The 57,671-nt window shown below is 49.5% G+C and carries 49 protein-coding genes and 1 riboswitch (1 of these 50 running past the window's edge); of the genes, 24 read left to right on the top strand and 25 right to left on the bottom strand.

Annotated features, from left to right (window positions below; genetic code table 11):
* Both F566_RS0111800 and F566_RS0111795 read left to right on the top strand, forming a co-directional pair.
* Window positions 1-983: the 3' portion of a porin gene (locus tag F566_RS0111800; RefSeq protein WP_083921068.1), read on the top strand. Its footprint begins 94 nt before the window's first position; the window shows 983 of its 1,077 coding nt (coding positions 95-1,077); its start codon lies off the left edge, out of view; its stop codon occupies window positions 981-983.
* A gap of 411 nt (window positions 984-1,394) precedes the next feature.
* Window positions 1,395-1,925: a hypothetical protein gene (locus F566_RS0111795; RefSeq protein ID WP_020407195.1), complete on the top strand. Its 531-nt coding sequence runs from the start codon at window positions 1,395-1,397 to the stop codon at window positions 1,923-1,925.
* A 122-nt stretch (window positions 1,926-2,047) separates the two neighbouring features.
* Here the strand turns inward: F566_RS0111795 and F566_RS0111790 are convergent, their stop codons facing one another.
* The 4 genes from F566_RS0111790 to F566_RS0111775 are packed head-to-tail and all read right to left on the bottom strand — an operon-like array spanning window position 2,048 to window position 5,809.
* Entirely contained in the window at window positions 2,048-3,331 is a 1,284-nt protein-coding gene (locus F566_RS0111790; protein ID WP_020407194.1) for a TRAP transporter large permease, read from the bottom strand.
* Window positions 3,321-3,923 carry a TRAP transporter small permease subunit gene (locus F566_RS32655; RefSeq protein WP_020407193.1) on the bottom strand — a complete coding sequence of 201 codons (603 nt, stop codon included), beginning with the start codon at window positions 3,921-3,923 and terminating at the stop codon, window positions 3,321-3,323. The genes F566_RS0111790 and F566_RS32655 overlap by 11 nt, the downstream gene beginning before the upstream one ends.
* 3 nt (window positions 3,924-3,926) lie before the next feature.
* Window positions 3,927-4,976 carry a TRAP transporter substrate-binding protein DctP gene (gene dctP / locus F566_RS0111780; protein ID WP_020407192.1) on the bottom strand — a complete coding sequence of 350 codons (1,050 nt, stop codon included), beginning with the start codon at window positions 4,974-4,976 and terminating at the stop codon, window positions 3,927-3,929.
* A 41-nt stretch (window positions 4,977-5,017) separates the two neighbouring features.
* Window positions 5,018-5,809 (bottom strand): putative hydro-lyase, encoded by a 792-nt coding sequence (locus tag F566_RS0111775; protein ID WP_020407191.1) that lies wholly within the window; start codon window positions 5,807-5,809, stop codon window positions 5,018-5,020.
* Window positions 5,810-5,933: 124 nt separating this feature from the next.
* Between F566_RS0111775 and F566_RS0111770 the strand changes: the two genes are divergently transcribed.
* The 4 genes from F566_RS0111770 (at window position 5,934) to F566_RS0111750 (ending at window position 11,093) form a co-directional block, all read left to right on the top strand.
* Window positions 5,934-6,821, top strand: a complete 888-nt coding sequence (locus F566_RS0111770) for a LysR family transcriptional regulator (RefSeq protein ID WP_020407190.1) — start codon at window positions 5,934-5,936, stop codon at window positions 6,819-6,821.
* A gap of 537 nt (window positions 6,822-7,358) precedes the next feature.
* On the top strand, window positions 7,359-8,120 hold the full coding sequence (locus F566_RS0111765; RefSeq protein ID WP_020407189.1) for a substrate-binding periplasmic protein: 762 nt from the start codon (window positions 7,359-7,361) through the stop codon (window positions 8,118-8,120).
* 687 nt (window positions 8,121-8,807) lie between these two features.
* A complete protein-coding gene (locus F566_RS0111755) occupies window positions 8,808-9,554 on the top strand; it encodes a substrate-binding periplasmic protein (protein ID WP_020407187.1) in 747 nt (248 codons plus the stop codon).
* A 183-nt stretch (window positions 9,555-9,737) separates the two neighbouring features.
* Window positions 9,738-11,093 carry a cache domain-containing protein gene (locus F566_RS0111750; RefSeq protein WP_020407186.1) on the top strand — a complete coding sequence of 452 codons (1,356 nt, stop codon included), beginning with the start codon at window positions 9,738-9,740 and terminating at the stop codon, window positions 11,091-11,093.
* An 11-nt stretch (window positions 11,094-11,104) separates the two neighbouring features.
* Here F566_RS0111750 and F566_RS32650 read toward each other — a convergent pair whose 3' ends face one another.
* The 4 genes from F566_RS32650 to F566_RS0111730 all read right to left on the bottom strand — a co-directional run bounded on the left by F566_RS32650 (window position 11,105) and on the right by F566_RS0111730 (window position 15,060).
* Window positions 11,105-11,968, bottom strand: a complete 864-nt coding sequence (locus F566_RS32650; protein ID WP_020407185.1) for a LysR family transcriptional regulator — start codon at window positions 11,966-11,968, stop codon at window positions 11,105-11,107.
* Between the two features lie 153 nt (window positions 11,969-12,121).
* Complete coding sequence (locus F566_RS0111740) at window positions 12,122-13,420, bottom strand: TRAP transporter large permease (protein WP_020407184.1); 1,299 nt, start codon at window positions 13,418-13,420, stop codon at window positions 12,122-12,124.
* Window positions 13,421-13,425: 5 nt separating this feature from the next.
* The gene (locus F566_RS32645; protein ID WP_020407183.1) at window positions 13,426-14,007 is read right to left on the bottom strand and encodes a TRAP transporter small permease; all 582 of its coding nucleotides are present in this window, start codon (window positions 14,005-14,007) and stop codon (window positions 13,426-13,428) included.
* A 75-nt stretch (window positions 14,008-14,082) separates the two neighbouring features.
* Window positions 14,083-15,060 (bottom strand): TRAP transporter substrate-binding protein, encoded by a 978-nt coding sequence (locus tag F566_RS0111730; RefSeq protein ID WP_020407182.1) that lies wholly within the window; start codon window positions 15,058-15,060, stop codon window positions 14,083-14,085.
* A gap of 353 nt (window positions 15,061-15,413) precedes the next feature.
* Here F566_RS0111730 and F566_RS0111725 point away from each other — a divergent pair, with 353 nt between their 5' ends.
* The 3 genes from F566_RS0111725 to F566_RS0111715 all read left to right on the top strand — a co-directional run bounded on the left by F566_RS0111725 (window position 15,414) and on the right by F566_RS0111715 (window position 21,081).
* Window positions 15,414-19,007, top strand: coding sequence for a hydantoinase B/oxoprolinase family protein (locus F566_RS0111725; RefSeq protein ID WP_020407181.1), 3,594 nt, complete (start codon window positions 15,414-15,416; stop codon window positions 19,005-19,007).
* Window positions 19,008-19,173: 166 nt separating this feature from the next.
* Window positions 19,174-19,716, top strand: a complete 543-nt coding sequence (locus tag F566_RS0111720) for a winged helix DNA-binding protein (RefSeq protein WP_020407180.1) — start codon at window positions 19,174-19,176, stop codon at window positions 19,714-19,716.
* A gap of 162 nt (window positions 19,717-19,878) precedes the next feature.
* The gene (locus F566_RS0111715) at window positions 19,879-21,081 is read left to right on the top strand and encodes a cation:proton antiporter (protein ID WP_020407179.1); all 1,203 of its coding nucleotides are present in this window, start codon (window positions 19,879-19,881) and stop codon (window positions 21,079-21,081) included.
* 20 nt (window positions 21,082-21,101) lie between these two features.
* Here F566_RS0111715 and F566_RS0111710 read toward each other — a convergent pair whose 3' ends face one another.
* Window positions 21,102-22,010: a DMT family transporter gene (locus F566_RS0111710; protein ID WP_020407178.1), complete on the bottom strand. Its 909-nt coding sequence runs from the start codon at window positions 22,008-22,010 to the stop codon at window positions 21,102-21,104.
* 194 nt (window positions 22,011-22,204) lie between these two features.
* Here F566_RS0111710 and F566_RS0111705 point away from each other — a divergent pair, with 194 nt between their 5' ends.
* Together F566_RS0111705 and F566_RS32640 are read left to right on the top strand one after the other, a co-directional pair.
* Complete coding sequence (locus F566_RS0111705) at window positions 22,205-22,663, top strand: hypothetical protein (protein ID WP_020407177.1); 459 nt, start codon at window positions 22,205-22,207, stop codon at window positions 22,661-22,663.
* Between the two features lie 119 nt (window positions 22,664-22,782).
* On the top strand, window positions 22,783-23,418 hold the full coding sequence (locus tag F566_RS32640) for an acyl carrier protein phosphodiesterase (protein WP_020407176.1): 636 nt from the start codon (window positions 22,783-22,785) through the stop codon (window positions 23,416-23,418).
* On the opposite strand, the gene F566_RS0111695 is transcribed toward F566_RS32640, so the two are convergent.
* On the bottom strand, window positions 23,413-23,898 hold the full coding sequence (locus tag F566_RS0111695) for an Lrp/AsnC ligand binding domain-containing protein (protein WP_020407175.1): 486 nt from the start codon (window positions 23,896-23,898) through the stop codon (window positions 23,413-23,415). The genes F566_RS32640 and F566_RS0111695 overlap by 6 nt on opposite strands.
* A gap of 194 nt (window positions 23,899-24,092) precedes the next feature.
* Between F566_RS0111695 and F566_RS0111685 the strand changes: the two genes are divergently transcribed.
* From F566_RS0111685 to alr, 3 genes are all read left to right on the top strand, one after another.
* Window positions 24,093-25,406, top strand: coding sequence for a D-amino acid dehydrogenase (locus F566_RS0111685; RefSeq protein WP_342662544.1), 1,314 nt, complete (start codon window positions 24,093-24,095; stop codon window positions 25,404-25,406).
* Between the two features lie 81 nt (window positions 25,407-25,487).
* Window positions 25,488-25,874 carry a RidA family protein gene (locus F566_RS0111680; protein ID WP_020407172.1) on the top strand — a complete coding sequence of 129 codons (387 nt, stop codon included), beginning with the start codon at window positions 25,488-25,490 and terminating at the stop codon, window positions 25,872-25,874.
* 109 nt (window positions 25,875-25,983) lie between these two features.
* On the top strand, window positions 25,984-27,066 hold the full coding sequence (gene alr, locus F566_RS0111675) for an alanine racemase (RefSeq protein ID WP_020407171.1): 1,083 nt from the start codon (window positions 25,984-25,986) through the stop codon (window positions 27,064-27,066).
* 30 nt (window positions 27,067-27,096) lie between these two features.
* On the opposite strand, the gene F566_RS0111670 is transcribed toward alr, so the two are convergent.
* Window positions 27,097-28,137 (bottom strand): glycosyltransferase, encoded by a 1,041-nt coding sequence (locus tag F566_RS0111670; protein ID WP_020407170.1) that lies wholly within the window; start codon window positions 28,135-28,137, stop codon window positions 27,097-27,099.
* A gap of 113 nt (window positions 28,138-28,250) precedes the next feature.
* The gene (locus F566_RS0111665) at window positions 28,251-28,676 is read right to left on the bottom strand and encodes an Lrp/AsnC family transcriptional regulator (RefSeq protein WP_020407169.1); all 426 of its coding nucleotides are present in this window, start codon (window positions 28,674-28,676) and stop codon (window positions 28,251-28,253) included.
* Between the two features lie 188 nt (window positions 28,677-28,864).
* Between F566_RS0111665 and F566_RS0111660 the strand changes: the two genes are divergently transcribed.
* The 6 genes from F566_RS0111660 (at window position 28,865) to F566_RS0111635 (ending at window position 38,195) form a co-directional block, all read left to right on the top strand.
* Complete coding sequence (locus F566_RS0111660; protein WP_020407168.1) at window positions 28,865-30,007, top strand: saccharopine dehydrogenase family protein; 1,143 nt, start codon at window positions 28,865-28,867, stop codon at window positions 30,005-30,007.
* Between the two features lie 97 nt (window positions 30,008-30,104).
* Window positions 30,105-31,604 (top strand): L-piperidine-6-carboxylate dehydrogenase, encoded by a 1,500-nt coding sequence (amaB, locus tag F566_RS0111655; RefSeq protein WP_020407167.1) that lies wholly within the window; start codon window positions 30,105-30,107, stop codon window positions 31,602-31,604.
* 80 nt (window positions 31,605-31,684) lie between these two features.
* Window positions 31,685-32,740 carry a 2-oxoadipate dioxygenase/decarboxylase family protein gene (locus tag F566_RS0111650; protein ID WP_020407166.1) on the top strand — a complete coding sequence of 352 codons (1,056 nt, stop codon included), beginning with the start codon at window positions 31,685-31,687 and terminating at the stop codon, window positions 32,738-32,740.
* A 593-nt stretch (window positions 32,741-33,333) separates the two neighbouring features.
* On the top strand, window positions 33,334-35,256 hold the full coding sequence (locus F566_RS0111645) for a PrkA family serine protein kinase (RefSeq protein ID WP_020407165.1): 1,923 nt from the start codon (window positions 33,334-33,336) through the stop codon (window positions 35,254-35,256).
* Window positions 35,257-35,288: 32 nt separating this feature from the next.
* Window positions 35,289-36,596 (top strand): YeaH/YhbH family protein, encoded by a 1,308-nt coding sequence (locus F566_RS0111640; RefSeq protein WP_020407164.1) that lies wholly within the window; start codon window positions 35,289-35,291, stop codon window positions 36,594-36,596.
* Between the two features lie 9 nt (window positions 36,597-36,605).
* Window positions 36,606-38,195, top strand: a complete 1,590-nt coding sequence (locus F566_RS0111635; protein ID WP_020407163.1) for a SpoVR family protein — start codon at window positions 36,606-36,608, stop codon at window positions 38,193-38,195.
* A gap of 13 nt (window positions 38,196-38,208) precedes the next feature.
* On the opposite strand, the gene F566_RS0111630 is transcribed toward F566_RS0111635, so the two are convergent.
* Window positions 38,209-39,000 carry a substrate-binding periplasmic protein gene (locus F566_RS0111630; protein ID WP_157496748.1) on the bottom strand — a complete coding sequence of 264 codons (792 nt, stop codon included), beginning with the start codon at window positions 38,998-39,000 and terminating at the stop codon, window positions 38,209-38,211.
* A 571-nt stretch (window positions 39,001-39,571) separates the two neighbouring features.
* On the opposite strand from F566_RS0111630, the gene F566_RS0111625 reads away from it, so the two are divergent.
* Window positions 39,572-39,916 (top strand): hypothetical protein, encoded by a 345-nt coding sequence (locus F566_RS0111625; RefSeq protein WP_026179941.1) that lies wholly within the window; start codon window positions 39,572-39,574, stop codon window positions 39,914-39,916.
* 36 nt (window positions 39,917-39,952) lie between these two features.
* On the opposite strand, the gene F566_RS0111620 is transcribed toward F566_RS0111625, so the two are convergent.
* From F566_RS0111620 to F566_RS0111585, 8 genes are all read right to left on the bottom strand, one after another.
* Window positions 39,953-40,576, bottom strand: a complete 624-nt coding sequence (locus F566_RS0111620) for a dioxygenase family protein (RefSeq protein WP_020407160.1) — start codon at window positions 40,574-40,576, stop codon at window positions 39,953-39,955.
* Between the two features lie 113 nt (window positions 40,577-40,689).
* On the bottom strand, window positions 40,690-43,815 hold the full coding sequence (locus tag F566_RS0111615) for an efflux RND transporter permease subunit (RefSeq protein WP_020407159.1): 3,126 nt from the start codon (window positions 43,813-43,815) through the stop codon (window positions 40,690-40,692).
* Entirely contained in the window at window positions 43,812-45,047 is a 1,236-nt protein-coding gene (locus tag F566_RS0111610; protein ID WP_020407158.1) for an efflux RND transporter periplasmic adaptor subunit, read from the bottom strand. The genes F566_RS0111615 and F566_RS0111610 overlap by 4 nt, the downstream gene beginning before the upstream one ends.
* A gap of 169 nt (window positions 45,048-45,216) precedes the next feature.
* A complete protein-coding gene (fghA, locus tag F566_RS0111605; protein ID WP_020407157.1) occupies window positions 45,217-46,068 on the bottom strand; it encodes an S-formylglutathione hydrolase in 852 nt (283 codons plus the stop codon).
* A gap of 36 nt (window positions 46,069-46,104) precedes the next feature.
* A complete protein-coding gene (locus tag F566_RS0111600; protein WP_020407156.1) occupies window positions 46,105-47,214 on the bottom strand; it encodes an S-(hydroxymethyl)glutathione dehydrogenase/class III alcohol dehydrogenase in 1,110 nt (369 codons plus the stop codon).
* A 413-nt stretch (window positions 47,215-47,627) separates the two neighbouring features.
* Window positions 47,628-47,825, bottom strand: coding sequence for a hypothetical protein (locus F566_RS0111595; RefSeq protein WP_020407154.1), 198 nt, complete (start codon window positions 47,823-47,825; stop codon window positions 47,628-47,630).
* A 165-nt stretch (window positions 47,826-47,990) separates the two neighbouring features.
* A complete protein-coding gene (locus F566_RS0111590) occupies window positions 47,991-48,413 on the bottom strand; it encodes a hypothetical protein (protein WP_020407153.1) in 423 nt (140 codons plus the stop codon).
* A 175-nt stretch (window positions 48,414-48,588) separates the two neighbouring features.
* Entirely contained in the window at window positions 48,589-49,320 is a 732-nt protein-coding gene (locus tag F566_RS0111585; protein ID WP_020407152.1) for a GNAT family N-acyltransferase, read from the bottom strand.
* A 932-nt stretch (window positions 49,321-50,252) separates the two neighbouring features.
* A riboswitch (cobalamin riboswitch) is annotated at window positions 50,253-50,517 on the top strand.
* 181 nt (window positions 50,518-50,698) lie between these two features.
* Between F566_RS0111585 and F566_RS0111575 the strand changes: the two genes are divergently transcribed.
* From F566_RS0111575 to F566_RS0111565, 3 genes are all read left to right on the top strand, one after another.
* Entirely contained in the window at window positions 50,699-53,554 is a 2,856-nt protein-coding gene (locus tag F566_RS0111575; protein WP_020407149.1) for a ribonucleoside-diphosphate reductase subunit alpha, read from the top strand.
* Window positions 53,555-53,589: 35 nt separating this feature from the next.
* Window positions 53,590-54,750 (top strand): ribonucleotide-diphosphate reductase subunit beta, encoded by a 1,161-nt coding sequence (locus F566_RS0111570; protein ID WP_020407148.1) that lies wholly within the window; start codon window positions 53,590-53,592, stop codon window positions 54,748-54,750.
* A 121-nt stretch (window positions 54,751-54,871) separates the two neighbouring features.
* Entirely contained in the window at window positions 54,872-55,084 is a 213-nt protein-coding gene (locus tag F566_RS0111565; protein WP_020407147.1) for a hypothetical protein, read from the top strand.
* Window positions 55,085-55,117: 33 nt separating this feature from the next.
* On the opposite strand, the gene F566_RS0111560 is transcribed toward F566_RS0111565, so the two are convergent.
* The 4 genes from F566_RS0111560 to F566_RS32630 all read right to left on the bottom strand — a co-directional run.
* Complete coding sequence (locus tag F566_RS0111560) at window positions 55,118-55,492, bottom strand: RidA family protein (protein WP_020407146.1); 375 nt, start codon at window positions 55,490-55,492, stop codon at window positions 55,118-55,120.
* A gap of 162 nt (window positions 55,493-55,654) precedes the next feature.
* The gene (locus F566_RS0111555; protein WP_020407145.1) at window positions 55,655-55,933 is read right to left on the bottom strand and encodes a hypothetical protein; all 279 of its coding nucleotides are present in this window, start codon (window positions 55,931-55,933) and stop codon (window positions 55,655-55,657) included.
* 212 nt (window positions 55,934-56,145) lie between these two features.
* The gene (locus tag F566_RS32635; RefSeq protein WP_020407144.1) at window positions 56,146-57,444 is read right to left on the bottom strand and encodes a hypothetical protein; all 1,299 of its coding nucleotides are present in this window, start codon (window positions 57,442-57,444) and stop codon (window positions 56,146-56,148) included.
* A 33-nt stretch (window positions 57,445-57,477) separates the two neighbouring features.
* The coding region (locus F566_RS32630) for an IS3 family transposase (RefSeq protein WP_033416147.1) at window positions 57,478-57,671 on the bottom strand (194 nt) is incomplete at its 5' end.

Genomic DNA, 57,671 nt, shown 5'->3' with positions numbered 1-57,671 from the left:
ATCTTAATCTTACATTGCAGGTAAATCGGGCATTAATGTATGCCGATGACGGCAATGATACCGAACTGTTTTTCGTTGATAACATCAACAGCAATACCCGCTTTAATCTAAAAGCAGAAACAGTACTCGAAGGCGGAACCAAGGTCGGAGGCCAGTTCGAAGCGGAATACCCGTCAAACTCTTCCTACAGTGTCAACTTTGACAATAAGTCGACCCGCCCTGAATTAGGCGAAAGACATATGGAAGTCTGGTTTGCTGACGATTGGGGCAAAGTTACCATCGGCCAGGGAGACGGCGCAGCCAATGGCATTATGGAAATGGATCTATCAGGTACGGGCGTTATCAACTGGGCCGATCCTTCTCTGCTGGGTGGCGGTATTCAGTTCAACCGTACCGGCCCCACCATCGGCTCTACTATGAATAACCTGGACTTCGAATCCCGTTACGATCGTCTGCGCTATGACACGCCAAACTTTGGCGCCTTCGGCATAGCCCTCAGTCAGGGGGTCAAAGGCAGCAGTGATATTACCGAGATCGGCCTGAGATTCAATCATACCACCGACAGCGGTCTGGCGTTTAAAGGCGGGCTCGGCTATTCCACAGAGAATACAGAGGACGGCAATGCTGCCGGTGATGAAAATACGGTAGGTGGTTCAGTCGCCGTATTATTGCCTGGTGGCCTGAACGCCGCTATCGCGATTGGTAAATCCGGCGACGATGATGAAGCCAATCCGGATGCCGAGTTCAAATCTGCCAAGATCGGCTATAAGACTGGCAAACACGCCGTTTCCCTGCTTTACGCCATCACCGACGACAGAGCCCAACAGAACGATCAGGCTGAGGCTGTCAGTCTGGGCTATGTTTTTGCAGTACGCAAAGGCATTGACCTGTATGCATCCTACAAGGTGCATAGTCTGGATAGAGACGGGGAAGATTTTGAAGATATTTCAATCCTGACGACAGGCGTGCGCTTAAAACTATAGCAGACGACAGTCCAGCTGATCGTTAGTACTTTGGAGAAATACCAGACTAAAAAGGTACAGGGATGTACTGAGAATATAAATGACTCAGTCAATTAATGCATACGATTCCACCAACATTTCGTCCCCCCAAGGGCCTGCAATTCCAATATTAGTGCCCTCAAACGAAGTGTTCTGAAATTAAGACGTGATATTCATGAATATCATTACTACGAAAGCGTTCCACTTTTAATCATTTTTCTTCCCATTGACTAGACCGTACTTCGTCACCCAGGGATGGGATCTTTTTACGCCCTTTAAGTTTTTTTAAAGTCAAACTTTCTGAGAATTCAGCCGCAGGCGCTTAAAATGGTCACGGAATAATGAAAATACTCCGACCTTCCAATTTCCTCATCATATTATCAGGACTAATCAATGCATAACCCCGCAGAATCAATTCGCGCCTATCTCTATGCCAAAGACAGGAACCAACCCCACAGAATGGCACAGGCCTTCTCCGAAAACGCGTCCCTGGAAATGAATATCAGAACAGAAGCGATCTCTTTTCCTTCGTCCGTTCTAGGTCGTGAAAACATTACCGATGTGTTGGTACGACGTTTCGCCCAAACCTATGAAAACGTGTATACCCTTTGCCTGTGTCCGCCACCGGAAAACCATGTCACCAGATTCAGTTGTCGCTGGCTGGTGGTCATGTCAGAAAAGCCAAATCGACAGATCAGAATCGGATGCGGCGGCTATGACTGGACATTTCAACGGGAGACATCTCTGGCCGAGCATCTGACCATCACGATTGAAGACATGCAGGTCATGCCACCTGAATCTCTGAAGGGATTCATAGATGGGGTATCGGTTCTCCCCTATCCATGGTGTCCGACCGAACAAATATTATCCGAATGGCCGCAATCAGCTGAATTGGAGAATATTCGGCAATACCTTGGTCTGTGAGTTAGCCGGTAAGAGAGTGAGCGATGTAACCTGATGAGATGACCGGGACAGTCGACCACCTTGTGGCCCCTGTCCCGGTTTATTTAGGCGTGTAAATTAAGAACAGAGTTAAAGAGAATAAGTTAATAGAACTGTTCAGGGAGCCAGGTCGCAATTTCGGGAAACAACACCAGCCCGATAATCAGTGCGATCATGGCAACAACGAAGGGCATAGCCCCAATTAAAACCTGATTCAGGGAACCTCGGGAACGCACGCCCTGGACCACGTATAGATTCAATCCCACAGGCGGCGTGATCAAGGCCATTTCCAGCAGCACCATGACCACAATACCGTACCATACCGGACTAAATCCCAATTCAATCATCAGTGGTGCAGTAATCGGAATCGTCGTCACCATCATTGACAAAGTCTCCAGAAAGCACCCCAGGATCAGGTAGAAAAGAACCACAGCGGCAAAGGTCTGTAACGGCGTCCATCCCTGACTGAGAACAAGACTGGTCAGTTTGTCAGTCAGGCCTATCGCTGCCAGGACAAAGTTGAGAAAGTAGGCAGCCAGGATAATCAGAATGACCATGGATGAGGTCCGCACGGTACCTTCAATGGCTTCTCTCAACATATCCAGCGACAGGCTACGGTATAACGCGGCGAGTATGATCGCCGCCATAACCCCCACCCCGGCGGCCTCTGTGGGCGTGGCTATTCCCGCATAAATAGATCCCACCACAATCAGGAAGATCGCCAACGGAGGCAGCAGATTCTTTAAGGACCTCATTCGTGCTGACCAGCTCGACTTCTGCCGACGCCCGCCCCATCCCGGCCGCACCAGACATATCAAAAACACCGTCAAACCAAAGATGAGCGCCAATAGAATGCCGGGTAAAAAGCCCGCCAGATACAACTGTGGCACAGAAGTATCCGTTAACATTCCATAGATAATCATATTGATCGACGGAGGAATCAGAATGCCCAGAGTACCTCCTGCTGCGAGAGTTCCCAGAAACAATGGTTGCGCATAGGCATAACGCTCACCCTGGGGGATGGCAACGGTTCCCACGGTCGCGGCGGTTGCCACACTGGAACCGGAAGTCGCTGAAAATGCCGCACATGCGCCAATATTCGCATGCATTAGACCGCCCGGCAGCCACCCCATCCATTTTTCCATGGCATCATACAAGCGCTCAGCCATACCGGCCCGAAGCATGATTTCACCCAGCAATACAAACATGGGTATAGCAACCAGAAGAAAATCCGTATTGGTTGACCAGAAAATTTCACCACTGGCCTTGTATAGCGGCAACATGGAGTACATCTGATCCAACGCCAGTCCAAGTACACCCATTGTGGCCGCGACCGGAACCGATAGCGCCAGCAGGATCAACAGAATCAAAGCAGCATTAACAAGCATGGCGCCTCTCCTCTTTAATATGATCGATCACACTGGCTACCTCGTCATGAACTTCTTCTTCCACGGTTCTTATCCCCGCTATCGCACTCACCTCTTTGTGATCGCCCCGCCACAGCAGCACAAGGACTCTCGTCAGGAGAATCAACAGAACACACATGAAAATGATAAATCCTGCCGCCCAGAGTCCCTGAGGAATCATGAGTGGTGTCTGCAGAGGAGTATTGGCAGTGGCTCCTACCGAAACCGACTCAAACCAGACCCCGATAGCAAACCAGGTGACAAAGGACATAAACGCCCCCACCAGGATCAGCCCAAGCATATCCAGCCATATGGTAAGTTTGCCCGGAAGACGCGCGTACAGCGCATCTATACGGATATTGGCCCGGCTCAACAGGGCAAATGAAAGCCCCCAACTGGTGGTTATTGCCAGGATATACCCGGCAATTTCATCGCTGCCACCCATCGAGATATTGAACAGTTTGCGTAAAATCACATCCACAGTGGTAATGGCCGCGGACAGCAATAGCAATCCACCACCTACCCATGCCGAGATCCGACTCAACTTTACTGCCATACAGTAGAGTCTCTCCATCGGTTATCTCCTGATTCTGGCTGAAATCACTTTGCCAACGGTGTCGTTGAACTCTGCAGCACAGGCTTCGCCACAGCGTTCAGCCCACTTCTTCAGTACAACCTCATCCAGAACCCTCGCCAGCTCAACCTTGTCATCTCTGGATACCTCCACCAACGTCATATCCGCCGACTGGCCATAGTCGCAACGTCCTTCACCGGTATTGCAGGCGATTCCCTGTTCACTTTCCTTCCCGGCTTCACTCCAGATGCGGTCTTCTAGGGAGGCGATTTCCTGTTCCAGGAAAGCTTTCACCCGATCATCAAGATCATTCCAGGCATCATAGCTCACGCCGTGAACCACCTGACTCCAACCAACAGGCAAAGCGTAAAGATAATGGCTGACCTCATACCATTTGGATGAGTAACCAGAAAGCGCTCCGGTAATGGCACAATCCACCACACCGGTCTGCATGGCCTGCACCACTTCACCAAAAGACAGTGTCACCCCTACACCACCAAAAGCTTCAACAAACTCCGCCAAAGTCCGGTTAGCTGTCCGGACCTTTTTTCCCTCGAGATCTGTCAAGCCGCTGATGGGACTCTTGCAGTAAAGTACCTGAGCTGAATAGGGCCATATGCCAAGGAGTTTGACGTTGTACTTGTCTTTGTAGAGCTTCGCCAAAACGGGCCTGTAAGCGTTGGAAACTCGTCGGGCTGTCGCGATATCCGGACTGAGCCCGGCCAGGTCAATAGCTTCATTCCTTGGATTGTCGCTGGCCAGATATCCCAGCACAGTGGATCCGAAGTCCAGTACGCCCTGCTTCATCAGGCGGCCGATTTCGCCCCCCTTCAACCCCATTTCATTAAAACCTTTGATCTCAGCGGTAATGGCTCCGCCGGATTTTTCCGTCACTTCCTGTTCCCAAAAAGGCTGCTCAAAGTTTTTGTATTGAGACAGGTTGCTCCAGGTTCCGACGACTGTCAGATGGGTTTTCGGCAATTCCTGTGCACTGGCCACCCCGGTAAAACAGGTGAAAACCAAGGCTATTATTGTTTGAATCAGGCTTTTCATCGCATTGTCCTCTGGTGATTATTTTTATAGCACTGCAGGTTTCAAAGTACTGCCAGCGCTCCATTCAATAATTCGGTAATCAGCATTGAACCCGGCGAATGTGTGATGCAAAAAGGAGGCTTCACTTCTGAAATAATAGCCTGTGGAGTGACACCACACCCCCAGAAAAGAGGAATTTCGTCCTCAAGTATTTCAGTGGGTTCGCCATAATCGGGTTTGGATATATCCGTAATCCCAATCTGGGCAGGATTGCCGATGTGAACCGGGGCTCCATGCACATTGGGAAACCGTGAGCAGACCTGAATGGCCCGGATGGCATCAGACGCTTTCATGGGACGCATAGACACGACCAGCGGGCCTCTGAAACGCCCCGCGGTGAGGCAGGGTATATTGGTCCGATACATGGAAACATTCCGCCCCTGATCAATATGCCGCAGACGGATTCCCGCCTCCTGCAACGCCTGCTCAAAAGAGAAAGAGCATCCTATGGCAAATCCGACCAGATCATCCCGCCACAGGTGACGAATATCGCTGAGCTCTTCAATACATTGACCATCATGCCAGACACGATAAAGAGGCAGATCTGTGCAAAGATCAATCTCCGCTCCGACCATCGGCAGCCTGGAACTACCCGGCTCTGTCACCCCCAATAAGGGGCAGGGTTTGGGGTTATATAGACAGAATCGAAGAAAGTCCTCAGCCCAATCCTTGGGAAAAATTGCCAGGTTGGCCTGCACAAAGCCGGGCGCCATTCCTGAGGTCTGGCCGGTATAGCTACCGGTTCTGATCGCATCCCGAAATCCGCCATCAGAAGTATTGATACTGATCACCACGTTCAATTCTCCAACAATCAATATGATTAAGAATTAAACTACGGCATAATCAATAAAAACAAATTATATATAATGATACTCAGTGATCACATTTTATTATCAGTGACAAACTGGAGCCTAAAGAATGATTGACCTGAAAAATCTCGAAACCTTTATCTGGGTTGCTCAATTGGGAGGATTCAGACTTGCTGCGCAAAGGCTTCACACTACTCAGCCGGGAATTTCCCAGCGCATTGCAGCTTTGGAAAATGAGTTGGGCGTCAAATTGTTTGAACGGGACTCTCGGCGGGTAATTCTCACGACGAAAGGCCGGGAACTGATTCCGTACGCCGAACAAATGCTGAGACTACGGTCTGAAATTCTGGATATCGCAGAGTCACACCAGGCCTACAGTGGCAATGTCCGGATGGGGGTATCAGAAACCATTGTTCATACCAGCCTGATCAAGCTCGTGGAGGCAATTCGCAGCACTTACCCGATGATTACCCTGGATATTGAAGTGGATGTATCCCGTAATCTTCGCGAAAATCTACTGAAAGGAGCGCTCGATATTGTCTTTTTGCTCGGTCCCATACAGGAACCCAATGTCTGTAATTTTGATCTTGCCAGCTATCCATTGAACTGGGTAGCCAGCCCTAAACTCCAGTTGCATGAAAAGCGCCATACCCTAAAAGAACTCGCTCATTATCCCGTAATCACCTACCCCAAAAACACGCTCCCACACATGGCCATCCGGGATGTATTCTCAGCGGCGAAACTTCAGAACGTCAAAATCTACGGAAACACGTCTCTTGCTGCCATGGTAAGGCTTTGTGCCGAGGGAGTGGGAATTGGCGTTATCCCCTCGAGAGTCATCGGCCGGGAACTGGACAACCAGGAACTGGAACTCATTGACGTGGCCGGCGGCGAGCTACCGGAAATGAGCTTTACGGTCAGTTATATGCAAACGCCGGACGCTCATTTACTCCAGGCCATCACGGAGCTGGCTCTTGAGATCAATCATTCAATATAACATCAACAGAGTGTCAGAAACCGGCATACATTTGTTATTCATATGACTCTCTCCTAATCTTAATCAGGTAAGCGCCTGTGGCTGAATTTACTAACGCAGTGGCCAGCATTTTGATTAACTTCAACAGATTGAGAGCCAGTCATTCTAGCAAATGGAAATTTAGAAAGTTTGTCTCAGGCACTTTAGAATTTGTTGGCGTTGCGGATGACGTTCATGCTGGAGCTTCATTTTGTTCTCTGTAAAACGGAGAGACCGCGATGTACGCATACTTCATAAACGATCGATAGTTCTGCAGGGAGTAAAATGAGACCAAGTCCTGCGGGCTGGTGCCCCTTTAGTGGGTATAAAGCATGAAAAACGGTCACTCCATGTCGCTCGGCGTTCATTTAGAATGACGAAACTTCACTTCTCGCGCCGCGATTGGGCCGTTTTCAGGTTCTACGTGAGCATCATCTGTAACGTTAACAGACCCTAGCCATAGCCATAGCCATAGCCATAGCCATAGCCATAGCCATCATGCAGTGAGGGTAAATTTGTATGAAGAATATTATTAATATGAAGAAACTGCTGTATTCATATTTAGTGTCACTGACACTGCTGTTTCCTGCCGGAACCAACGCATCGGAATATGTATTCGTATCATTGGAATTTCCACCACTGGAGTATACAGGGGACAATGGAAAACCAACCGGAATCGCTGTCGACATTGTCAGGAAAATCATGGCCTCCCTGGGACACCAGGTAGAAATCAATATCCACCCCTGGAGCAGATCTCTGGATCTGGTCAGGAAGGGTAATGCAGATGCCATATTTACCGCCTACAGAACCCCGGAACGAGAAACATTCCTGGACTACTCAAATGAAGTGTTGATTCAGCAGACTGTGTCTCTTTACGCCAAAAAAGGCAGTACTATCACTTTCAGCGGCGACCTCTCCACCCTGAGAGACAAACAGATTGGAGTGGTCTCAACCATCAGCTATGGGGTTCGATTCGACCAATTGCGTGAGTCTCTCAATATCCAGCCCGTTCAAAAACTTGAACAGAATTTTCAAAAACTGTTGTTGGGTCGTATCGACTTGTTCATCAGCAGCAAATGGGTTGCTGACTGGAAACTGCAAACAGCGGGGATGACCGACCACATTACCAGGTTGCCCACCGAGGTTGAGAGCATTCCCAGCTTTATAGGATTTTCAAAGAAACAGGGATTAACCCGTCTACGAGATGACTTTGACCGTGAACTGATCAAGTTAAAAAACAATGGAGAATACGAAGAAATCCTGAAACGTTATAACATGTAAAAACCTTAACTCCATTCCCTCCTTTTCCATACCTGTATTCAAATTAATCAATTATTTTTATTCAAGACAATAAATTTAATCGTCTTTACACCTAAGATCACATACCACAATAATTATAAACACCAGAAGATGAATTCTCCGATATATTATTTGACCTTGATGCCACTATTCGCCATAAGCACAGAGAAGTAATATCTCAGAAAATTTGTATTTAGTGACTTACTAATACGCCATGGAATATTAAATCTGAATCAAACATATATTCTTATTACTATAGATAAATATTCATAATGATTACTTCCACAAAAGTCGCTTCTTTATCAGATTGCTTATTGGTCGCTTTGATGGCAATACTTTCAGGCTTTCTGGCTTTATCGAGCCTTTATACTCTGTGCCAGTATGCCAAAACTCACGCCCTGAATGCTGCGACCACAGATCCCTGGTTTGCCGGTTTTCTTGTATTTTTTATCTTCAGCATTCTGATATCTGTTTCAAATACGAAGACTTTGCTCTGTGTACTTCCTGAATTCCTCAGAAAACTAAGGAACTGGTTGCCATTTGCTCGATTAATAAAGGATCCAGACTAACCTAGATAGATAGCGATGTATCCTGTCTGACAGGATCATCCTCTCAGCCTGAAACTAGGGACGACAACCAATAATGTGCAATTACATCGGGAGATAGCCTATGAAACTTGTACCCAGCTTTGTCATGTTGCTTTTTCTGGCCTGGCATTCACCAGTTTTTGCTGATGAGGTAAAACTGGTCACCCTTCAATACCCGCCCTACCAGTTCCAAGAGGGAAGCCAGATTAAAGGAATGGTCGTTGATATCGTCAATGAAGCATTCAAACGCCTGAAAATGGATACCCAGATTCGTCTCAATGCCTGGCCCCGTTCACTGGCCATGGTCAAAGAGGGACAGGCTGATGCCATTTTCACCGCCTATAAGAATCCGGAAAGAGAACAATTCCTGGATTACTCAAAGACCGTGCTAATGCCGCAGGAGGTTGTTCTTTTTGTCGCCAAGGACAGCCCCATCCAGTTTAATGGAGACCTTACTTCACTGGCAGAATACCGAATTGGCATTGTCCGGGATATCAGCTACGGAAGCGCTTTTGATGAGGCACGTAAAAACGGCACATTCAAAAAACTGTCCGAGGCCACTAATCTTGAACAGAGTGTGAAGAAATTCCAGTCCGGCCGGATCGACATTCTGATCAGTAACAAGTACACAGCTCTGGCAATGTTTAAACAGCTGGGGCTGGGAGGCCAGTTCAAGGTTCTGGATCAGGAGGTTCAAAGCGTTCCCAGTTACATTGCCTTTTCCAAAGCCAATAACCTTGCAGACTTACGTGACAGGTTTGATGGTGTATTACAGGAGATGATGTCAGACGGAACTTACGACAGCATCATAAAAACCTACTCAGAATAAGCAGCAGATCCATTAACAGGCTACCCTGCGTGGGCTGAAAACAGCCCCGCAGTTTCTCCGATACGACTCAACTCCCCAATACCTGACGAATAATCACAACGAACCCAATGGTTTCTCTTGGCAGGCCTGCTCTGTTGAGAGCATGCCACAGGATTCCTTTACCCAAAAATACGGGGCTCAACAATGAAAAAACTCAACTTTCGAATAAAAATCCTCATCCTGACGTTGCTACCACTCATTGTCATCAGTAGTTTAATGATCGGATTGGTCGTCCGTCAGATGGACCAACTGGGCGGCCATAATGTTGCCAATTTCTCCGACAAGTTTTATGAACTCCGCCGCAAGGAAATCAAGAACTACACGAATATTGCCGTTACCTCACTCAAACATATCACTACCCCGGAAAACAGAGAAGATAAGGAATCTCAGGAGCAGGTCAGGCAAATTATCCGGGATATGGCCTATGGTAATAACGGTTACTTTTTCGGATATGAAAAATATACGACACAGGCTCATCCCAACATTCAGCTTGAAGGGGCCAACCAGGAGAATATGACAGACCCCAATGGGGTGATGATTATTCAGGAGCTATATAACAAAGCCCGTTTGGGCGGAGGATTCTCCCACTACGTCTGGATGAAGCCGTCCCTGAACCGAGAGGTCGATAAGATTGGCTATGCCCAAAACCTGGACTGGTGGGACTGGTGGATCGGGACAGGACTCTATGTGGACGACATCGAAGATACCATTGCCGAGATTCAAGATTCCGTGGACCAGAGTATTTCCACCTCACTGCAGTTGATTTTGGGTACTTCAGGGTTGGCCATTATTATTGTCGGAATTATTGGCGCCCGCATGACCCTGAACGAAGGCAAACTGGCTGACGAGCAGTTGCAGATGCTGTCCCACAAAGCCATCGAAGCTCAGGAAGAGGAGCGTCGCAAAGTTGCCTATGAGTTGCAGAAGAACATTGCCCAGTCACTTTATACTGTCCGCTCGAAGCTGGTACATACCAGCCAATCCGGAACCGCCAATAATACCGAAGCCGACCAGGAAACAACGGAATCCCTCAGACTGCTGGACAGTACCATTCAGGATCTTTCCCGGATATCAGGAGAACTGCATCCCGTGATACTGGAAGAGAAAGGGCTTGGCGAGGCATTAAAAGCGCTGACTGATGATGCCGGCACAAGAAGTGAAATCCAGTTTTCCTGTAAGGAAACCGGCTCATTAACCCGGTTACGGCAAGATCTTGAAAGCGCGCTTTACCGAATTGCCAAGGAATCCATAGACAACATTATCGAACATTCAAAAGCCACCAAAGCAGAGATTCGCCTGAATCAGAGCAAAAGTAAACTGACTCTCAAGATTCAGGATAATGGTTCAGGATTCGATATGACGGATACGCAACGCAAAACACTGTCGGCCGGCGTGGGCCTTAACGACATGCATGCGCGGGCACAACTGCTGGGTGGGAAATTGTCAGTATTCTCTTCCAAAGGTGCAGGCACCTTAATCAAAGTGGAGGTTCCTGTTTAGGAATCAGCAGCCTACCGGAGCGTACAGGCCAGAGTGGCGACCGTACGGAAAAATGGATCTGTACGGTTAGCCACTGCATATTCCAAATCAGGCAGATTCTTGCTGGGATTCAGCCTGATCAACTCGCCACTCGACAACTCTTTTTCGACCGCCGCCAGAGGCAGAATTCCGATTCCGATACCGTCGACAGCCATATGGATCATCGTCGCAAGTGAACTGAGCCCATTAATTCTGACTGTCGGCATGTTGACTGCATTAAATAATTCCTGGAGCTGAGTGTAAGGCTTTGATTGACGTGGATAGGTGATCAACGGAAATCGGGCCAGGTCATGCAGGTCAAGCTCCGTCCCGGGATCAGTCAACCGTGGGCTTGCCACCCAGGCCAGTGGATAACTGCAAAACGGTTGGAATTCGATATCCGCATCTTCCAGCGCATCCGTCAGAAACGCCAGATCCAGTTCCCCGGTTACCAGCTTGTCACGTAGAATAGTGGACTGATCCACGATCAATTCGATTGAGAGCCCCGGATAATGGCCGTGCAGTGCGTTGAGAAACTTGGCAACCCATAAATGAACCACCGTCTCTGTCGCCCCCAACCTCATGGTCTGGCGACAGCTGTTTCGTTCACCGGCAACATACTGCATTTCTTTCAACAAGGCAGCGATTCTCTCCGCATACGGCAGAAGAGCATATCCCTTGGACGTTAAACGAACCCGTTTATCAGACCGGTCAAACAGTTCGGAACCAACATCTTCCTCAAGCTTGGCAATCCGGGTGGATATCGCAGGCTGTGTAGTGTGCAGTACCTCACTTGCCGCTTTGAAAGTTCCATACTTAACTATCGCTAAAAAGGCATCCAAATTTTTCGTATTCATATGCTTATCTTCTGAAAAATCGTGCTCAATGAAACGCCAGCCCCCCCTTCACATATGGGCTCCGGCGCGTTTGCCTAACGAAAAGATAAGTCCCTTAAAAAAGGCCCTGAACGACAGGGCCAACCAAGACCGAGGGTACGGCATGGAAAATCGTCACCCACCCATTTGATCAGGCAGGGCTGTCACGATCTCGGGGAACACTGTCACAATTAACAGCGCGACCAGCATCAGCAAAAAGAACGGAAGTGCCGACTTGGATATTTGCAGGATATTGCGCCCGGTAAGGTTCTGCAGGACAAACAGATTGAATCCCACTGGCGGCGTAATCTGAGACATTTCCACGACGATCACCAGGAATATCCCAAACCACAGCGGATCAATTCCCGCCTGCTCCACCATCGGCATAATGACGGATGTGGTCAGCACTACCACGGAGATGCCATCCAGAAAACATCCCAGGACGATAAAAAACAGTGTCAGTGCAAACAACAATGCATAAGGCGACAACTCCAGCGTGGAAATCCAGGATGCCAGGGATTTTGGAATACCTGAAAACCCCATGGCGACAGTCAAAAATGCTGCCCCTGCCAGAATAAAAGCAATCATGCAGGAGGTCTTGGTAGCCCCCATCAGCCCTTCGATAAAACTTTTCCGGTTTAATGATCCGGTAAAGTAAGAGAACACCAGAGAGAGCAACACGCCCACTGCCGCCGCATCCGTCGGAGAAGCAATGCCTGAATATACCGAACCAATGACGCCGGAAATAATCAGCACCACAGGAATCAAACGACGGGATCGATTAACTTTTTCCTTGAACGGCAGAACCTCTTCCTTGGCTAGGTTTTCCTTTGGCTGTCGGAGTGACCAGATCATCACATAGCCCATAAACAGGATCACCAGCAGCAACCCTGGCAGAACACCGGCAATGAACAACCGTGCAATGGACTGTTCAGTCGCCACCCCATATACAATTAAAACAATCGAGGGTGGAATCAGAAGGCCCAGCGTGGCAGACCCGGCCAGGGTTCCGATAATCATATTCTGCTGATAGCCGCGGCCGGAAAGTTCCGGAATGGTCATCTTGCCGATGGTCGCGGCTGTAGCAGCAGAAGACCCGGATACTGCCGCAAAAATGCCGCTGCCCAGAATATTCACGTGAAGCAAGCGACCGGGTATCCGCCCCATCCAGGGTGCCAGACCACTGAAAAGGTCTTCAGAAAGTCGCGACCGGAACAGTATCTCCCCCATCCAGATAAACAATGGCAACGCAGCCAAAGCCCAGGAATTACTTGCTCCCCATACGGTGGTCGCCAACACGTCTCCCATAGGCGCGGAAGAAAACATCATCATTCCGGCCATGCCTACCAACATCAAAGACAAAGCCACCCATAGCCCGCCGCCAAGCAATGCCAGCAGCAAAATTAACAAAAAAACGGTGCTGAGAAGTTCCATACCCACTACTCCCCTTCATACATGGTTGTTGGAGCTTCTTTTTCGAGCAGGGCTTCCTCACCCTTGCCGTGATAACTGGGCTTTTCCCCAGATAACACACAAACAATATCGTCGATAAATGATATGGACAGAATGATCAATCCCAGCAGCATGGAAAACTGTGGAATCCACAATGGTACCGAGATAATGCCCGCAGACAGATCTTCATAAATAAAGGAATCCCAGACCAGTCGTCCGGTATAAAAAGCAAAGTAGATCGTCAATACTCCGCCGGTCAGCAGACTGGCGACTTCAAAAACATGACGCCATTTGGGGCTCAGTTGGTGAAGCATCAGGGTCACGCGAATGTGACCTCCTGCACGCATGGTATAGGCAAGTGCCAGGAATGATGATGCGGCCAGGAAAAACCCCGTGAAGTCCGCATAAGATGGTATCGACAGACCGACCGCATCAAAACCGGACAGAATCAACAACCGATCGACTAGGTTCATAAACACCTGAGCAGCGACCAACAAGCAGATCCCCAGAATAAAGACTGCAGCCAGACCTGCGCCACAGGTATATATAACGTCTAATATACGACGCATTATGTACTCCCCCTCAACGAACGAGGTAAACAGCTCTACTGATTACCTCAATTCGGGATCATCAATGTTGAAAGTTTACTTGGCGTTATATTGTTCCAGAATGGCCCGACCTTCCGGTCCGGCTTCAGAAACCCAGTAATCAATCATCTGGCTTCCAAGCATCTGGAATTCTTTCAACATTTCAGAAGTGGGTTCATGTACTGCCATGCCGTTGTCAGCAAGAACTTTGGTTTGTTCCGTGGTTTCCTGGCGGCTCATTTCCCAACCGCGTTTCTCGGCGGCCGCCGCTGCTTGCAGGACCGCTTCCTGTACCGATTTATCCAGTCGACGGAAGGTCCGCTTGTTGACCACGACAACATTTTTTGGCAACCAGGCACGAATATCATAATAATGGTTAACAAAGTCCCAGGCTTTGGAATTCGCACCAGTGGAAGGCGACGTCATCATGGCTTCCACGTGACCGGTCGCAAACGCCTGGGGAATATCAGGTACTTCCACTTGTGTCGGTGCCGCTCCCATTTGGCTGGCAAGCCGCTCAAGGGTGGCATTATAGGCGCGGAATTTCACACCTTTCAGGTCTTCCACACTGCTGACTTCCTTGCGGACATACAACCCTTGCGGGGGCCAGGGTACAGAGTAGAGAATCATCAAGCCCTGCTTGTCCAGCAACTTGGATACCACCTTTTTCTGGGCTTTCCATAGTTTGTCTGCATCTTCATAACTGGTCGCCAGGAATGGCTGCGAATCCACACCGAATACGGGGTTTTCATTGGAAAGAAGAGACAGGAAGAATTCACCGATGGGCACTTGGCCACCACGTACAGCATTCTTGATATCCGCGTGCTTGAACAGGGATCCTGCCGTATGAACTTTGATTTTCAACTCGCCTTTGGTGCTTTCCTCTACATCCTTGGCAAACTGGATAATATTCTGGGTATGGAATGTTTTATCAGGGTAAGGGGTGGGCATATCCCACTCGTCCGCCTGGGCTGTCCCCACAGCGAATACAGTGAAAATAACGCCGGCAATTTTAAGGAATAATTTATTCTTCATCGTTACGCCTCTTTGGAAGATTTCTGGTGTATGACCTCTACAACATGCTGTTTATTTTTATTGAGTGTAGTTAGCGTCCGTCCAGAAACAGGCATCAAAGGCTGTTTCTTATTTTTACGCAGGAATCGTTTTTTCAACCACTCCAAAACAACACAACAAAATTAATATCATTTTATTGACAATTTGTCGATAATTTATTTCTAATGTATTTACACATTCATGATGAAGCTTGGCTAGCGATTAAAAATCGTTAGCGAGGCAACTTCAACGCAGGTCGTTTTACAGCAGCCTGCTAGAGCTCATGATTCTACGAACACATGATGTAACCCAGTAACAGCATTCGGAGTCACGCAATGAACAACAATAATTCTGGTCGCTGGCAGTTTTGGATCGATCGTGGTGGCACATTTACAGATTTGGTCGCACAACGCCCGGACGGTTCCACCACCACCCATAAACTTCTGTCAGAAAATCCTGAACGCTATCAAGATGCCGCCGTACAAGGCATTCGCGAATTACTGGGTGTAAAAAACGGTGATCCGATACCCGCAGAGAAAATTGATTCCGTGAAAATGGGGACCACCGTTGCCACCAATGCCCTCCTTGAACGTAAAGGGGACCGCACACTACTATTGATTACCAAAGGTTTTGCCGATGCTCTCCGTATCGGTTACCAGACGCGCCCTAATCTATTTGCCAGAAATATCGTCTTACCGGAACTTCTGTATGAACAAGTGGCTGAAGTTGATGAAAGAATACTCGCCGACGATACCGTTCAGGAGAAGCTCGATCCGGAGTCCGCTCGTAAAGCTCTGACTGCTGCTTACGAAAACGGAATACGTAGCGTCGCCATTGTATTCATGCATGGTTATCGCTACCCGGAGCATGAACTCGCAGTTGCAGAACTGGCCAGAGTCATCGGATTTACGCAGGTCTCCGTTTCCCATCAGGTCAGCCCGCTGATGAAATTGGTCGGCAGAGGGGATACTACTGTAGTGGATGCCTACTTATCACCAATTCTGCGCCGATATGTAGATCAGGTGGCTGGAGATCTTGGCGATGCCCGCCTGATGTTTATGCAATCTAATGGCGGCCTGACCGAAGCCCATAAGTTTCAGGGCAAAGATGCCATTTTATCTGGTCCGGCCGGCGGTGTTGTCGGTATGGTAAGGTCCGCAGCCATGGCGGGTTTCCACAAGTTGATTGGCTTCGATATGGGTGGCACCTCCACTGATGTCTCTCATTACGATGGGGAATTCGAACGTAGCTTTGAAACCGTTGTTGCCGGCGTCCGGATGAGAGCGCCAATGCTCAGTATCCATACGGTGGCAGCCGGTGGGGGGTCGGTCCTGCAATATGACGGTAGCCGTCTACGTGTCGGCCCGGATTCAGCCGGCGCCAATCCCGGTCCCGCCAGCTACCGACGTGGTGGTCCGTTGGCCGTCACCGACTGCAATGTCATGCTGGGCAAAATACAGCCCGAATATTTTCCGAATGTTTTCGGCCCTGACGGAGACCAGCCGCTGGACCGAGACGCGGTGGCCAGCCGCTTCAACGCTATGGCCGCTGAAGTGGGCACCAGCCCAGAGGAACTGGCAGAAGGCTTTCTCAGAATTGCCGTCGAAAACATGGCCAATGCAGTGAAAAAGATCTCTGTTCAGAGAGGCTATGATGTTACCGAATACACCTTGTGCTGCTTTGGTGGTGCCGGAGGTCAACACGCCTGCCTGGTCGCCGATGCCCTGGGAATGGAGCGGGTATTTATTCACCCCTACGCAGGTGTACTGTCCGCCTATGGTATGGGTCTGGCAGAAATCAGGGCTATGCGGGAGCAATCCATCGAATTACAACTGAATGAAGATAACCTTCGCATTGTAGAAGACGTCTGGTCAAAACTGGCGGCAGAGTCACAACAGGAACTTCTCGACCAGGATCTGAAAGTTTCTCAGATTAAAGTCATATCAAAAGCTCTGCTTCGTTATGAAGGCACTGACACTGCGTTACCTGTGGTATCGGCAGACGCTGACACTATGCGTCAGGACTTCGAACAACAGCACCGTCAGCAGTTCGGCTTTACCGTCAGCGAGCGTTCACTAATTGTCGAAGCAGTATCTGTCGAGGCTATTGCCGATACAGGTGTCGCGGATGACCCGATTCTGTCCGGTAAGACTTCTCAGGATGAAGCGGAGGTGCTGGCAAAAGTCCAGATGTACAGCCAGGGCGCCTATCGGGAAACGCCGCTGTATAACCGTGACACCTTGAAACCGGAAGACCGCATCAGCGGACCGGCGATCCTGATCGACCGCAACAGCACCACTATCGTGGAACCCGGCTGGCAGGCAGAGATCAATAACCGTGGACATCTGGTACTGGAGCGAGTGGTTCCACAGCAGAACCAGCATGCCATTGGCACCGAAGCCGACCCCATCATGCTGGAAATATTCAATAATCTTTACATGTCGATTGCTGAGCAGATGGGAGGGGTACTTGCCAACACCGCCCATTCCGTCAATATCAAGGAACGTTTCGACTTCTCCTGTGCTGTCTTCGACAGTGAAGGCAATCTGGTCGCCAACGCACCTCACATGCCGGTTCACCTGGGCTCCATGAGTGACAGTATTCGCGCAGTAATCCGCAAATGGCAGGGAGATATGCAGCAGGGGGATGTCTTCGTCCTGAATGCACCCTATAACGGCGGTACTCACCTGCCTGATGTCACTGTGGTCACCCCGGTTTTCAATGACAAAGGCGACAAAGTGATGTTCTACGTCGGCTCCAGGGGACACCATGCGGATATCGGCGGCATCACGCCTGGCTCCATGCCTCCCCACAGTTCGACAGTGGATCAGGAAGGCGTTCTGCTGGATAACCTCAGACTGGTTCAGGCCGGCAGGTTGCTGGAATCTGACATGCGGAAAATTCTGGGTGAAGGAGACTACCCAGCCAGAAACATCAACCAGAATATTGCCGATCTCCGGGCCCAGATTGCCGCCAACGAAAAAGGCGTTCAGGAGCTGCAGCGGATGGTCGAGCATTTCGGCCTTGATGTGGTGCAATCCTACATGGGGCATGTTCAGGATAACGCAGAGGAATCCGTACGCCGGGTAATACACCAGTTGACCTCGGGAACCTTCGAATACCCTATGGATCAGGGCGGTGTCATTCGTGTTTCCATCCATGTGGACAAGGACACCCGTTCAGCCACCCTGGATTTCACCGGCACATCCGAGCAGCAGGCGAATAATTTCAATGCGCCTCTCTCCATCTGCCGGGCTGCCGCACTCTATGTCTTCCGTACTCTGGTAGACGATGATATTCCCATGAACGAAGGCTGCCTGAAGCCCTTGAATGTTATTGTGCCAGAAGGCTGCATGTTGAATCCCACCTACCCTTCAGCGGTAGTGGCCGGAAATGTGGAAACCTCACAGGCCATTGTAGACACGCTTTATGGGGCATTGGGCACCATGGGAGCCTCGCAGGGCACCATGAATAACTTCACCTTCGGCGATGAGATCAATCAGTACTACGAAACCATTTGTGGTGGTTCCGGCGCAGGTCCTGAGTTCGACGGTACTGACGCGGTTCATACCCACATGACTAATTCACGTTTGACGGACCCAGAGGTTCTCGAGTGGCGTTATCCCGTATCGGTGGACGACTTCAGAATTCGTCGAGGCAGTGGTGGAAATGGAAAACATCAGGGTGGAGACGGAGTCATCCGTAAGATTCGTTTTCTTGCGCCGATGTCTGCCGCTATTGTTTCGGGACATCGTCTGGTAGCGCCTTATGGTATGGCAGGAGGTGAACCGGGGCAACTGGGTCACAACCGGGTTATCCGCAGTACCGGAGAAATCCAGGAGCTGAAAGCCGCCGATCAGGTTGAGATGAATGCCGGCGATGTATTCATGATCGAAACCCCAGGAGGTGGCGGCTACGGCGAAGCTTGATCCGCTCACTTTTGTCATGACTCCTTCCCCGAAGACTGGGAGGGAGTCATGATGGCTGGTATCCTATTATTATCCTACTAGTGTGTTGACGTTTCATCGGATACTTAGACGAAGCCTCAACACCATGACCCCACATATACTTAGATAAACGAGACCAGCAAAGCCTATGTCTAAAAAAAACGCGAGTGACGCGCCTTCTGCTCTGGACCTTCCTCCAATTGTTTCCTCCTACCACCTGGCATCAAGCGAAGGCTGGCAACTCAGCGAACTGGAATACGGCCTGTTTATCGCCTTCAATGCATTCAGCCGCTGGATGACACGCTGTATGTCGGCTTCAGGCATAGAGGACCTGGGGCCACTGGACATTATGGTGTTGCACAACGTCAACCATCGCGACCGCCCCAAACGCATTGCCGACATCTGTTTTATGCTGAATATCGAAGACCAGCACACAGTAAACTATTCACTGAAGAAGCTGGTCAAAGGCGGACTGGTGGAAAGTGAGAAACGCGGCAAGGAAGTATTCTACAGCACCACAAAGGCAGGGTACGAAGCTTGTGACGACTATCGCAAAGTCCGGGAACAATGTCTGCTGTCCTCATTAAAGGTCATTGATACGGATACTGACGACTTACGAGTCGCCGCCACGATTCTGAGAAGTGTCTCAGGTCTCTACGATCAGGCAGCCAGAGCGGCAGCGTCGCTTTAAATCAGTGTTATTGGGGACGTTGTCCCCAACCATCCAGATATCCCGTAACACCTTCCCACTTACCGGCCTTTAAAAATCAGCAGATGATTTTTCACAGAGGCTCTGCCATATTCTTTAAACAACTGTTTCCAAGAGCTCTCCTTCAATCAGGGAATTTCACGGATGCTGGAACACGATCCCACACTCGCCATTAATGTCGCTTCGTTCTGTGTTCTGCTGTTTGTTTTGGCAGGAATCCGTCACTTCTCACGCCATAGCATATTACCGTCAGAATCCTGGATTCTGCTGGCGGGACTGCTCTACGGAATGGTGGTTTATCACTTTGATACACTTCCCGCGTTGCACCTTACCCCAGAACTGGTCTTCGCACTTTTACTCCCCATATTGATCTTTTCCAGTGCCCGAACGCTCTCCCCCACCGAAGTAGAACAACATGGCCTCCACGTAGGGTTTCTTGCGACATTCGGGGTTGCCATTACCATTTTTATGATTGGGATGCCCCTGCACTGGCTGATGGATATTCCCTTGATTCATGCAATGCTGCTGGCGGCATCGGTCGCCGCAACAGATCCCTCTGCGGTGAATTCCATATTTCAACGTTTTCGCATGCCCGAAGAGCTGACCGCGTTACTGGAAGGGGAAAGCCTGTTCAATGACGGCACTGCCATCGTGGCGTTTTTAAGCATCGCCGTCGTGGCACTGAGCGCTGGCGAACTTCATGCAGGCGAGCTGACACTCCAATTATTATGGACTCTCGGCGCGGCAGTTCCACTAGGCATGGTTTTGGGCTGGATGGCTTCAAAACTGATTTTAGTATGGTATGAAAGAAACCACTTTGCGGAGCTTTCACTCTCATTGGTCCTGGCATTCGGTAGTTTTCTGCTGGCCGAAAACCTACTGCATATCTCCGGCGTGGTGACCACGATGTTTGCTGCCTGGGCGTATATCAGGGTTCGGGGTAAACCCACAAAGAAAGAGTCTTTTTCAGCCTACTGGAATTATTTAAACGAGCTTGCGGGCAGTGTGCTGTTCTTTATTCTGGGAGTGACCGCTGGACTGCATCAGTTCCCGCTTTCCTGGGCCATTCCGGGGGTGATTGTCATATTACTCGTCTCGAGAGCGTCATTAATTTACGGTAGTGGACTGCTGTTTCGGGTTGTCGGTCAACCACTCCCCACCCGCTGGCAGCATATCCTGACCCTTGGAGGGCTGCGTGGAGCCGTCTCCTGTGCATTAGTACTAATGATCCCTGTCAACTACCCGTACAGAGAGGATATGCTGTGCCTTGTTCTCGTACTATGCCTGTTCACGTTGGTCATCAACCCAGCCGTTTTACAGATTTATCTTCGGAAAAATCATCTGTAATCGTCCAGACAGTCTCAATCTCAATGACGGGCATATCGATTCTGAACAATTAATCCCGCAATGATCAACACTAAACCAGCCAGCGTCGTCATGTAGATATGCTCGCCCAGAATAAAATGAATCAACACCAATGAAATAAAGGGCGAGATAAAAATCAGGTTACCGATACGGCTGGCATGATTCGTTGATTTCATTGCCAACAGCCAGAAGACAAAGGTAATTCCCATCTCGAACGTTCCGACATAGACTGCACTGAGCAGAGGTTTAACTTCTGTCTGAAGCGGCCAGGCCAGAATAAGTGTCAGTGGCAATGCCATTAGAAAGTTCTGAAACAAGCCGCTAACGGGATCCCTTTTATCAAGAGAGTTCGCAATCCAGTACCCGGCCCAAAGCAAAGTGCTCAGAATTGCCAGGCCCAGCCCGATCAGAGACAAAGGCAACTGATCCGAAGATCCCCCCATGGAGATGGTCACAACGCCAGAATAACCCAGTGCCATGGCAATAAAGTCTGCTTTCGAGATTCGGTGTCCAAGAAAAATCACGGCCATGAAAGCCAGCACAATGGCCCATGTATAGTTCACCGGCTGCGCCACCTGTGCTGGAAGCCGGTCGTAAGCGGCAAAGAGCACAAAATAATATGCCAGAGGATTGATCAGCCCCATCCCCAGCGCCCTCAGCCAGTTTGTTTTGAGATCCTTGAGCGTCTCTAACAGTCTTCGCTGGAACAATAATACCGCCCCCATCACAAGGACAGAGGTAAGCGTCGCCCAAAACAGGAGTTCAGGTACATCCATTTGTGCCAGAGCGATCTTGAACGCCACCGCTACCGTCGACCAGCACAAAACTGCTGCCAGACCAAATACTAACGCCTTGCGCTCATTGGCCGGAGCAGAGGGAAAATCATGTGAAGTTTGAGTGTCATTTTGCATCGGCGAATTGGGCCAGAGTTGGCATACTGATGCAAGAGGGAATTTCGTTTCAGACGCAATTCCCCACAGCCCCTGAGAGACGTCGTTTCCGGGTCAACTGCCACTTTATAAACTACGCTTACTGTTAACCGGATAACCAGGTAATCAGACATTATAATAATAATCCGATCACGAGCCTGAGGGGGGACCACGACATGACGTTCGGCATAAAGACAGCCCGGCAGATTGCTGGACTCTTGCTATTGTTCACACCTCTATCAACTTCGGCATTGGAATTAGGGGCCTGTGAGACTGAACGTAATAAAATTGTGTTTGTCCTCAAATCGGTATTCCAGCCCTATTTGAAAGACAATTCTCAGCTTCCCTATTTGCGCCAGGACATTATTGATTTGTCCAACAGCCTGAATGGCTGGGTAGAAGATATCGATGCCTGTTATCGCACGGTATTTCGGCAGTACGGAGCACCTGTAGACCACCATCAACTCAACAACGGCCTGGATTGGTCTGCCCAACTGGTCGTCTTTAATGGTGTGATACAGAAAGCCAGTCAGCATTTGCAACAGGAATCAGAAAATGAAGACTTCTGGCCGCAGCTCAACAAAGCATTGAACGACTACCTTCCCGATGTGTTTATTCCGGGTTTCAGAATCTGATCTCTCACCAAGGTCGGCTTTCCGCCTATCTTTTATTCCGGCTATCCAGGTTCATGACGCACTATGGTAATCTGAAGACGGTTGAATTTAGGATGGCTGTATTTAGGATACCTGTCTGGATGAATTTTCTTGCCCACTTACACTTGGCTGACCACAGTGACACTCACGCTCTGGGCAACCTGCTGGGTGATTTTATAAAAGGGCGGGATATGAGTCACTTCCCCAAACATATTGCCGTCGGCATCCTTTTACACAGAAAGATTGACCACTTTACCGACACCCATTCTGTCAACGCCAGGATTAGAACGCTGTTTCCGACAGAATACCGGCGTTATTCAGGTATCTGTCTCGATCTGTTCTGGGATTACTTTCTGTCCCGGCACTGGCAACGGTTTCATCCTGAAGACAGACAAGACTGGATTGCCCGCCAATACGTGATTTTGCAACGACAGATATCGGACGCCCCGGATTATTCCTCCCGAATGGAACAAGTCCTTCCCCGCATGATCCGGTATGACTGGCTGTCAGCCTATGCTGATTCAGAGAATATCTGCCAGGCGCTTGACCGAATCGGGCAGCGTCTCAAAAAACCCATCCCCCTTGGCGATACCGCCGCACTACTACACCAGCACGACAACACGCTGGAACAGGCGTTTCTGGAGATGTACCCAGATGTCATGGACTTTGCCGAGAAGGCCGCTCAACAATTATGCGACTATTTAAACGACAGAGCTTCCCAGAATGAATCTCTATAGATCTACCGGCAGGATATGGGTCTCCTTCACCTCTTCCATGACGATATAACTCTTGGAATTCCGCACCCCGGGAATACGCAACAGCATTTCTCCGAGTAACTCACGGTACTGGGACATATCACTGATCCTGGCTTTAATCAGGTAGTCCGTATCCCCCGACACAAGGTGGCATTCCAATATATAGGGAAACCCGGCGATCGCTTCACTGAAGCGGGCAAAGGCATCAGGAGACTGGTAGGAAAGGGAAATTTCCACAAAGACCAGCATGTTGTAGTCCAGGGCTGCCGGGTTGATACGGGCGTGATACCCCTGAATGACACCTTCTTTCTCCAGGCGCTTGACCCTCTCCATACAAGGCGTCGTGGACAACCCCACTCTATCGGCCAGGTCGGTATAGGAAATTCGCCCTTCCTTTTGCAGAATCCGGATGATGTTGCTATCTATTCGATCAAATTCGCGTCTTTTTTTTATTGGCTTCATTGAAAAGACCTCCTATGCCAGCCCCAAATTAGTGCATCATATAAAACACTTCATAACTTAGGATTATTTTCTGCATTTTTAAAAAAATCCAGATTTTATTTTGAAATATTTCAAAATTCGTAAAAATATATGGCGTATTCACTCGTATAATCATCACATATTTTTTCAACATCAACACAGCCAAGCGACACCCATTGCGGGAGGAGGGGCAGACCATGAAAGTGATGATTTTAGGTTCGGGCGTTATTGGAGTGACCAGTGCCTGGTATCTGGCCAAAGCCGGTCATGAAGTGACAGTTGTCGATCGCCAGCCTGAAGCCGCATTGGAAACCAGCTTCGCCAATGCCGGTCAGGTCTCCCCGGGATACTCAGCTCCCTGGGCTGCTCCCGGTGTTCCACTGAAAGCCATCAAGTGGATGATGCAGGATCTCGCTCCGTTGCGTCTCAGCCCTACAACTGATCCCAGTATGTATTCCTGGCTGTTCAAAATGCTGATGAACTGCAATGAAAAGTCCTACCGCACTAACAAAGCCCGTATGTTGCGCGTGGCTGAATACAGCCGGGATTGTTTGAAAAATCTCCGCGATGAGCTGTCTCTGGACTACGACCAGCGTACTCAAGGCACATTGCAATTGTTCCGGACTCAAAAGCAGGTGGATGCTTCCCTTTCCGATATCGCCATACTTGAAGAATGCGGCGTGACTTATGAAGCTCTCGATCGCGACGGCTGTATGAAGGTTGAGCCAGGACTGCGCCACGTTCCTTCCAAGTTTGTCGGAGGGCTGCGCCTGCCAGGAGATGAAACCGGTGACTGTTTCAAGTTCACCCAGGCACTGGCAAAAGCCTGTGAGGAAGCCGGCGTTGTCTTCCAATACGACACTGAGATAGATGGTCTGCTGACCACTGGTGATCGCATTGACGGTGTCCGTACCTCAGAAGGACTCCTGACGGCAGACAGATATCTGGTAGCAATGGGCAGCTATAGCTCTTTGCTGCTGAAAACGATCGGTATCAATGCACCGATCTACCCGGTTAAAGGTTATTCCATCACCATTCCGCTCGTGGATGAGGACAAAGCGCCTCAATCCACGGTGATGGATGAAACCTTTAAGATCGCCATTACCCGTTTGAATGACCGCATCCGTGTCGGCGGAACCGCCGAAATCTGCGGCTATAACCTGAAGATGCCGGCAGACCGTCAGCGCAACGTCAATCATTCGGTCAGCGATCTATTCCCTGGCGCAGGAGACCTGAGCCAGGCCTCTTTCTGGACGGGTCTTCGCCCCATGACGCCGGATGGTACTCCTATCCTGGGCGGCAGCAAGTTCCGCAATCTGTTCATCAACAGTGGTCACGGAACTCTGGGCTGGACCATGTCTACCGGCTCGGCCAAATATATTGCGGATGTCATCAGCGGGCACAAACCGGAAATCAGTTCAGAAGGACTGGGTATTGATCGCTATGGCAGCGCTCGGGCACCACGCCTGAAAGCCCAGTACGCAGGTTAGGAAAACCTGTTTCTATCATTTCAGCTCCTGATGCCGACAGGGAAGCCGGCATTGAGAAAAACAAAACCTGTAGGAATCACAATGCAAAAATCCATTATCCATACTGACAAAGCCCCCGCAGCAATTGGTACTTACTCTCAGGCAGTAAAAGCCGGTAATACTGTTTACATTTCCGGCCAGATTCCTCTGGACCCAGCTTCCATGGAACTCGTGAATGATTCCTTCGAAGCCCAGGCTACACGGGTATTCGATAACATGGGCGCCATTATCGAAGCCGCAGGTGGTTCATTTGCCGACGTGGTTAAACTGACCATTCTGCTTTCAGACATGGAACATTTCCCTTTGGTCAACGAAGTCATGGCTCGCTATTTCAATGAGCCATACCCTGCCCGCGCCGCCTACGCCGTTAAACAATTGCCGAAGAATGTTGATATTGAAGTTGAAGCCATTATGGTTTTAGCTGACTGATATCTGTTTTTCATCAGTGGCATAGCGTCGTTTCATCCCGCATAATCTTCAGGGTTGCTGTCGTTATTACAGATGGCGGCATCCCTGATAAACCTGAAGAGTGCTGTTTATGAGTCGTAAGGCAAGAGCCGTGATTGACCTTGACGCCATCCGGCATAACTACCGGCTGGCCAAATCCATGGCCCCAAAGGAGAAAGCCCTGGCAGTCGTCAAGGCAGATGCCTATGGCCACGGTGCGCCAGTAGTCGCCAAAGCGCTTTATCAGGATGCTGACGCCTATGCCGTTGCCTGCGTGGAAGAAGCGGTTGTCCTGAGAAACAACGGTATTGATAAACCCATTCTGCTGCTTGAAGGTTTTTTTGACGGCGAGGATTATCAGGCAGTTCAGGATCAGGAGTTGTGGACGGCCATTCACGATATGAGCCAGATTGAGACTTTGCGGAACTGGCAGAACCCACGCACCACAAAAGCCTGGCTGAAGATAGATTCCGGCATGCACCGGCTGGGAATTCCCCCGGAATTGGCCAGAGCAGCTTACGACCAGCTATCAGCCATGCCCCACATAGATGAAGTGATCATGATGACTCACTTTGCCTGCGCAGACGAACTCGATAACCCGGCCACCCTGGATCAGATCCATTGCTTCAATAAAGCCATAGAAGGTCTCACGGTTGCCAGAAGCATGGCAAACTCAGCAGGAACTCTGGGATGGACAGAAGCGCTGGCAGAATGGCAAAGACCAGGTCTGATGCTTTACGGAGCGTCCCCCTTTGTCGGATCGCATCCATTTGGGGATAAACTGCGGAAGGCCATGAGCCTGAAATCTGAAATTATCGCGATCCGGGATATCCCCCCAGGCGACATGGTTGGCTATGGCGGCACCTGGATGGCAGAACAATCCACCGTGGTCGGAACTGTGGCCATGGGATATGGTGACGGCTTCCATCGTCAGGCGATTTCCGGCACCCCCGTTATGGTCAATGGTCAACGTACCCGGATTATCGGCAGAGTCTCCATGGATATGATTACGGTCGATCTGACAGACCTGGACGGCGTCTCAATAGGTTCTGAAGTAGAATTCTGGGGACCGGAACTCACGCTGGATGAGGTGTCCCCCTGGTATGATTCCGTCCCTTACACTCTGACGACCTGTCTGACGCCGAGAGTACATCGCGAGTATCTCAACCTCTGAGCTTTATTTGAATCTTCAACGAGCTCTCAGTTAATACGACGTTTTTAAAGACGGTTCCAACTGGCTGACAAATACACTGGCAGCTTCGGTGTATGTGTATTGGGACACATGCTGAAGGATCTTATTTTGATCCCAGTCTTTTTTCACAATCTCTCTCATTGCCAGAATCAAGGCGGTGTTATTCCCTGTGGACACCAGAACCCCGGAATCCTCTGTGATAACCTCACGCATAAAGCCCTTATCTATTGATATCACCGGCCTGGCATAACTCATGGCAAGGACAGCAGCCCCTGAGGTTAAAATGTCAGTGTAGGGCAGGCAAATGGCATCACTTGCCCCCAGATAAAACGGCATTTCTTCATTGGGAATAAACCTGGCGTCAATTCGGATATTACTGTGGCCTTCTGTCATCCCGGAAATTTTCTTGGCATAAGCAGCATCACTGAACTTACCAGCCAGCAGTAGAATGCCATCTGAATCTAACGCCAAAAAGGCCTCAATCAACCCCTCAAGGTTCTTGTAGGGCTTCAGATGACCGATTAACAGATAGACAGGCTTATCTTCCGGAAGGCCCAGTGTTTTCCTGGCCACATTCTTTTCCACCAACTCCCCATATGCGCCTACCCAATGCCCATGAGGAATTGTGTGGCATTTCGGAGCACATTTTGGAAAACGGGTTAGTAATACAGATTTGGCCATCGCTCCGTGAACGAAAATTTTCGATGCCAACGCAATAATCAGATGCCGTCCCAGCACGTCAATCCACCTGATTCGACATCGCTCATGGGGAAACAGATTATGCGCTGTCCACCAGACTCTGGCTCCTTTCAGACGAATGATCAGCATTAACACCGAAAACTTGATAAAACTGACCAGTATACTCAAGTAGCTGCCACTGCCTTTGTAGGCAAAAGACGGCCAGTGAATATGGACAATATCGTTTCCCTTCACATCGTTATAGATCCATGAACTGGACCAAACGGCGGGTAGTACGTCCACCCCCGCATCTTCTACGGCCTGGTAAAACGAACATGTGTAGGCACTGTCATAGGGTAAGGCCCAAACTCTCATCTAATCTTCGCCATCATTGTATGAATATCTGCAAATACAACTGCTAACGTTTGCATTCTGAACTCCAGTTAAAAAACATCAGAAAAACGCTTATCACTTTGCCCGACTCATATTCAGCGTTCGAACTTTGTAGATAACACTATAGATGACATTGTTTTTTCTATCCCATCTATCTCTCCAATTTTGTCGATTACTTCATCAAGTTGCTGGGTACTTTCAGCCCGAATAAGGGCGATGAGATCGTACTGGCCATTCACCGTATACAACGATTGCACCTGATCGATACGTGAGAGACTGTTGGTCACCTGCTTGCTGAGTTTGGGATTGATCTCGATCATCACCTGCGCAGTTACCAGTCTGCTGGCGTATTCTTCATTCAGTTTCAGGGTATAGCCACGAATAATTCCTGCGGCCTCAAGTTTATTGATGCGCTCGTGAACGGCCGTTCTCGACAGATTCAGTTTTCGCGCCAGAACTGCGGTTGATTCACGGGCATTCGCCCGCAACAAGTTTAATAGCTGAAGGTTTTTATCATCCATTGGTGCTTAATTCTCATACAAAACCGACGATACGACTGCCATTATAGTCATTTCGTCAATTAATACCCGTAAAACAGTCAGTTTGACACTTACGATCCGACAACGAGGCTACTTACACTAGGGTTTGTTGACGTGTCATATAACCCTATAACCGTTATAAAAATTCAATTTAATTGGGAGTGAGCACTATGAAATCGATCGCTGTTGTCGGAGCAGGAAAAATTGGATTGATGATCGCGGACATGCTCTCCAGCACTGGAGACTATGCGGTAACCATCATCGATCAGTACGAGGAGTCGCTGGCAAGAGTCAAGCTACAGGTGTCAGCAGTTGAGACCAGACATGCAGACGCCTCTGACCAGTCTCAAATGGAAGAAATCCTGAAAGACAAATTTGCGGTGATCAATTGCTGTCCTTTCAATATCGGCAAGACAATTGCCAGAGCAGCCGTTGCACAAGGCGCACATTACTTCGATCTGACAGAAGACGTAGCCAGCACCAGAATTATCAAAGACCTGGCAAAAGATGCCAAAACAGCACTGGTCCCTCAGTGTGGTCTGGCACCCGGTTTTATCTCTATTGTGGCTTACGACCTGGCGAAAAAATTCGACACCCTGCATAACGTTCACATGCGTGTCGGCGCCCTGCCCCGTTATCCTTCCAATGCACTGAAATACAACCTTACCTGGAGCACCGACGGCCTGATCAACGAATACCTTAATCCTTGTGAGGCGATTGTTAACGGCAAACTGCGCGAAGTTCCTCCCCTGGAAGAGCTGGAAACCTTCTCTCTGGACGGCGACGATTACGAAGCCTTCAACACTTCCGGTGGACTGGGCACTTTGTGCGAAACTCTGGAAGGCAAGGTCAAGAACCTGAACTACAGAACCGTTCGTTACCCTGGTCACCGTGATCTTATGAAAATGCTGATCAACGATCTGGGTCTGGGTGATCGTCCTGAGCTCCTGAAAGACATCATGGAAGCATCTGTCCCTGTCACCATGCAGGATGTGGTTCTGGTATTCGTCAATGTCAGCGGCACCAAAAACGGCATGTTCGTACAAGAAACCTTTGCCCGTAAAGTTTACAGCCGTGAAATCAACAACACTCTGCGCAGTGCCATCCAGATCACCACTTCCAGCGGGATCTGTGCAGCTCTGGACCTGATGGTGGAAGGCAAGCTGCCACAACAAGGATTTGTGCGTCAGGAAGATATCTGTTTTGATGATTTTGTTGCCAACAGATTCGGACGTAACTTCATGGACAACCAGAATACTGTCGGTAGCCACAATCCGGTTGAGTCTGAGCCGGCTGTAAAGAAGATTGCCTGATTTCCTGGGATACGCCTGCGGCTAACGACTTTGAAGACAGTGAATAGTCTGTTGTTGGCCGCTTAGTAGGATGATGACTCCCAAGGAGGAGCGAACGATGAACATACAACAAATTTTTTCAGCACTGGAACTTGATGCCGCTCAGTTGAACGACGGCAGCTACAAGGTTCAGTCTCCTATCGATGGTGCGACCATCGCCAGCCTGAAGCTGGATAACGCTGACAGCGTTGAAAAGAAAATCCAACAAAGCAAAGACGCCTTTAAAACCTGGCGTCGGGTGCCGGCTCCCAAACGTGGCGAGCTGATGCGTATTTATGGTGAGATTCTGCGCGAGCACAAAAGCACCCTGGGTGCACTGATTACGCTTGAATGCGGAAAAATTGTCGCCGAAGGTGAAGGCGAAGTGCAGGAAATGATCGATATCTGCGATTTTGCCGTCGGTCTGTCCCGCCAACTTTATGGTAAAACCATTGCCTCTGAGCGTCCGGACCACGCCCTGCGTGAGACCTGGCATCCTCTGGGACCTGTTGGCGTCATTTCCGCTTTTAACTTCCCAATGGCGGTATGGTCCTGGAACACAGCACTGGCGATTGTCTGTGGAAACCCAGTGATCTGGAAACCTTCCGAAAAATCGCCTCTGTGCGCCATTGCCTGTCAGCACCTGTTCGAAAAAGCCCTGGCCAGGTTTGGTGAAGCGCCAGCGCATCTGTCACAAATCGTGATTGGTGAGCGTGACGTAGGCGAGCAACTGGTCAATGACAAACGAGTTCCGCTGATCAGTGCCACCGGCAGCTGTGCCATGGGACGTATTGTCGGCGAGAAAGTTGCGGCACGCTTTGGCAAGTCAATTCTGGAACTCGGCGGCAACAACGCCATTATTGTCAGCGAATCAGCTGACCTGGATCTGGCGACCCGCGCCATCGTCTTCGGAGCCGTAGGAACTGCAGGGCAACGCTGTACGACTACCCGTCGTGTGTTCGCCCATGAAAGCATTCAGGAAGAGCTGCTTAACCGCCTGAAGAAAGCCTACAGCCAATTGCCAATCGGTAATCCGCAGGATCAGGGAACCCTGGTCGGTCCACTGATTGATTCCCGCTCATTCGAGCAGATGGAACATGCCCTGCAGAAAGCCAAAGATAGCGGCTGCAGTGTATTCGGTGGTGGCAGAGCGCTGGAAGGCGACTTTCCTCATGCCTACTACGTTCATCCAGCCATCGTTGAAGGTGGTTCTGCCATGCAGAACAACCCTGAAGAGACCTTTGCGCCAATCCTGTACTTCTTCACCTATAACGATCTGGAAGATGCCATCGAGCGTCAAAACGACGTACCTCAGGGTCTTTCTTCCGCCATCTTCTCCAATGATGTACGTGAAGCAGAACTGTTCCTGTCCGCTGTCGGCAGTGACTGCGGCATCGCCAACGTCAATGTCGGCACCAGCGGTGCAGAAATCGGTGGTGCTTTCGGTGGCGAAAAAGAAACCGGTGGCGGACGTGAATCCGGCTCTGATGCCTGGAAAGGCTATATGCGCAGAGCAACCGCTACTGTGAACTATTCCACCGAGCTACCCCTGGCTCAGGGAATTAAATTCGACCTGTAATCACAATTCTGGTAATCCTTTCATTCCATCACTTCGGGTGGGCCACTGGCCCACCCTTTCTTTTCATATGGTGTACTGATATGCATGCTGAAGAAGTATCTGGCAATAGCACAAATCAATTATTGGAAAGCACACTGGGTCAATTGTTAAGTTCTGTCAGAACCGCTGATCAAGTGGAAGAATTACTGACTTCCGTCGCTCACAACCCGGCACTTCTGAATTCGAGTGAGGAAGGCCAAATTCCCCGGAGCATGATTGCTCATGCGATGAATCTGTTACTCCTGCAGGACCTGCTGCAGAGAGTTCCCGAGGGGCAGACCTATGTCCGTGAGAAAATCATCGCTGGTGGAAAGGTGGTGTTTGATCATGGCGCTTTGCGTACCGTGCGCTGGGAAAATCAGGCCCTGCCATCTGGCTACAAAGCCTTTTCCCGCCTTCTGGAGCCCCTGGGATTCGAGCTTGCAGGCGAATACCCTCTAAATAAGCTCAACATGTGTGGTTTCGTTTACTGTCATCAGGACTTCCCTGAGAGTATCGCCCAATTCTTTGTCAGCGAACTCTATCCAGAAGAATTCTCGGAGCCATTCCAGGCAGCAGTAGACAGAACGGTATCTACTTCGGTTGATCCGCTGACACCCGGTCACTTGGCCCTTCTACACAAACTCTCGGTAAATGGCTGGCTGAGCCTTGGGGAGGCCGCAGAGCTTCTACCGGCCATTGTAGCCTGCTTCGACCGTCAGCATGCCGAACCTTACCGGGATGATTACCTGACGCTACTCAAAGAGTCTGCAGAAATGGCCTGGATTTCCACAGAGGGTAATGCATTCAATCATGGTACTGATCGCGTGGATGATCTGAAAAAACTGGATGCAGAACAAAGGACTCTGGGGCGGCCAATGAAGCCCGAAATCGAAGTGGCACAGAATGCCAATATTCTCCAAACCGCTTATCGCGCCACCATGGTCAAACGTCAGTTCAAAACGGCTGAAGGTTTAGAGACTTTTGAGGTTCCCGGCTCATTTTTTGAGTTCATCCAGCGAAACCACCTGGACTCCAAACCCGAGGAGTCAAAGATGGATCTACGCTTTGACAGCCGCAACGCTCAGGGTATTTTTAAAATGACCCGCAAACACTGATATAAACGGCTGATAAAAACAGTGGGTGGAGCACTATTTCATGACACTCGCATTCTGCGTGCTATGTCTCTCTCAAGACACAAAGTCGCTGATAGAAAAAAGCCCAAGTACCTCTCAAAAAAAACATAAAGATTTGTAAAATTGAGAAGTCCCGTTCGTGCAGATCGGGGCTTCTTTTGCGTCAGAAATTTCCCTTCTGATTCAAATTAGGGCTTTAGGTTCCCTTTTGTTACACCACTTCAAAGACTTGCATCTCTTTGGTGCAACAGGGGAATTTTCCCCTCATTTTTTTCAATAACGCCCATCCTGCCCGGAATCCAACCCTCACAATGCTACTTTGCGTAACGGAATGAAATATAAAAAATTTTAATGGTGACGATGGAAATAATATCTGTCCAAGTGGCAAGACATGATCTATTCTAAAACTAAGCGGAATGGTTCGTGCAAATGCATCCGCGAGGCGATTCTAATACCTGCTGATGACCAATTTGTGAAACATTAAGGAAACATGATGATTTAAACGCACTACCGGACAGCAGCCGGTTTAGCTCAGCGCCTGCAGAACCATCGAGTTAATAGCAGAGGGGGCCTCTATGAGTATCTTCAGTCAATTCACTAACCGATATGAAGCCAGGAAGGAGGAAGAGTATACTCTCGAAGAATACTTGAACATCTGTAAGCAGGACTCAACAGCTTACGCATCCGCCGCTGAACGTATGTTGCTGGCCATCGGGGAGCCTGAACTGATCGATACCAGCCGGGATTCCAGACTCAGCCGTATATTTTCCAACAAAGTCATCAAACGCTACCCCGAATTTGAAGAATTCTACGGTATGGAGGAATGTGTCGAACAAATCGTCTCATTCTTCAAGCATGCCGCACAGGGACTGGAAGAAAAGAAACAGATCCTATATTTACTTGGCCCGGTCGGCGGCGGTAAATCCTCTCTCGCCGAAAAACTGAAATACCTCTTTGAAAAACAACCTTTTTACGCCATTAAAGACTCCCCGGTTTTCGAATCCCCTTTGGGTCTGTTTGACCCTGTAGAAGATGGCAAAATCCTGGAAGAAGAGTACGGCATCCCTAACCGATATCTGCGCTTCATCATGTCACCCTGGGCCGTCAAGCGGTTGCATGAGTACAACGGTGACATCAGCAAGTTCAAAGTAGTAAAACTGTACCCATCTATATTAAATCAGACAGCCATCTCCAAAACCGAGCCAGGTGATGAGAACAACCAGGATATCTCTGCGCTGGTAGGTAAAGTGAATATCCGGATGCTGGAAGACTTTCCTCAGCATGACCCCGATGCCTATAGCTTTGCAGGTGGCTTGTGTAAAGCCAATCAGGGCCTGCTTGAGTTTGTGGAGATGTTCAAAGCCCCCATTAAAGTACTGCACCCACTGCTGACCGCAACTCAGGAAGGTAACTACAACACTACCGAAGGTATGGGCGCGGTTCCCTTTGAGGGTATCGTGTTGGCGCACTCTAACGAATCCGAGTGGCAGACTTTCAGAAACAACAAGAACAATGAGGCATTCCTTGACCGGATCTATATTGTGAAAGTGCCTTATTGCCTGCGCGTTTCCGAGGAAGTAAAAATTTATGAAAAACTGTTGCGTAACAGTTCCCTGGCAGGGTCTCCATGTGCACCTGACACGCTGAACATGCTGGCTCAGTTCAGCTGCCTGTCCCGACTGAAAGAACCTGAAAACTCCAGTGTTTACTCGAAAATGAAGGTTTATGACGGCCAGAACATCAAGGATACAGACCCCAAAGCCAAATCTATCCAGGAATACAAGGATTCCGCCGGCGTGGATGAGGGAATGGAGGGGATGTCCACCCGTTTTGCCTTCAAGATTCTTTCCAAGGTCTTTAATTTCGATACCACAGAGGTAGCGGCCAACCCGGTTCACCTTCTATATGTCCTGGAAAAACAGATCGAACAGGAGCAATTCCCTCAGGAAGTTCACGACCGCTATCTGAGGTTCATCAAAGAATCACTGGCACCACAGTATGTCGAGTTCATCGGTAAAGAAATCCAGACAGCCTATCTGGAATCCTACTCCGAGTATGGCCAAAACATATTTGACCGTTATGTCACTTATGCTGATTTCTGGATACAGGATCAGGAATACCGTGATCCGGAAACCGGGGAAATTTTCGACCGTGGCGCTATCAACGATGAATTGGAGAAAATTGAAAAACCAGCGGGTATCAGTAACCCCAAAGACTTCCGCAATGAAGTGGTGAACTTTGTGTTAAGAGCCCGGGCCAACAACCAGGGCAAAAACCCATCATGGTTGAGCTACGAAAAACTGCGGACCGTCATAGAGAAGAAAATGTTCTCTAATACGGAAGACCTGCTGCCGGTTATCTCGTTTAACCCAAAAGCCTCCCAGGAAGACCAGAAGAAACATCAGGAGTTCGTGCGCCGTATGATCGAGCGCGGTTACACGGAAAAACAAGTGCGGCTGTTGTGCGAATGGTATTTACGGGTTCGAAAATCGCAGTAACGCATTAAATTCTCCTGACATGGGAGTACGCTATGGGTGTTACCCACGTTATTGACCGTCGCCTGAACGGTAAAAATAAAAGCGCTGTCAATCGACAGCGCTTCCTGAGACGCTACCGCGAACATATTAAAAAAGCGGTTGCTGACGCAGTCAACAAGCGCTCCATCACCGACATTGATCGGGGAGAGAGCATTTCTATTCCCAGCAAGGATATCGGCGAACCCAACTTCCGCCACGGAAAAGGTGGTCGCCGCAGTCAGACCCACCCGGGAAATAAAGAGTTTGTCACTGGTGACAGTATTCCCCGTCCACCCGGTGGCGGCGGAGGTGGAGGCTCAGGACAGGGTCAAGCCAGCGATCAGGGCGAAGGTATGGACGACTTTGTCTTCCAGATTTCTCAGGAAGAGTTCCTCGACTTTATGTTCGAAGATCTGGCATTACCGAATCTGGTCCAGAAACAGCTTAAGGAAACGTCCAACTTCAAATATGTACGCGCTGGTTATACCACCCATGGGACACCGGCCAAGATCAATGTAATACGTAGTATGCGGGGTGCTTACGCCCGCAGACTTGCCTTATCCGGCAATAAACGCAAGAAGATCAGTGAACTGGAAGAACAACTGGAGACACTGAAACGCAGCCCCATACCGCCAGACCCCGTTTTCAGCAAGGAAGATCAGATACAGGCGCTGGAAGAAGAAATCAAACGCCTGAAGGGGCGTATTCAGCGTATTCCGTTTATTGATGAAATCGATATCCGCTACAACCAGCATGTCAAGCAGCCTAAACCTGCGACCGCGGCAGTCATGTTTTGCCTGATGGACGTGTCCGGTTCCATGAGCCAGACCCACAAGGATATCGCCAAGCGTTTCTTCATTCTACTTTATCTTTTTCTGAAGCGGAATTACGAAAAGATTGACGTGGTATTCATCCGTCACCACACAAGCGCCAAGGAAGTGGACGAAGAAGAATTTTTCTACTCCCGGGAAACCGGGGGCACGATTGTCTCCAGCGCCCTGAAGTTGATGCGCGAGATCATGGAACAGCGCTACCCGACCGAAGACTGGAATATCTATGCAGCCCAGGCGTCGGATGGAGACAACTGGAATGATGATTCTCCCCGTTGCAGCAAGCTGCTGGCCGAAAGTATTCTGCCGTTCGTGCAATATTACTCGTATATCGAAATCACTCCCCATGAGCACCAGATGCTGTGGCATGAGTATGAAAAGCTGTTAGAGGCCTACAAGGAACGGTTTTCCATGCAACAGATAATGGACGAGGCAGATATTTACCCCGTGTTCCGCAAACTGTTCCAGAAACAGGTTGAACACCACGCTTGAGGTTGAGTAATGACAGAAACCTTAGACAATGAGCTGATCGACAGACAGCCAGAGCCGGAAGCGCCCAAGCCTGCGAAACGGAAGCCGATTTCCACAGAGTCCGAATGGACTTTTGATCTGGTTCGGCAGTATGACGAGGCTATCGCCGTCTGCGCGAAGGAATATAAGCTGGAGACCTACCCCAACCAGATTGAGGTCATCAGCGCCGAACAGATGATGGACGCCTACTCGTCTGTTGGTATGCCAGTCGGCTATCACCACTGGTCATTCGGCAAGCAGTTCCTGCAGACTGAAAAGCTCTATAAACGTGGTCAGATGGGCCTGGCCTATGAGATCGTCATCAACTCTGACCCCTGTATCGCCTACCTCATGGAAGAAAACACCATGATGATGCAGGCACTGGTCATTGCCCATGCCTGCTATGGGCATAACTCATTCTTCAAGGGCAATTACCTGTTCCAGACCTGGACAGACGCCAGTGCCATCATCGATTACCTCATTTTTGCCAAGAACTACCTGGCAGAATGCGAACGCCGGCATGGTATTGAAGCTGTGGAACAAATTCTCGATTCCTGCCACGCGATCATGAACCACGGTGTCGACCGTTACAAACGCCCTTCTCCTATTTCCGCGGCCGAAGAAGTCAAACGTCAGCGTGAACGGGAGGAATACCTGCAGAAACAGGTCAATGACCTGTGGCGCACCATTCCTTTGAAGGCTGGGGATAAGGAAATTAAGAACAAGCGCCGTTTCCCGGTCGAACCCCAGGAAAATCTGCTCTACTTTATTGAAAAGAATGCCCCGCTGCTGGAACCATGGCAACGTGAAGTGGTGCGGATTGTCCGCAAAGTAGCTCAGTACTTCTATCCACAACGGCAAACCCAGGTCATGAACGAGGGCTGGGCGACCTTCTGGCACTACACACTGATAAATCGCCTTTATGAAAAGGGCCTGGTGACCGATGGCTTCATGCTGGAGTTTTTCCAGAGTCACACATCGGTGGTATACCAACCCCCCTTTGACAGCCCATGGTACAGCGGTATTAACCCCTATGCTCTTGGGTTTACCATGTTCCAGGATATCAAGCGGATATGTGAGAACCCAACGGATGAGGATCGCCATTGGTTCCCGGATATCGCCGGATCAGACTGGCTGGAAACCCTGCACTTTGCCATGAAGAACTTCAAGGATGAGAGTTTTATCCTTCAGTTTCTCTCCCCCAAAGTCATCAGGGATTTCAAATTCTTTACGATTCTGGACGATGACAGGGAAAGCGAGTACCACGTTACAGCCATCCATGACGATAATGGATACCGCGCAGTACGAGAACAACTGGCTCGCCAGTACAACCTCAGTTACCGCGACCCCAATATCCAGGTGTGGGACGTGGATATCCGTGGTGATCGCTCACTGACCCTGCGTCATACCCCGATTGATCGTGTCCCCTTATATGAAAAGGAAGTCGACGAGGTACTCAAGCATATTCATCGCCTGTGGGGGTTCGATATCCATCTCATGTCCGTGGAAGGCGATAAAGTCGTTAAGGCCTATCATTGCCCGGAAAAACCAGAGCCTGATGAGGAAGACCAGGAAGACTGAGTTTTAGCGGAATTCAAGGCGCCAACTGAAACATATCAATGGATGGAAGTGTTGTATTGTGTTTCCTATAGAGCGCCTTGATTCGTCCTTCATTCCACATATCACTCACTGCATTGTCGAAGCGTTCAAGTATTTTCAGCGCATCGGGATAATCTCTGGACACCATTAGATGGTATCCATTGACCTGAATTGGACGGCGCAGAACTTTGAATAGCTTGGTAGAGGGAAAGCTAGTCTCAATAATCGAATTACCGGTTTCCTCGCCTATCGGAACCAGGTCCACACGACCTGCTGCCAGCAACTGAAAGCATGTCGCCAGATCATTGGGAGCCCATAGCTTGACGATATTCTCTTCAATAAGGTGCTGAACGCTCTCCAGGCTGTACCCTAGCGGACGACATAGAATCAATCCCTGCAAATCCGAGTCCTTCGAGTAGTCAATCTCTGCATCTTCGGCAACAAAAAATCGCTCAACCGTCACATACAGGGGCGAGGAAAAATAGAAACGCCGCTCCCGCTCTGCATCTTTCACGTAGGGAAAAGCTCCCAGCACCTGAGCTGTGTCCGCCTTACGATAAGCATGGTTCCAGGGAATGTATTCGACCTGACTTTCCGCTCCGATGCGGGCGAGCGCTTCTTGAATAAGTTCTGTAATCAGCCCTCCCTGAGGAAGCTCAGGGCCACTGAATGGCGGATTCGGATCAGCTCCCGTCGCCACGATATAGCTCTCAACCGCGCGGGCCGGAAAGACAATAAAAAGCGCGGCCAAGATGACAGTGCGCCATAAAATCATCACTTGTTTCATATTGTCATCCACGGCCAAACCACCTCTGATCAATCTGACCGTTAAATATCCACAGATTCCGGACGTCAAGCGAGTCGGGTAACAACCCATCCAAGGAAATGACTGCCACCCTTCCAATTAGTATAGGCAACACCTATAAATCTCACTAACCTGGTTTTCTCAGGAATACTCCAGGATTGATGAATATCATGATCACCTCTTTAATTTCATTTAATCATCGCTTTTAGCATGGAGTTTGAGGTGCTTCATGATGAAGAATCTTCAGAGTTCAGTGTGGTGATGCAGCTACTCAGTGACAGACAAGCGAACCTTTGGGACAAAGCAGAAACCCAACTCTCCAAAACTCGACCTCTCCCCCCAAGCTTTTGCCAACACCTTCCTCTCAAAAAAATATAAGTTATTCCTGTCTAATTCCCGTCTGTTTAGTGCTTTCGGTTCGTATCCCTTCAAAGCCCACTGAATAATCCGCTATCATTATTAGTTTTGGGCAGCGCCAACTTTTAGCTTCCCAATGTATGATTTCATGTTTCTGGCTGCTTCATTTTTCAGACGGTTTCATATCTCAGGCTTTATGCATAGCAACGATTTCGATATAGATACAGCATTACAAGCTGCTCAGGCACTGCAAAAAGTGCTGGCCGCCCGTACCCATAAAAAGAAAATATGGGGACAGGAAATTGTGGTCCCCGGACAACTGGGTGAAGCATTAAAACTGCCTACGCTGATCTCTCAGCTGTCCAGCAAAGTGGGCAAACGACGGGAGAAAGGATTGGAACAGTTCCGTGAGCTTTGGGATACCCTGTCTGAGGCCACACGACAGGAAGTTCTCCATGCAATAGGCTGGTATGACCCGGAAGATCTTGACTGGGAGGACAAACGTTCAAACCGTCGCCCTTCTCTCCCTGGTGAAGACTGACATTTAAAGGCAAAGGCTAACTTGCCTGACATTCGTTTAAACCGGATGGGAGTCAATAACGAAGAGAAAGACGCCGGAATGATGATCCGTATTTTCCTGCTCCTGCATCAACAACGCAGGATTAAACAGAAAGTCCCGTTCATTCTGGGTCATCCCCTGAAAGTAAAGCTGCGTTGTCAGTTGCAGCTGTCCCTCTTGCCATAAACGAACATGAAAATGGGGGGTTCTGCCAGGGTATAGCCCCGGCTTGATCGCTTTAAATAATGTTCTTCCCTCCGCCGTCGTCAATTGCATACCCCGATACCGATAGCCTTTGGTGTCATAGCGTCCTTGCCCATCGGCATGCCATAACTCGACAATAACGCCCTGCAGCGGCACACAATCCCGGTTCACCACCATTGTCTGCAGCAAGAAGGGCTTCCCTGCATCTGATGGCTCTCTGAGATCTGATCTTTCAGGACTATTCGGAAGATAAAATGGCCCTGGGGTTTGAGCAGGTGTAACGGGCTTTTGGGAATCACACTGAGGTGTCAACGGCAAGCGATGATCTTCATATCTGGCCGCTACCGGAACCCAAGGCATAAACGACATCGCCACTCCACAGGCAATGAATTGTCGACGCGGAATTTTCAATCTTTTTTCATTTTCTGTGCTATTCATCTTTTGAACTCTTCATTTACTGTCATATCCATTCAATAGATGCTTCTCTCACATGTACGATCTCTCCAATCGAACGATCACATCTTTAGAACAACGACTAAAAAATAGTACGATCAGGTCTTCATCCGGGATGTTGCTGACCCGGCAAAGATACCCGGAACCCAACGCTTGAAGTCTTCAATGACAAGATAATTCACCGGTACCAGTAACAGAGTCAAAACAGTCGCGAACAAAATGCCGAATCCCAGCGATACGGCCATTGGTATCAGAAACTGAGCCTGGGTGGATTTCTCGAACAACAGGGGCATTAGCCCAATAAAGGTGGTGAGTGACGTCAGCATCACAGGACGAAAACGCTTCACCCCGGCAATCAGAATCGCCTCCTTCACCGGTTTGCCGTCTCGTCGTCTCTGGTTAATAAAATCCACCAGGACAAGGCTGTCATTCACCACGACCCCGACCAGCGCCAGCATTCCCAATAGACTGATCAACGTCAGATCCATCCCCATGATCCAGTGTCCGCCCACCGCACCAATGGCGCCAAAAGGAATTACTGACATCACAATAATCGGCTGAAGGTAGGACTTGAAAGGTATCGCCAGCAGGCTGTATATCACAAAGACCACAAAGATCAGCCCCCACTGCAAACTGCCGAAGGACTCTCTCTGCTCCTTGGCCTCACCTTCCCAGGAATATTTCACGCCGGGATATTGCAGCAGCAGGTCATCCATAAACCGGTTCATTTCCTCCTGTAACAACAGCATGTTGGTATTCTGCTTATCGATATCTGCCTGCACGTTCACTGTGCGGTATCGATCAATCCGCGAGATCGTTGTCGGGCTTAATCCCGGCTGCAATTCCACCACCTGTGCCAGAGGAATCCGTCGGCCGTCATTAGTCGTCAACAACAGGTCTTTCAACTGGCTGACCGAGCGCCTGTCCTCCTCGGCAAAACGCAGCATGACACGAACATTGTCCCTTCCACGCTGAATTCGCTGCACTTCATATCCATAAAACGCCTGACGCACCTGATTAATAATCTCTGCACGACTAAGCCCCAGTGTATAGGCCTCAGGCTTGAGTTTTACCTGCAGTTCCTGCTTTCCTTCAGAGAGAGTATCTGTGACATCAAACACCGTCGGGTACAGACCCAGCCTCGTCTTGACCTGCTCGGCAATCGCATTGAGGTCCTCAAAACTCTGCCCTGAAAACTGAATATCCACCGGTTCACTGACACGCCCGATTTCAGCGCGGAAGCTCAATGACTCCGCCCCAACCATGGGGCCGATGATCTTGCGCCACTCTCGCACCAGCTCCGAACTGGTAATTTCCGAAACACGATCCTCAGGTGCGGTAATTTCAAAATACACACGGCCGAAATGGGATGCACTGGTTCCCCGCCAGGCACTGCCTGTCGTGGCCTGAATATTCTGGATAAGAATTTCACCGTCCTGATTGTATTTCTCCTTTAATACCAGTGCGGCGTCCGTAATCCGGCCAACATTGGCATCAGTGACTTCAAAAGGTGTCCCAACGGGCATCGTCACCACTGCTTGCGCCAGCTCACTTTGTACTCTCGGAAAGAATACAAATTTGATCCAACCGGAAGTAAACAATGTGTACAGCAATAACAGACTACCGACGGAGACTGAGAGAAACAGGTAGCGATGGTTCAGCGTCCAGTGCAGAACCGGGTGATAGTAATGCAGAATAAACCGTTCAAAACCATTGGCAAACGCCTGCTGCCAACGCTCCAGCATCCCCGTATGGATGGCATCGGCCCGGGCCCTGACATGTCGCAGGTGTGCAGGCAAGATCAGTTTCGATTCGATCAGGGAAAAAGCAAATATGGGGATAACCACCACAGTAATCTGCGCAAATAGTTTGCCTCTCACCCCTTCAATGAACGCAATCGGCAGAAATGCTGCCATGGTGGTCAAAATCCCGAATGTCACCGGTACCGCGACTTCCCGGGTGCCGTCAATGGCCGCTTGCAACCCCGGCTTTCCTTCCCTGAGATGGGTGTAAACATTCTCACCGGTGACTATGGCATCATCCACAACAATCCCCAGCACGAGAATAAACGCAAAAAGACTGAAAATATTCAGCGTCACCCCAAAATACGGCATGAACAGAAAGGCTCCCATGAAGGAAATAGGGACGCCCAGAAATACCCAAAAAGCAACAGAAGGCCTCAGAAACAAAGTCAATATCAGCAACACCAGAATGCCGCCCTGGATCGCATTATTGGTCAATGTATTCAAGCGCTTCTTCACGATGTTCGATCGATCGCGCCAATAAGTAATCTCGACTCCCGCTGGCATCATTGGCTGGCGTTCGGTGATATAGGCCTTTACCTTGTCAGCCACATCGATGGCACTCTGGTCACCAACCCGGAAGACATCCACAAAAGCGGCTGGATGCCCATTAAAGCGGGATCTGACAGTCGCCTCTTCAAACCCATCCCGAACTCTGGCCAGGTCCTTCAGACGTATAACCCCGCCATCACGCTGCGTCAGAATGACAATGTTCTCAAAGTCATCCCTGCGATATGCCTGCCCCTTGGAGCGGATCAAAACCTCCCCTCCTTCTGTGCGCAGAGTACCCGCTGATATATCCACCGAGCTTTGGCTGATTGCCTCAGCCACCTGCTGCAGCGTAATGCGGTATTGCTTAAGCACTTCATCCGACACTTCAATGGTCATCTCGTACTGGCGCACACCGTCGAGATTGACTTGCGTGATACCAGGAATCCGCAACAGGTCATCCCGAACCTGTTCTGCCAACTGTCGAAGTTCCAGTTCGGACAATGGACCCGAGACTACGGTGGTAATAACTTCTCGGGTGTGTTGAGACAGACTGATCACCGAATTTTCGGCATCAGGGGGAAAAGTGCTGATCGCATCCACCCGGTTTTTCACTTCCGTCAGTAAATCTTTCGGATCATAGTCACTGTCGACCCTGATTCTTACCTGTGAGCTTCCCTCAGAACTCGTGCTGGCGATTTTCTCGATACCCTCGACATCCTGGACAGATTCCTCAATTTTGACCGTCACGCCCTCCTCCACCTCTTCAGGCGTTGCTCCTCGCAGGGCAACACTCACCGTAATGGTGCTGGGATCGATGGTCGGAAATACTTCCAGGGGAATGCGCAGAGACAAAGACATCAACCCCAATAGCAACAGGGTGATCATCAATAAATTGGCTGCGACAGGGTTGCGGGCAAACCAGGCAATCATGGGGTAGCCGCTTCTTCTGAAGAAAGATCAGACTGCACGGCGGAAGCTGTTTTATCGGTTGAACTGTTCATCCGGGTGACCGCAATACCACTACTGACCTGACCCAACGTGGTCGTCACCAGCTCATCGCCCGCTTCTACACCTGCAGTAATCAAAGTTTCACGATTCCCCTGCCAGCCGGTTTCGACGCTGCTTCTGACCAGCACGTTATTGCGGACCAGATACACATAACTTCCCTGATAAATGGTCGACGTCGGGATGATCAACGCTTCCGGTAAGGTGATACCTTCAATCTCCGCAGACACATACTGGCCGATCTTCAGAGGCTGACGACCCTCACCTTTCAGACCAAAAGGATCATCCACCTGAGCCACCACATACAACTGCTGGGAGTCGGTATCGACAGCCCCCTCAGTCCGGATAATTCTGCCCTGCCAGCGCTGGGGTGGCGTCGTGAGTGTATTGACCAGGGTGACATCAGCAAATGCATCTGCGGCACTTTCTCCAGAAATCTGTGCTTCAGGCAGGTCGACATAGGCCAGGTCAGAGTTCTTCAGGGGCAAGCGAATCTCAACGTAATCAGCCGCATAAATTTCTGCCAACGCAACCTGAGGCGCAACAACCGCACCGATGTCCACCATCTTGTCCAATAATCGCCCGGAGAATGGCGCCTTGATCTGGGTTCTCTCCAGATTGATTTCTGCCTGCCGTAACCGGGCTCGGGAAGTGGCCAGTCTGGCTTGAGCCGCTTTCAGATAGGGAAGCCGAAGCGCAAGCTCCGAGGCATTACTCTCGCCGCCGATTTTCTGCCAGTCATTCTTGGCCTGTCTGACACGGGCCTCTTCTTCCGCCAGAGCCAATTCGGCTTCAACCACTTCACCCTGGGCGATGTCCACCTGCACCTGATAGTCAGAAGGATCAATTCTCAGCAGGGTATCACCTTTATTGAAATAGCCACCGGATCTGAATGAGGGAGACACTTCCACAACTTGTCCAGAAACCTGAGCGATCAAAGTAATTTGAGTACGGGGCTGGACAATGCCAAACGAGGAAACATGAATCTGATGACGAACAGGCTGAATAACCTGAGTTTGCACTGAAATACTGGGCTTTTCGGGATTAGAGCGCTTAGCTACCTGTGGAGGACTGGACTTGATGACGTAGGCGATCGCAATGAAGCCTCCCAACACCAATAGCGGAAGCGTCTTACGAACAATACCCGACAAAGCCATGCAGTTGATCCTTTCCCTGTCTAATGAAAGTGATTCAACTTTTTATACGATGACCTGACGGGTAATGTCTATCCCAAACTCATTAAAGAACGGATATCTCTGATATCAGGCATCTTTGCACAAATTTCTTGGACAATGAGCCTTGAACAGATAACGGAGTCCGGCTCCCTCAGGAGCCGTTCAGTTGCTGATAATGATATCTTAAATGCTCATCAATAAATGAGCTGATAAAGAAATAGCTGTGGTCGTATCCCTCACGTCGATTCAGCGTCAGCGCAATCCCTTTCTCAGCACAGACCGCTTCAAGAGCTTCCGGCATGAGCTGATCTTCAAGGAACTGATCCTCCAGCCCCTGATCGATGAGAATCGACTCTACACGACTACCGTCAGCAATCAGCGCACAGGTGTCATACTGCCGCCACAGCGGTGGGTTGTCACCCAGATAGCCCATCAAAGCCTTCTGACCCCAGGGGCATTGAGAGGGCGCGCAAATGGGCGCGAAAGCAGATACCGAGCGGAACTTGTCTGGATTCTTGAGTGCAATCGTAAGCGCACCGTGCCCACCCATGGAGTGGCCGAATATCCCCAATCTCTGATGGTCGATGGGGAAACGGGACAGAACCAGCTCATAGAGCTCAGAGGTAATGTAGGAATACATCCGGTAATGATCTGACCAGGGCGATTCTGTTGCATCCAGGTAGAACCCTGCCGCCGAACCGAAGTCGTAACTATCATCTTCTCCGGAAATATTAACCCCTCTCGGGCTGGTATCCGGCACAACGATAATCATACCCAGATCGTTTGCCCGCGCTTCCACGTGGGCTTTATCGACAAAGTTCCTGTCCGAACAGGTCAGACCGGAAAGCCAGAACAGGCCGGGAAGATTCCGGACCACTTCCGTGGCAATTTCCGGTACATATACTGAAAACACCATTTCACAACCGCACGTTTCAGAATCGTGCTTGAATTGTTTCCAGTAACCGCCCTGACAACGGTTTTGCTGAATCAGCTCAAAACTCATTGGATGCTCCATCCATTTTTAATCAGGCATCCGGAATTAGAACAGAATGACAGAGCGTATACTCTTGCCTTCATGCATATACTCAAATGCCTTGTTAATATCTTCAAGCGGCATGGTGTAGGTCACCATGGGATCCACCTTGATTTCACCACTCATATATTTATCCACATATCCCGGCAATTGTGAACGCCCTTTCACGCCTCCGAAGGCAGTTCCCTTCCAGGTGCGCCCTGTAACCAACTGAAATGGGCGAGTGGAAATTTCCTGCCCAGCACCGGCAACACCAATCACCACGGAGGTTCCCCAGCCTTTGTGACAGCATTCAAGCGCTGCACGCATCAGGCCGACATTGCCGACACATTCAAAGGAATAATCGACGCCACCATCAGTCAATTCAACGATGGCTTCCTGAATCGGCACGTCATAATCCTTGGGATTAACACAATCTGTCGCACCAAGGGCCTTGGCCATTTCAAATTTATCCGGATTGATATCCACCGCCAGAATGCGTCCGGCTTTGGCCATCGCCGCACCTTGGATAACACTCAGCCCAATACCACCGAGACCAAAGACGGCAACTGTAGAACCCGGCTCGACCTTGGCTGTGTTCAACACAGCACCAATACCAGTCGTCACACCACACCCCAGCAGACAGACTTTGTCCAGAGGGGCAGCCGGATTGATTTTAGCCACGGCGATTTCAGGCAATACGGTATATTCGGAGAACGTGGAAGTCCCCATGTAATGGAACAACTGCTTGCCCTGATAGGAAAACCGGGACGTGCCGTCCGGCATCAGACCTTTCCCCTGGGTAGCCCGTATGGCCTGGCAGAGGTTGGTTTTACCTGAAGTACAGAACTTACATTTGCCACACTCAGGTGTATATAGCGGGATAACATGATCGCCGGGTTTGACGGAGGTTACTCCCTCACCGACTTCAACAACAATGCCACCACCTTCATGACCAAGAATTGAGGGGAACAGACCTTCCGGATCGTCACCGGACAATGTGTAGGCATCCGTATGACAAACACCGGTTGCCACGATCTGTACCATGACCTCACCGGCCTTCGGGCCTTGCACATCGACTTCAACAATTTCGAGGGGTTTTCCGGCAGCAAATGCTACCGCAGCACGTGATTTCATGTCGGATTCCTTGGTGGTTGTTGAATTGAGCGTTGTCTTAGGTTTTCCAGAGGCGAAATTTCTGACACTCCAATAGGCCTGAAGGCCACAACTTTCATGGAACTGAAATGAGTTCCATAGAGCCGAAACGAAGATACGTCAAAATATTCAGCCTCAGGCGCTTATCCGCTCAGAATATACGCCCCCGAAGACAGGGCTGCAACCACCAAAAAATGCAATTTCTTTTTAACAACAATCACTTGCCTATAGGCGACAGCTTTTAGTTCGATAATGTCCGATAGCGAAACCATACAAAACGGTTTCTCACCTGGCACAGACGCGCCAGGCTTGGACTGCAGCTTTTGGCCCAGAAATGGGTTTTTACTTGGAGATGGATTTAACTTGGTAATGAGTTCTTAACTGGTAACAGATGTTTAACTCAGATTGGAAGCGATCCCACTCTTGTGGGCGTCCTGAATAACCCGCTCGTATTGCGGATTCTCAGAAAATGAAATGATTCCGGTTTCATCCACGACGACGGCAGACAACAATACTGTGCTGATCATTGCCCATACGGCCAACAACAGATAACTAGTAACCACTGTGGCAGATTTAGCTGTCGACGCAGACATGGCAGGTTTCTCCTGGAAACGATAAATGAACGGTAATTGTGATGACTTGTTACCATAAAGCGCTTTCAAGAATGTTTTCCCTTCACTGCCGACGAAAAAAGCGCTGAAGGCGCTCTATATCCATCATTCGCCACTCTCCGCCATCGCACTTGAGAATCAACAGAGCTATCTTGCCATGACTGAAATCAGAAATGAGATCACAGATATCGCCAGCGACACACCCGCCATCCCTGTGGCAATCCGATACTTCCGGTCTTCGTCGCGCATGCCAGCCACAATGGAAGAGAGATAAGGGAAATTGACCACATGGCGATCCTGATCAGAACCGCGACCAAACGCCGTTGAAAACAAAAACACATAACTGTTTTCTTCCACCTGATAGCGATATTTCTTATCCAGATGATCCATGAGCCTACTGACCAGCAATACTTGATCGAGCCCAAGAATGTTCGCGATGTAATCCACATCCACCGGCACGTAGTTTTTATGCTGGCGGACAGGATCATTATGAGGAGATCGAAGATAGTCCTGAAAATGATGCTCAAAGATCAAGTTCAGAATTTGCAGATCGGTGGGTGTATTCGCCATATCAACCTCCCAAAGGTGATACGTCACCACCCAACTCCCGGCACTGTTTTACCGATGGATGATGGTAAGTTGAGGCTCTATACAGGAAACTTTATATACTCCTGGCATAATAGCCCAACGATACTGCGAATCCAGCATGGGCCATGAGTCCGAGGCCCATACCAAAGCGGCTGGATTAAGCCACTTTGGAGGTTAGCGCGTTTTGTTCCCGCTCTTTTTCCAGTAGTCGCCTGTAAATGATTTTTGAGTCACCTTTCAAGCTTTCATTCACGGTTCCCTTGCCTGCGTAGAATGGCGCGCGCTGGCCACGAAACTCAAAGAAATCGCCAGCCTGAGTAAAAGGCAGCCCAAGAAAGGACAATCTTCTCGCCAAACGCTTTTCCATTAGACAATACACATGGCGAAGCCTGGGATTCTCCTGGACATAGGCCAGTGCACCGAGGTACAACAAACGGGAAACTTCCACGGAATAACTGCAGGAAATTTCTGCCGCTTCGGGCAATACGGCCAAACGGGAAATTTCTATATAACTGCCAGCTTCCAGCTTGGAAGGTGCCAATTCCGGAGAAAAGTAATCGTGGGGGTACAGGTGCTCGATGGGAATTGCCTGAGAGGTTCTGGACTGGGGCATCACCAGTCGAAGCGTGCCGACATAACGACCACTCAACTCATCCTTGACCAGAAAGTGCTTTGACCAGCCATCATAAATGTCTGTTTCAAGCCCTCGGGCATTTTTCTGGGAACTTTCATAAGCGAGATGCTTGCAGTACACCTCATATCGAATCTTGAAAACTTCTTCTTTGTGCTGGAGGCTCTCAGCCTTCAGAACTGAAACGGGTCTTCCATGGGCGGTGAGAAGTGGTTCCAGTGGCGGCGTAGAATACAAACTCTGCTTTTCTGCTAACACGGCAGTTACCTTTGTTCTGTTTAGTTGGACACCTGTTCTGTTTAGTTGGACACCTACAGTTCTGCTTCCATTCAAGCTAGGGGGGTCAAGGGTTGATGTCCTTTACCTATCGCTCTGAACGACAAACGCCAAACAACAGCATATCCAATGCCAAAATTCCTTATTACTTCCAATTTCAACAGCTTAATGAAGTCTTCTTATCTTTATTCCGCACCTGCCACTGCGAAAGATACACAGCGTATCGGATATATGTTTCTGATTGGCGACAGATCACCCAAGGTGGTTAGATAATAACTTCTGTATCAAAAACTTACACTGTCGCTGATTTGCGACAAAACATCTCCGTTGTGCCAAAGGCCACTTACCCCGGCACCAGCCAACGAGATAATTTGTCTCAATAAATCAACGACCTGCGACCTTCCCTGCGATAGCTACTGCGTCATACAACTAACATTTCAGGCCAGCCCGCAACTATAAACGATAGTGAGACTGTCACACAAAGTTAATTTCCAATTTCAGGAACCGCCAACCAGCGCACATTTTTACTGACGGAAACCGCTATTTCAGATAACGGCAACACAGCCCGGAATCAAACGACCGATCCCTTGGTACCAACTGCGCTGGACAAGGCTTTCAGTGACAAACTAACACCATTTAGATGCAGCGAAGGACTAGCCTACCCGGATTATCCCGACAATCCAATAGGGAAAATGGATGATAAGTTACATAGAGAGGAAATCAGCAAAATTCAGGGTGCTGATGTAGTGTTTACAAAGCCACCCCGTCTATATATAGTAGCTAAACTTTGGTTTGCCAACCATATGTAGTTCAAAATAGCAGCAGCGACGATCAAAATGAGAGTCAGCCACATTATTGTTGAACGGCACTAAACAGCCATCCGGAGAACAATCCAGACAACAATAGGCAGCTTAATTGAGTAACTACTAAATGGTACCGCACTAAGAGGGAATCCGGTGAGAATCCGGAACTGACGCGCAGCGGTATTGGGGAACGAAAGCGACAAGAGTTCAGATCTATTCTGGCTCCGGCACTGTTGGTATATGGCCGCAGTCTTTAACATGACTGCCATGATAAGATTGCTCATAACAACGGGAAGCCGTCGCTGTAGGAGAATTGTTGGAACCTTCCATCAATCCAGCCCCAGAGTCCGAAGACCTGCCAAAGATATTACCGGCCACAACCGGTCAGCTTAAGAACCTTCGCGATTCAGGGTTACAGATAGCACAGATCTCCGCTTGATTGATGTCTTTGTTGCAGTGCCGGCAGTTTTTTCGCAGTCCGTGTGGCAAAGCCAGTCAGCAGGCTATCTGTTCCTGTCTTCGCGAAGTTTGATATACCACGCGATGCAGGAAAAACCATGACTCAAACAGCGTTGCCGCCCCAAGCCCCTCCCACCACGTCACAGACCGACAATTCACTTCACGTTATCAAGCGCAATGGCCAGGCGGTTCCCTATCATGACCAGAAGATTGCCATTGCCGTCACCAAGGCATTTCTGGCAGTAGAAGGCGACTCAGCTTCAGGCTCTGCCAGAGTCAGAGAGGCGGTCAATGCGCTGGTGAAAGATATTTCCGCGCGCATCAAACGCCGTTTACCGGAGGGTGGCACGGTTCATATCGAGGAAATTCAAGACCTGGTCGAACTTGGTCTCATGCGCTCCAGTTTCCATAAGGTCGCGAGAGCCTACGTCCTGTACCGGGAAGAACATGCCAAGCAACGCCAGAGTTCTGTACCCCCTGCCTCCCCTGAGGAAAGCCATCCCAGCATTAACGTGCTTAATCCTGACGGAACACAGGTACCGTTGAATGTTGCGCGATTGCGCACCGTTATCGCGGACGCCTGCTCAGGCCTAGAAGGTGTCGATGCGGAAAAAATCACCGCCAGCGCACTTAAAAATCTCTATAACGGCGTCAAGCGAAAAGAGGTCAACACCGCACTGGTCATGGCGGCAAGACCACTCATTGAGGCGGAACCCTACTACTCTCTCGTCTGTGCCCGACTGCTGCTGGATGGATTGCGTTCGGAGGTTCTGAGCTTCCTGAATATCGCAGAGGCCGCCACCGAAACGGAAATGACAGCGCTGTACCCAGAGACTTTCCAGCAGACCATCGAAAAAGGAATCGAGCTGGAACTGCTGAGCCCGAGACTCAGAGAGTTTGATCTGGAACGCTTGGGTTCAGAACTTAAATCTGAGCGAGACAGACAGTTCAACTATCTGGGACTGCAGACCCTTTATGACCGTTACTTCCTGCACTGGAACGATAACCGCCTGGAACTTCCCCAGGTATTCTTTATGCGGGTAGCCATGGGATTGGCCCTGCAGGAAGATGACAAAAACACTCGTGCGATCGAATTCTACCAGTTGCTGTCGTCGTTCGATTACATGTGCTCCACACCGACCCTCTTCAATGCGGGAACCAACCGTCCTCAGCTGTCTTCCTGTTATCTAACCACGGTTCCGGACGACCTGTCAGGCATCTACAACGCCATGAAAGACAGTGCCTTGCTCTCCAAATGGGCAGGCGGCCTGGGTAACGACTGGACACCTGTCAGGGCCCTTGGCTCCCATATAAAAGGTACTAACGGCAAATCCCAGGGCGTTGTCCCCTTCCTGAAGGTTGTGAACGATACCGCGGTGGCAGTAAACCAGGGCGGCAAGCGCAAAGGGGCGGTATGTGCGTATCTGGAAACCTGGCACCTGGATATCGAAGAATTTCTGGAACTGCGTAAAAACACCGGTGACGAGCGTCGCCGAACTCATGACATGAACAGCGCCAACTGGATTCCGGACCTGTTCATGAAGCGCGTGTTTGAAGATAAACACTGGACGCTGTTCTCGCCTGCCGATGTCCCGGACCTGCACGAACTTTACGGCAAGGCGTTCGAGGATCGCTACCACCACTACGAAAGACTGGCAGAATCCGGTGAACTCAAACTCCATAAAACCATCCAGGCCCAGACACTCTGGCGCAAGATGCTCTCCATGTTGTTTGAAACAGGACATCCATGGATCACCTTCAAAGATCCCTGCAACCTGCGCTCGCCGCAGCAACATGTGGGAGTTGTCCACTCATCCAACCTGTGTACTGAGATTACTCTCAACACCAGTGAGGACGAAATCGCGGTCTGCAACCTGGGTTCAATCAACCTGGTGAACCACATTGTAAATGGTGAGCTGGACGCCAATCGACTACAACAAACCATCACCACGGCGGTCCGCCTGCTGGATAACGTGATTGATATCAATTACTACGCTGTCCCACAGGCAGAACGGGCCAACCTGCGACACCGCCCGGTCGGCATGGGCATGATGGGATTCCAGGATGCACTGTATAAGCTGGGTCTGCCTTATGAAAGCGTTGAAGCCGTGCATTTTGCCGACCAATCCATGGAACTGATCAGCTATTTCGCTTTGCAGGCTTCGACAGATCTGGCCGTTGAACGGGGGACTTATGAGTCCTACGAAGGCAGTCTATGGAGCCAGGGCATACTTCCCATCGATTCTCTGAATCTGTTGGAGGAAGCACGGGGTGGTAACTACGCCGTCCTGGATAAAGCCGCGCAACTGGATTGGGATTCTCTCAGAAGCAAAATTCAGCGTCAGGGGATGCGTAACTCCAATGTCATGGCCATCGCCCCGACGGCCACCATTTCCAACATTGTCGGTGTATCGCAGTCCATTGAACCGACGTATCAGAACCTGTTTGTGAAATCGAATCTCTCCGGGGAATTCACTGTAATTAACCCCTGGCTGGTGACTGAACTGAAAAAGCGGGATCTGTGGGATTCGGTCATGGTCAATGACCTGAAATACTTCGATGGCTCCGTCGCCCAGATCGATCGCATCCCCAACGAGGTCAAAGTCCTCTTCAAAACGGCCTTTGAGATTGACCCACGCTGGCTGGTGGAAGCCGCTTCGCGTCGTCAGAAATGGATTGACCAGGGGCAAAGTCTCAACCTGTATATGGCCGAGCCATCAGGTAAAAAGCTGGACAATCTCTACAAGCTTGCCTGGTCCAGAGGACTGAAAACCACTTATTACCTGCGTTCTCTGGGTGCCACTCAGATGGAGAAGGTTTCGGTACAGGCAGATTCCGGCAAGTCTGAGCAGTCTCAGCCTGGCAGGGAGTCCGAGGATTTTGAGCTGGAAGCCGGACAACCGGAACCGAAGTTCTGTTCCATTCTCGATCCAGATTGTGAAGCCTGCCAGTAAGGCCGGATGATTGACCAGATTAACGGGATAAGATAATGAGCACTCAATATACAGATTTCACCCCCAACTGGGATGACCCCCTGGCCGCCACCATTCCTTCGGTACCGACACCTGAGCCGGTCAAACAGGAAACTAAAGAAAGCGCGCCAGCAGCTCCTCCATCATCTGTCGATCAGGAGGTCACGGCAGAGTCCGTGGCCCCGATCAATCCGGAGGACAAGCGAGTCATTAATGGTTTGACGGACATTAACCAGTTGGCACCGTTCAAATACCCTTGGGCGTGGGAGTTTTTCCTCAATGCCAACAAGAACCACTGGACCCCGCTGGACATCAACATGTCCCAGGATGTTCATGACTACCATCACAAGCTGACGCTGGAAGAGCGTCATGTCTATGAGAATGTCCTGGCCTACCTCACCACCTCCGACATTCTGGCCATGCGTAATATCGGGCTGGCCGTAATGGAAAAAATGAGCGCCCCGGAACTACAGATCTACCAGGCTAGACAGGTATATGAGGAATCCCTGCACACCTGGACCTACCAGCACTGTATCGAAACCATCGGTCTGGACCAGAGCGAGATCTACAACCGGTACCGGGTGATTCCCGCGATTCATCGCAAGATCAAAATGGGGAATGAGCGTATCAATGCGCTGCTACGCCCGGACATCAACCTGCGTAACCGGGATGACCTGCACACCTTTGTCATGGCTTACATCTTCTTCGCAGGGATCTTCGAAGGCTGTTGGTTCTACAACGGCTTCAGCCCGATCTTTGCGCTGCAACGCCGCGGACTCATGAAAGGCACCGGAGAACAACTCCAGTACATCATGCGGGATGAAGTGATGCACTGCGCGTTTGGCATCCGTGTCGTCAAACAGATCATCAAAGAGGAAAATGTCACTCTTGATCCCCAGGCTCTGAAACACATGTGGGAAGAAGCAGAAGCGGCCGAAATGGCCTACGCCCAATACCTGCTGAAAGAACCGATTCTCGGATACACCGCAGAGGACCATGTTGAACAGTTCCGGTTTATCGCCAACCGACGCGCCAAACAACTCAAACTGGAAGAACCATTCCCTGGCGCCACCAACGCCCTCCCCTGGCTGGACGAACAAGCCAGCATGAGAAAGGAAAAGAACTTCTTCGAAACCCGCGTAACGGAATATCAGACCGGCGCGTCGTTGCAGTGGTAGTGTATTAGTGCAATTTTGCGCGGCAGAGACGGTTCAGGAGACTGAACCGTCTATAAATCTCGTGGCCTGACTTATCTGTTCCACATTCAAAAAGGCATTTTAGTCTGAAAGAGGTTCATTAATGGAAATCCCTGATACCTGGGCTCCCCTGCTGTTATCCGCTGTAAGAGATTCCATTCTCTATACAGAAGGATTGCGACAAAGCGAAACCATTAGAGACAAATCGGATTATAAAGAACATCATCTTCAATTAACTCAACTTATTGAGTATTTGAAAGTTGAGTATAAAAAAATCGAAGATGAGGTTGGCTTACCGCTGGATCAGATTCTTTAACAAAAAGACATCGATACGTGGTCACTAACAAGCCTATTCAGGCGCCAGAGCCATAACCTCAATCTCAATGCGATAGCGCGGATCAATCAGCCCACACTCGATCATGGTAGCCACAGGCGGGTTCGCGCCAAAAGTTTCAGAGAGCACGGGCCAGCAGGCTTCAAAATCATTCTTGTCCGGCAACATGTAGGTGACACGCACCACTGACGAGAAATCAGTCCCGGCCTCCTTCAGAGCCTTTTCAATAGCACTTAATGCAGAGCGACACTGCCCTACCACATCTTCAGGAATGTCAGCACCCTGCGCCGTAGTGCCGGAGATGTGGACAAAGCCTCCAGCAATCACCGTGCGGCAATAGCCGATCTTATCTTCGTAAATTCCGCCTGATTTGATTCGTTGGATACTCATGATGGTCCTTTTTCAATAACGTCATTTAGGTTGGGTAATGTGTTTTAAGATCAGCAGGAGTATGCGCAGTTTAGTTCGACTTGCATAGCACTACAGGCTCATGGAGTTGAGCCTGAAAAAGCACTGCCCAGTTTATTGAATTCCCACCATAGGCAGGACTGGTCAATCAATACGAATGCCGCGCGCTTTGGCTCTTTTGATTTGCTCTTCCGTCAATGGAGGTTCATCATCTGATTCCCAAAAATATGGCAGTTTATTCGTTACCTCTTCCAAAGGAATAAACCCTTTGACCTTGTCATCCGGGGATACGCTGGCCCATCCATCAACCGGGTTCCAGTATGATGCGGATGTTGTCGCCATCCCGAATGTTTCAACCGCGATAATATAACCCCCCTGTTCTTTCGGGGTATCACCTATTGTCCACTGAATATCTTCAAACATTAGACTCTCCGTCAATACTTCAGTCTGAACTGTTCCGCTTCACACGCAAATTTCAATCCCAGATGGCAGAGCCGAACGTTGGTGATTTTATAGGCTTGATGTATCTTCACAAGATGCCGAAGGGATGATAGGGAAATCCCGAAGAAACCAGCTTTTCGCAGTCATGGGAAGAAAGCGGAAGAAATATTGCGGACGTTCGCCTTCTTCACATTCTAACTCTCTCGGTTCCTGCTAAAATACGTTGGAAAATCGGCCAAACACGAACTCACTAACTGCTTATGCGTGTCTAAGATACCAAAGTCGAAAACATCAAAATCAACACCCTCACCATGCAGGGCAAGAGCAAGCTTTTTACAGACTTCTCTGTCCACGTAGCTGCGAGAATAGAGCCACATTTCAAGGCTATTTGAAAGTCCAAGTTTTAGACGTGTTTGCAAACTCCTAAGAAGCTCTAATACATCATCGCTTAATCCTTTCCCCTCGGCCACATCAGCTATTGCCCCGACATACAACATCGAATCAAAAGAAAGCGCTCCGTCAGCCAAGTCTACTACGTGGTCCATTTTAATAGCTCTTTGCTGAGACCCTGCTTGAAAACAAGCGCTTGATTGAACTAGGTGATCATACAGATCAGCGTAGCTACTTCCTGATATCCATAGTTTTGCAAATTCTAGTATAACGTCTTCAGGCTTTATTTTGAGAAACATCTTGTTGTTATTGAGCTGAGATAGCAACGGCCAGCAAATCACAAGAAGTTCATCTGAGCTTAGAGCTTGTGTTATTTCGCCCCAATTTTCATCAAGCCAGATTTCGATTAAGAATAGATTTTTCAATCCCAACAACGACTTCCCGAAGAATGGCCTTTTCTCTTCCGGTACAGAAAGAACCCTGCTTGCGATAAGTGAAAATGCCGTCCGTAGCTGTTGTTTTTGATCGTCATCTGACAAAAAGTAAGCCAACGTTCCTTGCGCCAACTCATCAAAGAATGTTTGATGCGCACCTGGATTGTCTTTTAAATAGGACAAAAAATAACTTTCTATTGCTTCAATTAAAGCTTCTTTATAATCCATCTGATCCAGTAGCGAACTGATATCAATAGAGTATTGATTACCAGCATCTATACAGCTTTGCCTATAGCTGCTGGGGTCTGCGATGAACGGGATAACTTCAACATTAAGTTCTGCGAAATCGAAAGGTGAAATTAGGTCCAATAGGCTACTAGCGCAGTCCTCCGCATTAGTAAAATCGAGCAAATGCATCGCTCTTTGCCATCGCCACCTTTCACGAAAATTAGTGCGCTTATCAAAAGCATCCGTATCCGCGAAAATAACACTCCCTTCGGTATGATATCCAGCTCTGCCTGCTCGCCCGATGAGATTATGGAAGTCACGTGTGGTTATTTCTTGTCCGGCTTGAAATGTACTTGAAACAATTAAGTACCTGATTGGAAGATTCACACCTTGGGCAAGAGTGGAGGTACACACTACCAACACTGATTTATTGGACTCCATTGTGACGTGGTCAACTGATTTGTGACAACCCAGTTAAGCAACTTCTCGTAATTCTTTCCAGGCCGTTTCATATTGATTCGGGCTTTGGTAATCCAAATATGAATGTAGCCGAAAGCTGTTGTAGAACATCGTGATGTAATGCAACACATCTTGCTGTGCTTCTCGTCGAGTCTGGTAGTGGTGCCATTGAATCCGTTCTTGCTTCAGGCTACCGAAGAAGCTCTCCA

It is taken from the genome of Hahella ganghwensis DSM 17046, from assembly GCF_000376785.1.
Classification (GTDB): domain Bacteria; phylum Pseudomonadota; class Gammaproteobacteria; order Pseudomonadales; family Oleiphilaceae; genus Hahella; species Hahella ganghwensis.
The sequence above is the reverse complement of the archived record's forward strand: the minus strand, read 5'-3'. Positions and strand labels throughout refer to the sequence as shown.

Coding starts and splice junctions, on each gene's coding strand:
- F566_RS0111695 (WP_020407175.1), bottom strand. CDS start 23,898: ATGAAGCCAATAAAAAAAAGACGCGAATTTGATCGAATAGATAGCAAC.
- F566_RS0111740 (WP_020407184.1), bottom strand. CDS start 13,420: ATGGAACTTCTCAGCACCGTTTTTTTGTTAATTTTGCTGCTGGCATTG.
- F566_RS0111575 (WP_020407149.1), top strand. CDS start 50,699: ATGACTCAAACAGCGTTGCCGCCCCAAGCCCCTCCCACCACGTCACAG.
- F566_RS32650 (WP_020407185.1), bottom strand. CDS start 11,968: ATGAATACGAAAAATTTGGATGCCTTTTTAGCGATAGTTAAGTATGGA.
- F566_RS0111705 (WP_020407177.1), top strand. CDS start 22,205: ATGACGTTCGGCATAAAGACAGCCCGGCAGATTGCTGGACTCTTGCTA.
- F566_RS0111595 (WP_020407154.1), bottom strand. CDS start 47,825: ATGTCTGCGTCGACAGCTAAATCTGCCACAGTGGTTACTAGTTATCTG.
- F566_RS0111620 (WP_020407160.1), bottom strand. CDS start 40,576: ATGAATAGCACAGAAAATGAAAAAAGATTGAAAATTCCGCGTCGACAA.
- F566_RS0111670 (WP_020407170.1), bottom strand. CDS start 28,137: ATGAGAGTTTGGGCCTTACCCTATGACAGTGCCTACACATGTTCGTTT.
- F566_RS0111755 (WP_020407187.1), top strand. CDS start 8,808: ATGAAACTTGTACCCAGCTTTGTCATGTTGCTTTTTCTGGCCTGGCAT.
- amaB (WP_020407167.1), top strand. CDS start 30,105: ATGAACATACAACAAATTTTTTCAGCACTGGAACTTGATGCCGCTCAG.
- F566_RS0111610 (WP_020407158.1), bottom strand. CDS start 45,047: ATGGCTTTGTCGGGTATTGTTCGTAAGACGCTTCCGCTATTGGTGTTG.
- alr (WP_020407171.1), top strand. CDS start 25,984: ATGAGTCGTAAGGCAAGAGCCGTGATTGACCTTGACGCCATCCGGCAT.
- F566_RS0111650 (WP_020407166.1), top strand. CDS start 31,685: ATGCATGCTGAAGAAGTATCTGGCAATAGCACAAATCAATTATTGGAA.
- F566_RS0111590 (WP_020407153.1), bottom strand. CDS start 48,413: ATGGCGAATACACCCACCGATCTGCAAATTCTGAACTTGATCTTTGAG.
- F566_RS0111560 (WP_020407146.1), bottom strand. CDS start 55,492: ATGAGTATCCAACGAATCAAATCAGGCGGAATTTACGAAGATAAGATC.
- F566_RS0111725 (WP_020407181.1), top strand. CDS start 15,414: ATGAACAACAATAATTCTGGTCGCTGGCAGTTTTGGATCGATCGTGGT.
- F566_RS0111765 (WP_020407189.1), top strand. CDS start 7,359: ATGAAGAATATTATTAATATGAAGAAACTGCTGTATTCATATTTAGTG.
- fghA (WP_020407157.1), bottom strand. CDS start 46,068: ATGAGTTTTGAGCTGATTCAGCAAAACCGTTGTCAGGGCGGTTACTGG.
- F566_RS0111720 (WP_020407180.1), top strand. CDS start 19,174: ATGTCTAAAAAAAACGCGAGTGACGCGCCTTCTGCTCTGGACCTTCCT.
- F566_RS0111665 (WP_020407169.1), bottom strand. CDS start 28,676: ATGGATGATAAAAACCTTCAGCTATTAAACTTGTTGCGGGCGAATGCC.
- F566_RS0111795 (WP_020407195.1), top strand. CDS start 1,395: ATGCATAACCCCGCAGAATCAATTCGCGCCTATCTCTATGCCAAAGAC.
- F566_RS0111660 (WP_020407168.1), top strand. CDS start 28,865: ATGAAATCGATCGCTGTTGTCGGAGCAGGAAAAATTGGATTGATGATC.
- F566_RS0111645 (WP_020407165.1), top strand. CDS start 33,334: ATGAGTATCTTCAGTCAATTCACTAACCGATATGAAGCCAGGAAGGAG.
- F566_RS0111630 (WP_157496748.1), bottom strand. CDS start 39,000: ATGAAACAAGTGATGATTTTATGGCGCACTGTCATCTTGGCCGCGCTT.
- F566_RS32655 (WP_020407193.1), bottom strand. CDS start 3,923: ATGGAGAGACTCTACTGTATGGCAGTAAAGTTGAGTCGGATCTCGGCA.
- F566_RS0111615 (WP_020407159.1), bottom strand. CDS start 43,815: ATGATTGCCTGGTTTGCCCGCAACCCTGTCGCAGCCAATTTATTGATG.
- F566_RS32635 (WP_020407144.1), bottom strand. CDS start 57,444: ATGGAGTCCAATAAATCAGTGTTGGTAGTGTGTACCTCCACTCTTGCC.
- F566_RS0111570 (WP_020407148.1), top strand. CDS start 53,590: ATGAGCACTCAATATACAGATTTCACCCCCAACTGGGATGACCCCCTG.
- F566_RS0111710 (WP_020407178.1), bottom strand. CDS start 22,010: ATGCAAAATGACACTCAAACTTCACATGATTTTCCCTCTGCTCCGGCC.
- F566_RS0111600 (WP_020407156.1), bottom strand. CDS start 47,214: ATGAAATCACGTGCTGCGGTAGCATTTGCTGCCGGAAAACCCCTCGAA.
- F566_RS0111730 (WP_020407182.1), bottom strand. CDS start 15,060: ATGAAGAATAAATTATTCCTTAAAATTGCCGGCGTTATTTTCACTGTA.
- F566_RS0111770 (WP_020407190.1), top strand. CDS start 5,934: ATGATTGACCTGAAAAATCTCGAAACCTTTATCTGGGTTGCTCAATTG.
- F566_RS32640 (WP_020407176.1), top strand. CDS start 22,783: ATGAATTTTCTTGCCCACTTACACTTGGCTGACCACAGTGACACTCAC.
- F566_RS0111790 (WP_020407194.1), bottom strand. CDS start 3,331: ATGCTTGTTAATGCTGCTTTGATTCTGTTGATCCTGCTGGCGCTATCG.
- F566_RS0111625 (WP_026179941.1), top strand. CDS start 39,572: ATGCATAGCAACGATTTCGATATAGATACAGCATTACAAGCTGCTCAG.
- F566_RS0111750 (WP_020407186.1), top strand. CDS start 9,738: ATGAAAAAACTCAACTTTCGAATAAAAATCCTCATCCTGACGTTGCTA.
- F566_RS0111680 (WP_020407172.1), top strand. CDS start 25,488: ATGCAAAAATCCATTATCCATACTGACAAAGCCCCCGCAGCAATTGGT.
- F566_RS0111555 (WP_020407145.1), bottom strand. CDS start 55,933: ATGTTTGAAGATATTCAGTGGACAATAGGTGATACCCCGAAAGAACAG.
- dctP (WP_020407192.1), bottom strand. CDS start 4,976: ATGAAAAGCCTGATTCAAACAATAATAGCCTTGGTTTTCACCTGTTTT.
- F566_RS0111635 (WP_020407163.1), top strand. CDS start 36,606: ATGACAGAAACCTTAGACAATGAGCTGATCGACAGACAGCCAGAGCCG.
- F566_RS32645 (WP_020407183.1), bottom strand. CDS start 14,007: ATGCGTCGTATATTAGACGTTATATATACCTGTGGCGCAGGTCTGGCT.
- F566_RS0111715 (WP_020407179.1), top strand. CDS start 19,879: ATGCTGGAACACGATCCCACACTCGCCATTAATGTCGCTTCGTTCTGT.
- F566_RS0111565 (WP_020407147.1), top strand. CDS start 54,872: ATGGAAATCCCTGATACCTGGGCTCCCCTGCTGTTATCCGCTGTAAGA.
- F566_RS0111640 (WP_020407164.1), top strand. CDS start 35,289: ATGGGTGTTACCCACGTTATTGACCGTCGCCTGAACGGTAAAAATAAA.